Origin of the sequence: Eubacterium sp. BL-380-WT-2B, assembly GCF_009696115.1 — a bacterium.
GTDB lineage: Bacteria > Bacillota > Clostridia > Eubacteriales > Eubacteriaceae > Eubacterium > Eubacterium callanderi.
The window spans coordinates 1-57671 of the sequence record NZ_VUMP01000002.1; the positions used below are offsets into that span (position 1 = coordinate 1).

Consider the following 57671-nt stretch of genomic DNA (forward strand, 5'->3'; position numbering starts at 1 on the left):
ACGACCAGGTAGATAGGCTGGAGGTGGAAGTGCAGCAATGTATGGAGCTGACCAGTACTAATCGGCCGAGGTCTTGATCTAACAAGACTTTTGAAACACTCTTTTCCTTTATGTTGTTTTGAGTGACTAAAAACTGAATAAAAACGCAAGATTGATCTCGTGATGATGGCGAAGGGGAAACACCTGTTTACATACCGAACACAGAAGTAAAGTCCTTCAGCGCTGAAAGTACTTGGTGGGCAACTGCCTGGGAGGATAGGACATCGCGGGGTCTTTTTACATTTAAGCTTAAGCCGCGCAAAAAAAGAAAGGTGAATGGCCCGTGCAAGTTTACTTGCAAAGGGCCAATGACCTTTTTTTTATGGGGCGTAGCCCCTGACGAAGGTGTCTACAGGACACCGGAGTACGCGGCGATAAGAGCCTGAAATGTTTACAATACGCATGCAAGTAAAAAGAGACAGTTTCCTCATCCATAAAAAACAAACAAAAAGCCCCTTGAGCCAATCACTCAAGGGGTTAAATATTTAGAAGGAATAATTCCCTTCTCTTTATACTCATTGCCATGTAAAATAATTCGTCCGCCGATAATCTTGTAAATCTTTGCGGACAGAGGCTCTAAAATAATCTGTTCCAAGTCTTCCTCATTGTTTGTAAGCAGCTCAAGACCTTTGCGGTCCTTGACAGCTCCATGGCTGAAGCAGCGGCTTTTAACAGTGTTGCGGTTAAAGAGGCAAAGATAGCTTTCATCACCGAGGTCACGTACGTAGGCAAAAACATCGTCTTTGCAGGGAAGCGGATACCATGAACCGCGTTGAAAGGCTTTATGCTCTGCCCTTAAGGCGGTTATTTTTTTGTACCATTCTAAAATTTCTGTATCTTCATGGCCCCATGGATATGTACTCCGGTTAAAGGGGTCTTCATAACCCTGAACGCCGGCCTCGTCGCCGTAATAGATACAGGGGACGCCCGGAAAGGTAAGCTGGATCAGGCTTAAAACCTTTAAGCGGCTTTTGGCCAGGCTGTATTGTTCCTGGGTTAGCCGGTAATGCTCTTTATCACTTTCTTTAGAAAGCGCGGGTGCTTCTCCAAGAATCGTTAGGATACGCATGCGGTCATGGGAACCGATCAGATTCATATTTCCCTTAAACTGTCCTCTGGGATAGTTTTCATAGAGTGACATCATCAAACGCGCAGTTTCCCGAGAGCCTTTATTGCCCATCATAAAGTTAATGAGTGCGTCGCGGAAGGGATAATTCATGACTGCGTCCAGCTCATAACCATAAAAATACCGGCGTAAAATGCCGTAGGCCACTTTTCTGGAGGCGTCCTCCCAGACCTCGCCAATGAGGACCGCGTCTTCTTTTTCCTGTAACATGGCGGTTTTTATCCCTTCGATGAATTCATCCGGGAGTTCGTCGGCAACGTCCAGCCGCCATCCTGAGGCACCAGCTTTCAGCCATCTTCGTATCACTGAATTTTCATTTTCAAAAATAAAATCCTTATATTCAGGCGTTAATTCTTCAACGTTAGGCATTGACTTAACGCCCCACCAGCATTCGTATTCGTTTGGATAATCGTTAAAGCGGTACCAGGGATAAAACGGAGAATCCTTCGACTGATAAGCCCCCAGTCCGGGATAATTTCCGTATTTGTTAAAATAAATACTGTCGTCTCCGGTGTGGCTGAATACACCATCTAAAATGACGCGTATGCCACGCTTTTCTGCCTCTGCACATAGCTGTTCAAAAAGTTCTGTGTTGCCGAATTCCGGGGCAATATGGAGATAATTTGCGGTATCATACTTGTGGTTACTGCTTGATTCAAAAATGGGATTGAGATATAAGATTGTAATATTCAGTTCTTTTAAATAATCAAGCTTTTCGATAATTCCCTGAAGGGTGCCGCCAAAAAAATCCCAGTACTCAATATTTCCCTGACCATCGCGAAAATAATGAGGACTGTCTTCCCAGTTTCCATGAATAAGCGACTGCTTTTTATATTGGGGCTCGAAGGTTTTCTTTTCGCCTTTGTTAAAGCGGTCGGGAAAAATTTGATACATGATCCCCTCGGTGTACCATGCGGGCATTTCACGGACTTTATCGTAGAGTGTAATCTGATAGGACGGTGGAAAGGCTTCATAAATCTGCCCCTCGCCGCCTAAGGTGTCATTTTGTGTGCCATAACAGTAATTGCGGCCTTCATGCTCATAACAAAAATCGTACCATAAAACACCTGGCTGATCGGGTAATGTGAGTGTGTACTCCATCATGTCAGGGAATTTCGATGGTACCATATCGTAAAAGTGCTCGATTGAATTGTAGAATGTCCTTAATTTAACATTTACAGCGTGTGTGGTATAAACACGAATCGTAACCTGGGAGCCTGTCGGAAGTGCTCCGAAAGGCTCCTTAAATCTTAAATCCCAGGAATTGTGTCTAAAATTCATTATGATAATTTACCTGTTACTTTCTTATAATAGTATAAATAGGTTTCGGCAGAAATTTTCCAGTCGAAATTTGATTTTGATGCGTTGGTCATGAGGGTCTTCCACAGCTCGGGCTCGTCATAGTACAGGCCGACAGCCCGCTGGAGTGTGAAGAGCATATCATGTGCGTTGTAGGTGGCAAAGCTAAAGCCATTGCCTTCTTTTGTTTCTTTGTCAAAATAGTGGACGGTGTCCTTTAGGCCGCCTGTTTCCCGAACAACGGGGACGGTGCCGTAGCGCATGGCGATCATCTGTGACAAACCGCAGGGCTCAAATTTTGAAGGCATCAGGAACATATCGCTGGCGGCGTATATTTTTCGAGAGAGGTCTTCGTTAAAGTCAATAATGGTAATCATTTTATCCGGATAAGTGTAGGCAACCTCTCGCAGCATGTTTTCGTACTGGGCGTCGCCAGTGCCAAGAACCACCATTTGGATGTTCATCTGAAGAATCTCATGAATGACAGCAGCCACGAGATCAAGTCCTTTTTGCTCAACCAGACGTGTGATCATGGAAATCATCGGAACCTTTGGATTAACCGGAAGCCCGAGATAGTCCTGAAGCGCTGTCTTATTTTCTGTTTTCTTTTTATATGAACGTGTATAAGGCACAAAGAGCGCTGGATCTGTCTGAGGGTTATAGACGGTTTCGTCAATTCCGTTTAGAATACCCACGGTTTTGTAGCTGATATCACGCATCACGCCATCAAGACCTTCACCATAGTACGGGTCCTTCAGTTCTTCGGCGTAGGTTGGGCTGACCGTGGTTACCAGATCAGAGGTGTAAAGCGCGCCCTTCATCAGGTTTAATTTGCGGTAGAACTCCATGGCAGCCGGAAAATAATCCAGATTCAAGACACCCTTAAGGTCATCAAAGCCATAGAGCCCCTGGTACTTCATGTTGTGAATGGTAAAGACTGCTTTTGTGTTCAGATAATGCCACTGGTACTGTTCTTTGAGCAGGAACGGGATCAGGGATGCCTGCCAGTCATGACAGTGAAGTACATCCGGATAGAAATCAATGTAGGGGATGGACTCCAGCACTGCGCGGCAGAAATAAACAAAGCGTTCACCGTCATCATAATAGCCATACAGGTTCGGACGGTTAAAATAATATTCATTGTCAAGAAAATAGTAGGTAACGCCGTCCATTTCATATTGCTGTATACCCACATACTGGTCGCTCAGACCAACCTTGACGTAGAAGATGTCAATAAGCTTAAAATCTTTTTTATATTCTTCGGGAATACTGGCGTATTTTGGAAGAATAACGCGGATATCGGTTTGATCCTTTGGAAAGGCCTTTGGCAACGAGCCGATCACATCACCTAAGCCGCCGCTTTTGGAAAAGGGATAAGCCTCGGTAGCGGCAAATAAGACTTTTAATTTATCCATTGTTATATAACCATTCCTTTACTTAATACAATCGGGTTATCCTTTGTTCCGACCAGTGATGCGTTATCACGAATCTTAACATCTTTATCAAAAATAACATAGTTCAGTTTAACGTTATTTCCAATTTCGGCCTTCTGCATAATAATGCTGTTGGAAATTTCGCTGCCATAGCCGATTTTGCTGTCGCGGAAGAGAACACTGTGGTAAATTTTCCCCTCAACCTCACAGCCGCTGCCGACGATGGAGTTGCGCACCACGGCCTCATTTTGATAAAGTGTCGGGTGGTTGTCCTTGATTTTGGTATGGATGGAGTTTTCGCTCAGGAAAAGCTCTTTCATGATGTCGAATTCCAGAAGATCCATATTGGCTTCGTAATATTTGGCCAGGTCGTGTACGCGGTTAATATAACCGCTATGCGGTGCGCCGTATACCCGAAGGGTATCCAGATTACTCTTGATCATATCCATCAAGTCCCATTCGCCGGTACGTTCACCAAGCTCCATTAAGTCCAGAAGGACTGATTTTTTAATAATCATCATATCCGCATAGCAGTGGTCTGTCATTTTTTCCTTTTGGTAATGGATGTTGGTAATGCGGTATTTATCAAATTCTAAAAAGACATCGTTGTTTTCAAAGGTAAAGCTTGGCTGTACTTTTTTAAAAATCAATGTGACATCACTGTTGTTTGTTTTATGGATTTTATAGGACGCGTTAAAGCTGAAGCTGGTTACCAGATTTGGCGCTGAGATAACCACGTCTTCATCGCTGCTATGCTGCAGAAATGCGCGGTTATTGTACAGATCACGAAGATTGATTTTCATGAGATTACCAAACCGGACACTGCTGCTGCCTGCCAGAATGGACAAGTCCTGAGTTTTACGGCTTAAGGACCATTCCTTTCCTGTTCCCAGATGGTCGATAAGAGAACTGTATTTATGAGAGCCGACGACACCGACATGGGAAATGCCGGAATTCACCATATTGGACAGGGTAAAGTCGATCATGCGGTAACGGCCGCCAAAGGGCAGCGTACTGATACTGCGGTGCTGGAGCAATTCATTGAGATCTGAGTTATCGCCGTCTACATTTAAAATAATACCAATTGCTTTTTTCATTTCTGAGCACCTCCTATGAATTTAAAACGTGAATTTCTGCCGGGTTGTCACTTTCAGCAGCCACCAGACGGACATCACTCTTAACGTAAGCTCTTGAACCAACAATGCAATTTTCCAGATGCGCGCCATCCTCAATGATTGCGCCGGTATGGATAATTGAGTTTTTGAGAACTGTGTTTTTTCCAACGATAATATCGTGGGAGATAATAGAATTTTCGACTGACCCGAAAATAACACATCCATCACAGATCAGACTGTGTTTTACCACCGCGTCCTGCCCGATAAACTGCGGGTGACGGCTGGTATTATTCGAAAAGATTCTGAAATTCCGGTCTGTCAGGTCAAAATCACAGGCTGGATTGAGTAAATCCATATTGGCGTCATAGTAGCTTTGGATAGTTCCGACATCTTTCCAGTATCCGGAGAACGGATAGGCGAAGATTCGTTTTCCCTCTTCGTGAAGCATTGGAATGACATTGTGCCCAAAGTCATTTTCGGAATCGGGATTTTCAGCGTCTTCAATTAAAGCTTTGCGCAGGACATCCCAGGTAAAGACGTAGATTCCCATCGAGGCTTTGTTGCTCTTTGGTTCCGGAGGCTTTTCCTGGAATTCCAGGATACGTTTTTCGTCATTGGTATTGACAATTCCAAAACGATGGGCTTCATCCCAGGGGACATCCATCACTGCGATGGTGAGGTCAGCGGATTTCTGCTTATGAAAATTAACCATATTGGAGTAATCCATTTTATAGATATGGTCGCCAGACAGGATGAGCACATATTCCGGGTCAAAGCTGTCGATAAAGTCAATGTTTTGATAGATAGCATCAGCTGTGCCATTATACCAGCGCCCGCCCTTTTGTCCCATATAGGGGGGGAGAATGCGAACGCCGGCGCCAACCTTGTCAAGGGACCAGGCGCTTCCGTCACTGATATAATTGTTCAGGATATAAGGACGGTATTGGGTGAGGACACCCACGACATCAATGTCAGAATTCATACAGTTGCTTAATGGAAAGTCAATAATACGGTATTTACCGCCGAATAAAACGGCAGGCTTAGCGTTGTTAAATGTGAGGGATCCCAGACGGCTTCCTTGTCCTCCAGCTAGGAGCATAGCGACACATTCGGTATTCATAATATTTCCTCCTCGTAAATGAATGGTTTGATTTTCCAGATTTCTCTCTGATAATCGGCAATAGAGCGGTCACTTGAGAACATTCCGGAGTGTGCAATATTGACAGCCGACATTTGCAGCCATCTTTTTTGATCTCTGTATACGGCACTCGAGGCTGACTGGATGTCCGCATAAGAGGCAAAGTCTTTAAGTACAAAATAGGTGTCGTTATGAATCAAAAGTGAATCATAGATCGACTGGAAGGTAGAGGTATTGCTGAAAAAGCCATTGATCAGCTGTTCCAAAACCTCCTGAATCCGCGGATCGGATTCATAGATGTCCAGGGAGCGGTAGCCGCCATGGGCATTGTAATTTGCAACCTCCACATCGGAGAGGCCAAAGGTAAAAATATTATCCATTCCCACAGCTTCAGCGATCTCGACATTGGCGCCATCCATTGTGCCGAGTGTAATGGCACCGTTCATCATGAATTTCATATTTCCGGTACCAGAGGCTTCCTTGCCCGCAGTGGAAATCTGCTCAGAAATTTCGGCGGCAGGATAAATCATCTCGGCGACAGAGACATTAAAATTTGGAACAAAAACGACTTTTAAACGGTCATTGATAGTGGTGTCGTTATTCACCTTGTCCGCAATGACATTAATCAGCCGGATGACTTCTTTGGCATAATAATAGGATGGTGCGGCCTTGCCGGCAAAAATATAGGTTTTTGGGACAAAATCCATATTTGGATCTGCCTTGAGTGTATTATAAAGATACATGATGTGCAGAGCGTTCAGCAGCTGCCGTTTATACTCGTGAATACGCTTGACCTGAATATCAAAGATCGAATCCAGGTTCAGCTGAATCCCTTGGGATTTGTTGATATATGCTGCCATGTGGGCTTTGTTTCTGCGTTTGACAGCTCCCAGCTTTTCACAGAAAGCGGCGTCAGCTGCATATGGAAGCAGTGCCTCCAGGCTAGATAGTTTGTTTGGCATTGTCCAGCTGTCACCTATGGTTTCATTGAGCAAGGTTTTTAACTGCGGGTTGCTGCCCATTAAAAAACGTCTTGGCGTTACGCCGTTGGTCACAGAATGAAAACGCTCCGGGAAAACAGCATAAAAATCCTTGAAGGTTTCCTCACGGAGAATTTTACTGTGCAGCTCCGCGACGCCGTTGACAGAATGGCTGCCGATAATGGCCAGATGTGCCATATGGACCTGGCCGTCCTTTAAAATCGAAATCGAATAGTTGCGCGCCTCCTGGTCTGGATAAAACCAGTTCATGTCATTGACAAAACGGCGGTTGATTTCTTCGATAATCTGGTAGACACGGGGAAGAAGTTCCTTTACCATATCAATGGGCCATTTTTCCAGCGCTTCAGGCAGTACGGTATGGTTTGTGAAGCTGATGGATTTAACGGTCATATCCCAGGCCTTATCCCACTCATAATTTTCTTCATCAATGAGAATCCGCATGAGCTCTGGAACGCAGAGGGCAGGATGTGTATCATTGATATGGATACAGATTTTATCGGAAAAGCCGTCCATTGATCCGTGATTAAATTTTTTATAACGCCGCACAATCCGTTTCAGCCCGGCACAGACAAAGAAATATTCCTGCTTGAGGCGGAGCTGTTTTCCCTCAAAGCCATTGTCGTTTGGATATAAAATCTGACTGATGGCCTCGGCCTCAGAACGCCTTTGCATGGCTTTTAAAAAATGACCCTGATTAAAGGTGGAGAGGTCAAAATCCTCTACCGGCTGTGCGCTCCAGAGACGAAGTGAATTGACGGTTTTGTTATGGTAGCCCTGAACAGGGACATCATAAGGGACTGCCAATACCGGTTCATAGTTTTCATGGATAAAAACCAGCTTGCCATTGACCATTTCAGTCCGGACATTCCCTTTATATTTTACAATAACAGATTTATCGGGCTTGGCGATTTCAAAAGGATAACCGTTTTTCAGCCAGTTGTCTGCAACTTCAACCTGTTCATTGTTGATGATCTTCTGTTCAAACAGGCCAAATTTATAGCGGATTCCATTTCCATGCCCGGGAAAGCCCATGGCGGCGGTTGAATCCAGAAAACAGGCCATGAGCCGGCCCAGACCACCGTTGCCGAGTGCGGGATCGTGCTCTTTTGCCTGAATGGCCTCGTAATCAAGACCGAGCTCACAGAGCACCTCAGGCACAATATCGTCCCACCCGAGACTGTTAATATAAGCCTTTAACAGCCGGCCTATCAAAAATTCGATGGAGAAAAAATAGATTTGCTTTTCTTCCATTTTGTGAAGGCGGCTGTTGTTGACAGCCCATTCGGCAGTGATTTCTTCCATGACCAGCTCAGATAATGCTTCATACTGGTGCTGTGCGGTCGATTCGGAGAAATCTTCGCCGGAAACTTCTTCTACTTTTTTTATAAATGCTTTTTTAAAACTTGCTTTTTCAAGTGTTTTCATCCGGTGTCCTTTCCAGACCGCTATTTTTTCGTCTTAGCAACAGGCTTGGAAGCAGTATCCTTTGCGGTCTGCGCCTTGGTAGATTTTTTTACAGTTGACACTTTTGCTTTTTTATCCGAAACAGCAGCTTTGGATGAAGAAGCTGTCTTTGCTTTCTTAGCGGTGGTTTTCTTTTTTACTTTTGACGCAACGCCCTTTAATACGATTGCCGCGGATGGCGGTATGTTCAACGTCACGCTGTAGGGCTGATTATGACATGGGGTGTCCTGTGCTTTTGCGGTCTTTTTGACTGTGAAGCCGGACCCACCATATTTTGGATCGTCGGTGTTGAAAACCAGACGATAGGTTTTTTCTGCAGGTACACCAATCTGGAAATTGGTATAGGTTAGCGGGCAGAAGTTGATCAGAATGATCAGATCGTCTTCTGGATGCTTGCCCATTCGCCTGAAAACGAGAATGCTCTGGCCGTTGTTGTCAGCGTCGATCCATTCAAAGCCGTCCCAGCCATGATCCTTTTCCCAAAGCGCATTTTCCCGGGCGTAAAATTTATTCAGGTCTTGCATGAAGTCCTTGGTTTGACGATGCCTGTCATAGTCCAGCATGAACCATTCAAGGGATTCGTAATAGCGCCATTCGCTGAACGGTGCGAACTCATTCCCCATAAAGGTGAGCTTTTTACCGGAATGAAAATACATATACGCATATAAAAGCCGAAGCTGGTCAAATTTCATTTCATATGGACCAAACATTTTATCCACGATTGATTTTTTGCCATGGACAACCTCATCGTGCGACAGCGGCAAAATAAAGTTTTCGCTGAACGCATAGGCCATTGAGAAAGTCAGTTTTGAATGGAACTGATTTCTGCAGTATGGGTCTGTTTCCATATAAGAGAGGGTATCGTGCATCCATCCCATATCCCACTTCAGGTTAAAACCAAGGCCGCCCTCGTCCACAGGCCAGCTGACCTTGGGGTAAGCGGTTGATTCCTCAGCGGCCATAATGGCAAATGGAAAATGCTTGAAGATGGCTGTGTTCAGTTTTCTCAGGAAATCAACCGCTTCAAGACTGTCATTTCCACCAAATTTATTGCGGCGGTATTCGTCGTCATAGCCATAGTTTAAATAGATCATGCTTGCCACACCGTCAATACGCAGCCCGTCAATATGGTATTGGTCAAACCAGAAATAAGCGTTTGAGATTAAAAAGGTCAGCACTTCTGGTTTTGCAAAGTCAAATTCCATAGTACCCCATTGAGGGTGCTCGGTCGCCTCATAAAGGTTTGTACCATCAAGCTTATAAAGACCGTGGGCATCCTTGCAGAAATGTCCTGGAACCCAGTCCAGTATAACGCTGATTCCCGCCTGATGGCAGGCGTCAATAAAATGCATTAAACCCTGAGGCTCGCCATAGCGGCTGGTCGCAGCAAAGTAGCCGGTCAGCTGGTATCCCCAGGATCCGTCAAAGGGATGCTCCATAATGGGCATCAGTTCTACGTGCGTATAGTGCATATCCTTAAGATAAGGGACAAGTGTGTCAGCAAGCTCGTAATAGCTCAAGGCAGTTCCGTCCTCATGGGTTCTCCAGCTGCCGAGATGAACCTCATAAATATTAACAGGCTTCGGCTTAGAGGCAGCTTTTTTGCGCTGCTCAAGCCATTTTTTGTCCTTCCAGCTGTAACCCTCCAAATCCCAGAGAATAGAGGCTGTTTTAGGCTTGACCTCAGAATAAATACCATAAGGATCTGATTTATAGACGTTTTCCCCATGACATTGCGTAATGCAGTATTTGTAGAGCTCACCTTTATTCAGATCAGGAATGGTGCATTCCCATACACCGCCAGAGTCTTTCTGTAAAAGCATCGGATGAGCGTCGGGATTCCAGTCATTAAAATTGCCTACGACTGAAACAGCTTGAGCGTGTGGTGCCCAGAGTCGAAAAACAACACCTTTATCTGTAAAATGAGCGCCAAAAAATTCGTAGCTTTTCAGATAAGTTCCCTCGTGAAAAAGATGGTACGCGATTTTAGGTTTCATAGTCAATCAGTCCTTTCTTAATTACAGGTTATATTATAGATTGTATAAAATTACTTTAATTAAATATAGTTTAACATAAAAAAGTATGAGAATGTTTTTATATAGGTTAATTTAAGTAAAATCTTTTTAATATATTGTACCATGAAATTTAAATTTGTAAACGTTTCATCGAGAAAAAAATACATTTATTTTTCCACCTAAGTTTAAAATGACACAAACGAAATAAATTCCAACTAAAAGTGCAAATAATCCACCAAAGTTGCCGTATAGCAGGGTGTATTTAGTCGAATGATTCATAAACATTAAGAAAATACGGAAGGCAATATTTATGCCAAGAGTTGAAAAAACAGCGCCTGGAAGTCCCTGAATAAATTTCAAATGGCGGTCCGGTGCTAAAACATAAACACAGGTAAACAGAAATATACTTGTGACCAGAGAAAAAATAAATGTAAAGATATTCATTAAAATAATATTAAACTGATCAATGCCTAAGCGTACAAGAATATATTCACTGATCGCTTCGCTGAAAACATAGGCTGAAATGATCAAGATGATGGAAATGGCAAACAGAATTGTGAAAAGAAAGGATAAAAGCCAGATTTTTAAGTGGCTTCTGCTCTCATGATTACCATAGTTCTGATTCATTCCTGTCATGATCGCTCTTGCGGCCAGTGTTGCAAAGAAAAAGGTGAATAAAACTAAAATATAATTGTTATCCGCAAGGTTTTTGGTCAGCGTGTCAATTAAGGTGCGGACGTAATCGTAGGAGAGCTGGGGAAGATACTCTTTTAGGATATCAAAAAGATAATCTTTAAACTGCACAATAAAGCGGCCGACAAAATTGATTAAAAAGATAATCAGCGGAAAGAAGGCCATGATAATATAAAAGGACATCTGGGCACAGATACCCCAAAAGTCTGTCCTGTCCATATCCTCTGCCATAAAAATGATGAATTCAGTGAGCTTTGATGTTTTATTCTTCATGGTCTACCTTCCAATCTTCTTCAGCAAAAATAAATTGACGACACAGCCAAAGGTTAGAATAATGCAAAAAATATATACGACGATAATTAAAGAAAAAGGACCTTCAAGGGAACTGAACAGGCTCTCTATCTGTAAATGATTTTTTATAAAAGCCTCATAAAGCCCAATGATGGAGAGCCAGCCCAGGCTTACAAACACGCCGCCCGGCAATGAGAAAAAGAAAGATATCCGGACAGACGGTGTATACATATAGATGGCGGTCACAAGCAAAGCGATGATCGCGCTGATATAAATCAGGGTAAAGCCTTGCCAGAATTTAATAAAAATATCTGAAAGATTCAGGTACTCAAAAAAGGAGGTTGATATTTTCTGGGTAAAGATATACAGATAAAAAACCACTAAGATCAGAATAACAAGGATAACCAGATAGAGAACAGCCAGTCCCCAGACCAGAAAATAGTTGCGCTTTTCCGGTATCAGCATTACCTTGTTAATGGTCAGAATCAAAGAGCGGACAGCACAGACTGACGCGTAAAGTATAAAGAAGCCAAAGACGATATTTGCCCAATGGGAAGTCTGGGGTCCGGCGGCGTTTGCAGCAGCCGTGTTAAACATTTCGTCTAAAAAACCGGGAAACAAGACTTTCAGGCTCTCAAGCACCTGATCGTTGAGACCCTGGGCAAACCAGCTGAAAAAATTATAGATCAGCATGATAAAAGGAATAAAAGCCAGCAAAACTCGATAAGAAAGCTGTGCGGCAAGGTTAAGGATGCTGTAATTTTTTTTATGATTTTTTACAAAAAAGTAGAATTCATATAAGAGCTTCATTTGACTTATTTCCTTCATTTGTGATTTAGAATAATTATACCACGAAAAAGAAATCTATAACAATGAGATTATCAAACTAAAAGAATGGTTAAAAATGAAGTATACAATTTTAATTTATCTAAAATACTGTATCCATATAGATTGAAATTTTTTTAGTAATGGTAAAATGAAGATTCTTTGGTAAAATCAAACGCTTTAACTAAATAAATTTTGAAAGAATGAAAAATAAAATTGCATATTTGAGTATTTTTTGATATACTAAAAACAAAATTTGAAGAAATGTGACCGTATAATGCTGAAAAATAATGATGTATATGAGGCGGGCAGAACGGAGGCCATCAGCAACGCTGAGATTGAACAACAGGTGAAAAAAGCTTTTACTACAGGTATTCATCAGTTTAGTCTGGTAAAATAATACATATATGATGTATAATAATACATGAATTAATTTTGAAGGAGATAAAGAATGGGATTAACTTTAACTGAGAAGATTATTAAAGATCACTTGGTGGTAGGTGAAATGGTCAAAGGGACAGAAATCGGCATCCGCATCGACCAGACATTGACACAGGATTCCACCGGAACCATGGCGTATATGCAGCTGGAGGCCATGGAGGTACCAAGAGTTAAAACAAAACGCTCATTAGCTTATATTGACCATAATATGCTTCAGGAAGGCCCTGAAAATATGGATGACCATATCTATATTCAAACCGTTGCTAAAAAACACGGCGTCTATTTTTCAAAACCCGGTAATGGAATTTGCCATCAGGTTGAAATTGAACGCTTTGGCGTTCCGGGACAGACGCTGCTGGGTTCCGACAGCCATACTCCGACAGGCGGCGGGATTGGCATGCTGGCCATTGGCGCCGGCGGTCTGGATGTAGCGGTGGCCATGGCAGGCGGTGAATACTATATCACCATGCCAGAAGTGGTAAAGGTTGAGTTGACTGGAAAACTGCGCAAGGGTGTCTCTTCTAAAGATATCATTCTTGAAGTGCTCAGACAATGTACTGTAAAGGGTGGTATCAATAAAGTTTTTGAATACACTGGAGATGGAGTAAAAACGCTGACCGTGCCGGAACGCGCAACTGTAACCAATATGGGCGCAGAGCTCGGCGCGACAACCTCGGTTTTTCCTTCAGATGAGATGACAAAAGCCTTCCTTGAGGCTCAGGGGAGAAGCGGAGATTTCACAGCCCTGTCCGCAGATTCCGACGCTGTATACGACCAGGTTGTAAAAGTAGATTTAAGCACCTTGGAGCCATTGACAGCCTGTCCGCACAGCCCAGATAAGGTTGTTAAGGTTTCTGAAATTGAAGGACTCAAGGTTAATCAGGTAGCCATCGGAAGCTGTACGAATTCCTCATGGCTTGATTTGATGAAGGTAGCAGCTATTTTGAAAGGGCAGACCGTTGCGGAAAATGTGCAGCTGGTCATTGCACCAGGCTCCAAACAGGTTTTGACCATGCTGGCAGAAAACGGCGCGCTGGCCGATCTTTTGAATGCCGGTGCCAGAATTCTTGAATGTGGATGCGGACCATGCATTGGTATGGGGCAGGCGCCGTGTACAGACGGTGTGTCGCTCAGAACCTTTAACCGTAATTTTAAGGGGAGATCTGGGACGGTTAGTGCAGACGTGTATCTTTTAAGCCCGGAAACCGCTGCGATTTCAGCTGTTAAGGGTGTGTTGACAAATCCCCTCGGTAAAGTTGAACTGCCGGATATCGAAATGCCAAAAGATTTTCTGATCAATGATAACGCGGTAATCCCGCCGGCGCCTGAGGGTGAAAGGGTTGAAGTTATTAAGGGACCAAATATCAAGCCGTTCCCACTTGCCAAACCACTAGCAGATACCGTTGAAGGAAAAGCTTTGATCGTCGTGGAGGACAACATCACAACAGACCATATCATGCCCTCCAATGCGAAGCTGTTACCGTACCGCTCGAACATCCCATACCTGGCGGATTATTGTCTGTCCCCCTGTGATCCGGAATTTCCGCAGCGCGCAAAGGATAACCATGGTGGCTTCATTATCGGTGGACAGAATTATGGGCAGGGCTCTAGCCGTGAGCATGCCGCTTTAGCGCCTGTTTATCTCGGGATTAAAGGGGTTATCACAAAATCCTTTGCCCGTATTCATAAAAATAATCTGATCAATAATGGTATCTTGCCAATGGTGTTTGAGAATGAAGCAGATTACGATAAGATTTCTCTGGGAGATGATCTGATGATTGATCACGCCAGAGAACAGGTAAATACTGGAAGAATTGTTTTGAAGAATAAAACGAAAAATGAAGAATATTCGCTGTTAATCGAAGTGTCTGAACGCCAGAAAGAAATGCTGCAGGCTGGCGGCCTGATCAATTTGATGCGGAGCAAGAATTAAATAACGGTTATAAAAAATCCCTTTGGTATTTAACCAAAGGGATTTTTGTTTGCGTTTTGCTTATTCCGGTGATGGCGTATAATCCTCAGACGGAGGTGCATAGTCTGAGTTATCAGAGCTATTATCAGAATTGTCATATGAGTTGTTACCAGAACTGTCATAACTGTTATCCGTTGATGGTGTTGGCTCGGTTGAATCATTTTCGTTGCTGTTGCTGTATTTTTGATAAGGAGCATCCTCATCAACTGTGACACCACCACTTCCGCTTCCGGCGATTCCTGCGACACGTTCGCTGATTTTCAATAGATTGGCAGTGGGTGTATAGCTTTCACTTTCGTATAAAAATTTATGAAGCATAACGGCATTGTCAGCCAGTGAGTTCGGAACAAGATACCAAACTTCATCAATCATTTCGCCAAATGAAAGGTCATCTAATGGAATACGGTAATCAGTGAATGTTTTGTTTTCAACAGTCATAAATGCCTTAGCATAAGTAGTCATCTCCTGAAGCGATAATGAAGTTTTTACATAAGGATAAACCTTTCCGAGTAAATTGATACCAGTGAATAAATCGACATTTAATGCCTTTTGAACAATCTGCTGTACAACCTCGCGCTGTCGAGCTGTTCTTTTATAATCATCATCACTATAGCGGTTACGACAGTAAGCTAAAGCTTGAACACCGGTTAAATGTTGAGTGCCAACACCTTCAATTTTAGGGTCAGACTTGTTTAAGACATAATTTACATGGTTAATGAATTCATTTGTCCAGTATAATACATCTTCATTTTCAATGTTGACATCAACGCCACCTAAAGTATCAACGGTGTCGACAAGACAATCAAAGTTTACGACCACATAGTCACTGATATTCAAATCAAAATTCTCATTCAATGTTTTTACAGCTAACTGGGGACCACCGTAGTCATATGCAGCATTGATTTTTTCATAAGAAACGTCATTTTTGCTGCCTTCTGGTATTTTTACCAGTAAATCACGCATGACAGAAGTAACTTTAATTGCGCCGGTTTTGAAATTAATTGAAGCAATCATAATTGTATCTGAACGATCACCCTCCACATCATCACGACCATCGATTCCAAATAGTGCGATATTTGCGACATCATCGCTTAATAAATCATTAATATTAAGATCGCTTTCGTCCAATTGCTCGCCGGCAATCCCATGCAAAATGCTAAAGCCATACACGGCACCGCTGCCAACCACAATGATCAGGCAGGCCAAAACGATGCACAGTACTTTCTTTTTTAATGTCATATAAAATCCTCTCAAAATTTTAATAATACATATTGTGTGTAAATCAGAACATAAAGGCAATTTAAGCTTATTAATTATAACATAATTTTGATACAAATTGGATACATTTTTAAGAAAATTAAGAAAAAAAATAGACAAATAAAGGCTTGTGCAGTATAATAATATAGATTTAGTCCGCATAAAAGAATAAAAAAAGGTGAAATATATGAAAGTACTTGTAACAGGAAGCAACGGCCAGTTGGGCCGGGAATTAAGTATTCAGCTTAAAGACAAAAAAATTAATTTTGTCGGTTATGACATCCCCGAATTTGATATTACAGATAAAGCTGCAATCAGTGAGATCATTACCAAGGAAGAGCCAGATGTAATTATTAACTGTGGCGCCATGACAAATGTGGATGGCTGTGAAACAAACCGGGAAGCTGCCTTTAAAATAAACGCAGATGGCCCCAAAAACCTGGCTGAGATTGCAAAAGAAAAAGATATTGTTTTAGTACAGGTTTCAACAGATTATGTCTTTGACGGTGAAGGGATTGCCCAAAATGGACAGCTTCGCCCCTATGTGGAAACAGACCCTGTTGACCCTAAAACAGTGTACGGCGACAGCAAGGCCGCAGGTGAAAAATATGTGGCAGAGACGATGGATAAATACTTCATTGTCCGTACAGCCTGGCTCTATGGTGATGGTAATAACTTTGTGAAAACCATGCTGAGACTGGCGGAAAATCATCCTCAGCTTACCGTGGTCAGTGATCAGGTGGGAACACCTACCAGCACGGTTGATCTTGCCCGGGCCATCATTGAATTGATCCAGACCAATGCCTATGGAATTTATCACGGAACCTGTGAAGGCCAGTGCAGCTGGTATGATTTCGCGGTTGCTATTTTTGAGAAAAGCGGTGTAAAGATTGATGTTAAGCCAGTCAGCTCAGAGGAATACGCAAGCCCAACTCCCAGACCGCATTATTCTGTGTTAAGAAATAAGGGCTTGGAAGATTTGAAAATCAATGTGTTCAGACCATGGGAAGAAGCATTGTCTGAATACTTAAAATGGTTAAAAGAAAATTGATCGAATAGAATTAAGGAGAGATATATGAAAGGAATTATTTTAGCCGGAGGGTCCGGAACACGTTTATATCCCATCACCCGCGCAGTATCCAAGCAATTATTGCCAATTTATGATAAGCCGATGATTTACTATCCGCTGTCGACGTTGATGCTGGCAGGAATTAAGGATATTTTGATTATTTCCACCCCCCATGATTTGCCGATGTTTGAACGCTTATTCGGAACTGGTGAGGAGCTGGGATTAAACTTCTCATATAAAGTTCAGGAAGCGCCGAACGGCCTGGCAGAAGCCTTTATTATCGGCGAAGAGTTTATTGGGGACGATAAGGTTGCGCTGGTTTTGGGCGACAATATTTTTTATGGACAAGGCTTTACAAAGTCGCTTGCAGCCGCGGCGGAGCTTGAAAAGGGCGCTGTAATCTTTGGTTATCCAGTAACAGACCCAGAGCGCTATGGCGTCGTTGAGTTTGCAGAGGATGGCAGCGTTATTTCCATTGAGGAAAAGCCAACAGAACCAAAGTCCAATTTTGCAGTGCCGGGTCTTTATTTCTATGATAACGACGTGGTGGAGATTGCCAAGAACATTAAGCCCTCACCGAGAGGAGAGCTTGAAATTACAACGGTTAATGAGACCTATCTGAAACGCGGTGATTTAAAAGTTGAGCTTTTCAGCCGTGGGATGGCGTGGCTGGATACCGGTACGCATGACAGCCTGATTGAGGCATCTAATTTTGTGGAAACCATTCAAAAACGCCAGGGCCTTTTTGTTTCCTGTGTGGAAGAGATTGCCTACACAAAAGGATTTATCAATCGGGAACAGCTTCTAAAGCTGGCAGATCCCCTCAAAAAAACAGCCTATGGACAGTATTTAATCAACCGGGCAAACGAGAAAAGAGGAGTGAACTAATGGCAGCCATAACAGTGACAAAAACTCAGATTGAAGGACTGGTAATTGTTCAGCCCTCCGTTTTTGGAGATGAACGCGGTTACTTCATGGAAACCTACAATAAAGAAGAATTTGAAAAGCAGGGCCTCGATATGACCTTTATTCAGGACAATGAATCAAAGTCTAAAAAGGGTGTGCTGAGAGGGCTCCACTTTCAAAGAAAATACTCACAGGGAAAACTGGTACGCTGTACCCAGGGCGCTGTATGGGATGTGGGAGTCGACCTGAGAAAAGGATCGCCAACCTATGGTGAGTGGGCCGGTGTTGAGCTGAGCGCAGAAAATAACACCATGTTCTACATTCCCGAAGGCTTTGCCCATGGCTTTGTCGTCTTATCAGACGAGGCGACCTTCAATTATAAATGCACAAATTTATACGCACCAGAATACGACGGCGGTATTCGATGGAATGACCCGGAAATCGGTGTTGAATGGCCCGTTGAGGGCTTGGAGCTGCTGTTATCCGAAAAAGATCAGAAACAGCCGTTTTTAAAAGATATCAAAGATACGTTAGAATTTTAAGAGGAGTTTAAAGATTGAAAACAGTATTAGTGACCGGCGGCGCCGGATTTATTGGCTCGAACTTTGTAAAATACATGCTGGACCAGCATCAGGATTATAAGATTGTCAATCTGGATTTACTGACCTACGCGGGAAATCTGGAAAATTTAACCGACATTGAGGATAATCCCAACTACGAATTCGTGAAAGGCGACATCGCAGACCGCTCTTTCATCAACGATTTATTTAAAAAACACAATTTTGATTTAGTGGTCAACTTTGCCGCCGAATCCCACGTGGACCGCAGCATCGAAAACCCGGAAATCTTTGTGCAGACCAATGTAATGGGGACCCAGGTTCTGCTGGACGCCGCAAAAAATCTCTGGCAGACAGGAAAAGACGAAAACGGCTATCCAACTTATCGTGAAGGCGTAAAATACCTTCAGGTCTCCACCGATGAAGTGTACGGCGCCCTTGGAAAGACTGGCATGTTCACCGAGACAACACCGATCCAGCCAAACAGTCCTTATTCATCATCCAAAGCTGGCGCAGACCTTCTGGTACGGGCCTATGGAAATACTTTTAAATTTCCAATGAATATTACCCGCTGCTCCAACAACTACGGTCCTTACCAGTTTCCGGAAAAGCTGATTCCACTCATGATTTCCAATGTGGTTGAGCTTAAGAATCTGCCGATTTACGGGGATGGCATGCAGATCAGAGACTGGCTGCATGTAAAAGACCACTGCAGCGGTATTGATACTGTGCTTCACAAAGGCCGTCTGGGTGAAGTGTATAATATCGGCGGCAACAACGAAAAGGCCAATATTGAAATTGTCGACCTGATCATTGCCGATGTCAAAGAAAAATTAAGCAATGACCAGTATAATGGTATCGATACGGATGCTTCAAAGATTTCAGATGATCTGAAAATCCATGTGGAGGACCGCTTAGGCCATGACCGCCGTTATGCCATTGACAATACAAAGATTACAACCGAGCTTGGCTGGTCGCCATCTTATACTTTTGAACAGGGTATTGTTGAGACCATTGACTGGTATTTAAACAATCAGGATTGGCTAAAACAGGTGAAATCTGGCGGATATCAGGAATACTATGAGAAGATGTATTCTAAGAAATAAACTTTATTAATATTTAAAAGCAAGCAGATAAACTTACCGATTGGGTAAGTTTATCTGCTTTATAAACAAATTTTAAGGAGATTATAAAGTGAGTGAAGAAAATTTAAGCGTTCCTAAAAAGAAGGAATTTAGAGGATATTTTGAAAAATTTTTTAAATATCGATATTTGTTAAAGGAATTAGTTGTTAAAGATGTAAAAGTGAAGTATCGTCGTTCTGTTTTAGGACTTGCCTGGAGTGTTTTAAATCCGTTGTTAATGATGCTGGTTATTACAGCAGTATTTTCTCGGATTTTTAAAATGAATATTGAAAACTTTCCGGCCTATTATATTGTAGGGTCTTTGATTTTTAACTTCAATTCTGAAGCAACAGTATTAGCAATGAATTCTATAAGAGGTGCGTCTGGATTAATAAAAAAGGTTTATATACCAAAATATATTTTTCCGCTTGAAAAAGTTTTATTCGCGTTTGTTAATGCCTTGTTTTCATTAATTGCAGTTGCAATAGTACTGCTTATTTTAAGGGTTCATGTTACTTGGACAATTGTGCTGTTTCCAATCCCATTGGTATATACTTTAATATTTTCTACGGGACTGGGGTTGATCCTTTCATCACTAAATGTTTTTTTTAGGGATACAGAACATCTATATGGTGTTTGGATTACAGCTTGGATGTACTTAACGCCTATTATCTATCCTATGGAGATGTTACCAGCAATCATGCAAAAATTAATGGTATTTAATCCTTTATATCATTATGTGGAGTATTTCCGTCAAGTAATTTTATATGGTATGATACCTGGATTAAAAGAAAATTTAGTTTGTATTGGGTTTGCAAGCTTGTTTTTAATAATAGGATTATTGTTTTTTAAGAAAAAGCAGGATCAATTTATCTTATATATATAAAGAGGAAAAAATGTCTAAAATTATTGAAGCAAAAAATATAACAATGACATTTAATATGTCGAGTGAGAAGATCGAGAGTATTAAAGAGTATTTTGTGAAAATGGTGAAACATCAGTTGTTTTTTGAAGAATTTAAGGCTCTAAATAATGTTAGTTTTGACGTTAACCGAGGCGATGTATTCGGAATTGTAGGATTAAATGGATCTGGGAAAAGTACTTTATTAAAAATTGTTTCTGGAATACTAAAACCTACTAGTGGAACAATTGATGTAAGAGGAAATATTTCTCCATTAATAGAATTGGGTGCAGGCTTTGATTTTGATTTAACAGCACGAGAAAATGTGATGCTCAATGGTTTGGTTTTAGGCTATACCAAGGAGCATATGGTCGAAAAAATGGACGAGATTATCGAATTTTCAGAACTACAAGATTTTATGGATGTTGCAGTCAAAAACTTTTCTTCTGGTATGGTAGCCCGGCTTGGATTTGCAATAGCGACATCAGTGGTACCAGAGATATTAATTGTAGATGAAATATTGTCCGTTGGAGACTTCAGGTTTCAGGAAAAATGTGAAGAGCGGATGAGTAAGATGATGGCTGGTGGAACCACAGTTTTAATTGTATCACATTCTATTGCACAAATTGAAAGATTGTGTACTCATGTTATGTGGTTAGAAAAAGGAAATATGGTTAAGATTGGTGAGGCTAAAGAGGTTTGTGAAGCTTATAAAAAGGGAAATTAGAAAGGTTATATTATGGCAAAATTAAATTTGGATTACTATCAAAACGAAAATGAATACTCTGATGGGCCTATCGAAAAAGAAATCTTTGAAATTATACAATCAGGTGTAGATTTTCAGGAAGTTATTGCTAAAGATGATCGCTGGCCTATTTTGTACCATTTAAGCCATTTAAGAGAAAATATTTTGAATTGGTATGATTTTAAAAAAGACGCTAGTTTACTGGAAATTGGGGCAGGCTGCGGCGCCATAACAGGAATGTTATGTGATAAAGTAAAAAAAGTAACGTCCGTTGAACTCACGAAAGATAGAAGCGAGACGATTTATGAAAGGCATAAAGAAAAGGAAAATCTTGAAATAATTGTTGGGAATTTTCATAATATTAAATTTAAAGAAAAATTTGATTATATTGTGTTAAATGGTGTGTTCGAATATGCTGCGAGTTTTACAAAAACAGAAAATCCCTATTTAGATTTATTGGTTGAACTGAAACGATTATTAAAAGTCGACGGAACCCTTCTAATAGCAATTGAAAATCGCTTAGGTTTAAAATACTTTAACGGGGCCCCGGAAGATCATCTAAATACTCTGTTTTCGGGCTTAGATCAATATCAATATAGCAATGAAGTAAAGACATTTAGTAGTAAAGAAATAGAATTGCTCATAGATAAAGCTGATTATAATACTTATAAGTTTTATTATCCTTATTATGATTATAAATTTCCAGATGCGATATATACAACTGAATCTATGGGAATATTAGAAAATAATGCTGTTGTTAAGCCTAGTTATGATCAAAAACGTTTTTCGTTTTTTGATGAAGAAAAAATGGCCTGCACTCTTATAGAAGAGGGAGTTTATGAGAAATTTAGCAACTCATTTTTAATTGAGATTAATAATAGTTCTTCAAGTAAAAGTAAAAACAATGAAGAAATCTTATTTGCTAAAATAAGTAATAAACGAAAGAAAGAATTTTCTATTATTACAAAAATTATTAAAGATCAAAATGGTAAGATTAGGGTTAAGAAAGAAGGTCTCTCAGATAGTGCAAAAAAACATTTAAAAAAAATGGTGAAAAACTACAAATTTGATGATTTTTTGTTAAAAAATGCACCTGTTCAAGAATCGGATCAAGGGATTGAAATGGAATATGTTGAGGGAGCGACATTTGAAAAAATATTAAACAACAAGCTGAAAGACGGCGAAAAAGAAGCATTTGAACTCCTACTGAATGAATTTAAAAAGAACCTTTCACATGAATCTGTAGCATCTAATGAATATTTTAATGAAAAATTTAAAAATGTTTTTGGTGATTGTTCATTGTTTGAAGAGTTAAAGTGTAAGAGAAATTTGAATATTGATTTATTATTTTGTAATCTCTTTAAAACAAAAAAGGAAGATGGATACTTAGTAATTGACTATGAATGGATATTCGATTTTCTGATTCCCGTTGATTTTGTTTTATGGCGTTCTTTAATGATGTATTATCAAAACAGTACAATAGCAAAGAAATATTACGATTTAGAAGAACTGCTTTTATGTGTGGGATTGGATGATAAAAAGAAGAATCAAATATATCAAAGTTGGGATCATCATTTTGTGTATTCTTATGTTGGCTCAGACCGTTTTGATTATAAGCAATATGAAAAAGAAAGATTTAATTTAACAGATTATAGTGAACAGATTTTAAATAAAAATGAAGTTGATACAAGATTGTTTTATAGTAAAGGAAATTCTTTCGCCATTAACGAATCTATATACTCTCGGAACAATATAAAAGATGGAAGACTTGAGATAACTTATGATTTAAATGAAGTTAGTATTGAAATATGTTCCTTGCGTTGGGATCCTTGTGAAGAATATTGTCGAGTGCGTAATTTAGAAATAAAAAGCAATGAAAATAGTTTAACAATTTTTCCTATTAATTATACTTACAAAAATAATGGATGGTATTATTTTCTAACTGACGATCCTGTTTATCAAGTAAAGGGCAATTTGGAAAATGTGGAACTGATTAAAATTACATGTGATATTAAGAAGCTTACGAAAAAAGAAATTGAAGTAGTCAATTCGATAGTTGAAAAAAGGAAAGAAGAAGAATTGATTATTTCAAAAGAAAAAGAAAGATTATTGGAAGAAAACTATCGGAGTTTGAATCAAGAATTTGAATCGATCAGAAATTCTTCTGTTTGGAAAGCAACTAAGCCTTTGCGAGTTAGCTTGGACAGAACGAAAAGATATATTAAAAAAAATAAGAATACAGAAATAGTTTATAAAGGAATAAAAAATATAAAGAATAACGGAATAAAGGAGACAACTAAAAAAACAAAAGATTTCTTATTGAGACAGTGGGAAATCAAGAAATTTCACAATAAAACGGGTATTGATTTGCATGCGGAAGATAGTCTATTGTATTCTGGATATGAAAGTGATTACCAAGATAATATAGACTTTTCTTCTGAAAAAACAGACATTAAAGCTATAGCCTTTTATTTACCGCAATTTCATAGAATCAAGGAAAACGACGAGTGGTGGGGAGAAGGATTTACTGAATGGACAAATACATCAAAAACCTCTCCGCGTTTTGAAGGGCATTACCAGCCACGTACACCCCATTCAGATATTGGTTATTATGATCTAAGCAAAATCGAAACATTAAAAAAACAGATTGAATTAGCAAAGCAGCATGGAGTTTATGGTTTTTGTTTTTATTATTACTGGTTTTCAGGCAGAAGAATAATGGAAAAACCAGTTGATATGTTATTGGAACATCCAGAAATAGACTTTAATTTTTGCTTATGCTGGGCAAATGAGAATTTTACTCGAGCATGGGATGGACTCAACAAAGAGGTGCTTTTAGGACAATCTTATAGTAAAGATGATAGGAATAAGTTTATTGACGATATAAAGAAATATATTGATGATAGACGATATATTCGAATCAATGGTAAACCATTGATTATTGTTTATAATCCGGGAGAAATACCAGATATTAAAGAAACATTTGCTGCTTGGAGACGTAGGGCAGATGAGGTAGGTATAGGTGAAATTTTAATTTGGACTTGTCAGACAGCTAATAATACGGCGTCAAAATTGAAAATCGAAAATTATATTGACGGAGAATTAGAATTCCCGCCTCATAATATGTGGTATGATATTATTGGAGTGCGTGATGTTAATTTAAATGGTAAAGAAGCTTGTATTTATAATTATCGGAAATTAGTGGATATTTTAGGAGCTCAATTAAAAGAGTCCAGTGTCAAAAACACCCTACCTTTACATAAAACTGCAATGCTTGGGTGGGACAATGCAGCAAGGCGTGATAACAATTGGACAACTTTTTGGGGCTATTCTTTAAAAAGCTTTTATCAATGGCTAACTTTGATCATAGATGATGCGCGAAATAATTTTGACGAATCAAATCGTTTTGTGTTTATCAATGCATGGAATGAATGGGCTGAGGGAACTTATCTCGAACCAGACGAGAAATACGGTTATGCAAACATAAATACTTTATCTAAAGCGTTATTTGATATTCCATTTAATGAAGTGAAGGTTTTAAATAAAAAAAGTAATATAAAAATTAAGGAAAGTTCTCTGTCTAAATTAAATAAGAAGCCCTGCATAGCTGTTCAAATTCATTTATATTATGTAGATACAGTAGTTGAAATAATTAATGAGATTAATAAGATACCGTTTGAATATGATTGCTATATTACAACGGATACCCTTGAAAAAAAGGAATTAATTCAAGCAAAGTTTAGACAAAATTGCTCAGCTAATTATATTGAAGTAGGTGTATACGAAAATAGAGGACGTGATGTAGCGCCATTTCTTCTGCAATTAAAAGATAAAATTGACAGGTACGAATATATTTGTCATATTCATTCTAAAAAAACTGCTACTAATAATTATGGAGATGGTTGGAGAGAATTTTTATATAGACATCTTTTTGGAAATACCGAAAACATTAAGCATATATTTTCTATATTTGAAAATGAAAATAATGTAGGTTTAATATATCCTGAAGTATATCCAGTAGTACGTTTGCAAGCTCATTGGGGAGATAATGAAAAGTACTGTAAAGCGTTATTAAAAAGATTAGGACTAAAAGATGATTTAGATAAAGATATTGTTTTTCCTGTTGGAAATATGTTTTGGGCACGCACTAAGGCAATTGAAAAAGTATTTAAAGCAAATTTTGATTTTGATGATTTTCCAAAAGAGAAAGGACAAGTTAACCAAACTTTAGGGCATCAAATCGAACGAATATGGAGTATTGTTGCTAAAATTAACGGATATAAAACAATCAAAACATTTAATGATTACAGTGAGATTATAGATTATAGCGAATTAAAAAGAATCGCATTGTATGTCCATTATGATAAAAATAACTGTATTTCAGAAGACGATGTTAATTATATTAAAGAGCTAAGTTCATTTGTAGAACAAGTAGTATTTATCACTAATTCAAAAATATCTGAACTAGAAAAACAGAAGGTATCGCCTTATATTAGTAGAATAATAGAAAGAGAAAACATTGGATATGATTTTGGAGGATGGAGAGACGCTATATTGAGTCTAGGATTTGAGTATGTAGCTACATTTGATCAATTACTTTTATTGAATAATAGCTGTTATTGTGGGCGATATGATTTTAGAAATGTATTTGCAAAAATGGAATCAAAAAATGTGGATTTTTGGGGAATTACTCTTTTTCCATATTTAGAAGATGGTACATATATTCAAAAGCCATGCATAGAAGAGCATATTCAATCCTATTTTCAAGTTTTCAACTCAAATGTTGTAAAAAGCAGTTTTTTTAAAGAATTTTGGGAATCCATTAAAAATTATGAAGAATTAGTTGATGTAGTTGCTAATTGTGAAACTGTATTGACTAAGAGATTAAAAGATGCTGGATTTAAATATGATGTTTTTGTGAAAGAGACAAGAATTTTATCAGACTCTCTTGGAAATTACTCTATACCCTATGAGTTTCCGTATGATTTGCTAATCTTAGGTTCTCCTTTTATCAAAAAGAAAAGTGAGATGTATATGAAACCTATTGAAAAGGTAAAGACTAAAAATTTTATTGAACAATTAAAATAAAAAAATTAATATATTTAAAGTTGTCCGGATTCAAACAAAATGTTTTGTTTGAATCCGGACATTTTTGGCTGAAAATAATCAAGAAATAGAAAGTTGTTTGTGAAAAAACATACAAATTGGTATATCGTAATTAAAAATATTAAGTTAAATGTTTAAGATACCACATGGAATTTTATGGGAAATGATGAAATAAACACTTTAGAATTGACGTTCTAATCTTTAATATGATAATATCATTTTGAGATTTATAGTTAAGATCTTAATTTTAAAAGAAAGGAGGGAGTAAATGACATATAAGAAAATGACATTCAGTTTTTTAACGGTATTTTTATTGCTTTTTGGGTGCTTTGCAACACTTTTTCCTATAAAGGCTGCAACTCCGGTAATTGTAATTAATCCAGGGCATTTGGTTGGACGAGATTCAGGAGCGGTAAATAACAATACTAAAATCAAAGAAGCGGATCTCAATGCAGCTTTGGCAGCCAAGACAGCGGAAAAGCTTAAATCTATAGGATATGAAGTTTATTTAACACATCCAGTTAACGGTTGTTCGATTCCTGCATTACTGACAACTCAACAAGTTAATGAAGGCTATGATTCCGACAGCTCATTAAAAACGATTGGTGATGCAATTAATGCAAAAAATCCTGATTTGGCGATCAGTCTACATCACAATTCTGGTGGAAGCGCAAGTGGATATGAATTTTATTGGAGCAGTTACCGTGCGGGTATTGACAATAGTGGTGTATATAAAAAATATGGTCTCTGGGGTAATGGCGACTATGCATGGTTGGATGAAACGCCATGTGAATCAGCAGTAAGATCAAAGGAATTTACTGGATTACTGGAGAAAAATTTTAGTGGTATTGGTATTCCATTTAGAAATACAATTGAAAGAGACGATTATATCCCTGCTCATACAACTTGTCCTTCTGTCTTAATAGAAGCTGGTTTTGTTTCTAATGATAACGAATCAAGAAAGTTAGCAGATGAGTCCTATCAAAATAATGAAGCAACACGCATTGTGAAAAGTATAAATGATTTTTTTGGATACAAACCGAACGCAACAGTTCAGGAGATTTCATTTTCCAATGTGAAGAATAATACTTTCGACATTATAATAAAAGGGCTCAAATCACCTTATGATTTAAGTGGCATCACAGTTCCTGTATGGAGCGAAGTGAATGGCCAGGATGACATCAAGTGGTACTGGGCAGAGCGGCAGTGGAACGGCGACTATAAAGTGACCGTCAACATTAAAGATCATGGAAATGATACAGGCACTTACAATGTACACGCCTATGCAGTGGACACGACGGGAAATTTCCAGGTGTTAAAGACAGCAAGTGTTACCGTGCCAGAAGCGAATCCAGGAAAAATAACCGCAGAAGAACTGAATGTAAGTGAAGTGAAGAATGGCCAGTTTACGGCAACCATCAGCAAAGTGAATGTACCGAATGGTATGGGATTAAGTGGCATCACAGTTCCTGTATGGAGCGAAGTGAATGGCCAGGATGACATCAAGTGGTACTGGGCAGAGCGGCAGTGGAACGGCGACTATAAAGTGACCGTCAACATTAAAGATCATGGAAATGATACAGGCACTTACAATGTACACGCCTATGCAGTGGACACGACGGGAAATTTCCAGGTGTTAAAGACAGCAAGTGTTACCGTGCCAGAAGCGAATCCAGGAAAAATAACCGCAGAAGAACTGAATGTAAGTGAAGTGAAGAATGGCCAGTTTACGGCAACCATCAGCAAAGTGAATGTACCGAATGGTATGGGATTAAGTGGCATCACAGTTCCTGTATGGAGCGAAGTGAATGGCCAGGATGACATCAAGTGGTACTGGGCAGAGCGGCAGTGGAACGGCGACTATAAAGTGACCGTCAACATTAAAGATCATGGAAATGATACAGGCGCTTACAATGTACACGCCTATGCAGTGGACACGACGGGAAATTTCCAGGTGTTAAAGACAGCAAGTGTTACCGTGCCAGAAGCGAATCCAGGAAAAATAACCGCAGAAGAACTGAATGTAAGTGAAGTGAAGAATGGCCAGTTTACGGCAACCATCAGCAAAGTGAATGTACCGAATGGTATGGGATTAAGTGGCATCACAGTTCCTGTATGGAGCGAAGTGAATGGCCAGGATGACATCAAGTGGTACTGGGCAGAGCGGCAGTGGAACGGCGACTATAAAGTGACCGTCAACATTAAAGATCATGGAAATGATACAGGCACTTACAATGTACACGCCTATGCAGTGGACACGACGGGAAATTTCCAGATGTTAAAAACTATAGAAATTGAAGTACCAGAAGAAAATAACGCTGCAGGTCTAACATCCATTATCGGAAACAGCGCTGTAAGAGTCGAACAATTAGTTTATTTATACAATTCTTCTGGACATGATTTTCCATCATATTACACAGAAAATGGAAGAAATGTAGACCTTAACCGTTTTGCACAACTTTACATCGAAGAAGCAAACGCCGAAGGCATTCGTGCAGACGTAGCTTTTGCTCAAGCCATGAAAGAAACCGGTTGGTTAAAATTTGGTGGTCAAGTAAGCATTAGTCAATTCAATTTTGCTGGCCTTGGGGCTACAGATGATGGCGCTGCGGGCATGAGTTTTGCTCAGAAATATGGAGACAATGAAAATGGTATCCGCATGGGAATTCGTGCGCAGATACAACATTTGAAGGCTTATGCATCAACAGAACCTTTAAATAATGCTTGTGTTGATGAAAGATTTAACTTGGTTAAGCGTGGCTGCGCCCCATATGTTGAATGGTTAGGACAAAAAGAAAATCCTAATGGATATGGATGGGCAACCGGAGCAAACTATGGTCAGGGAATTATTGACATTATGAACAGAATTCCATAAATTAAACAAAAACCTGTAAGACGTCAAAATCTTACAGGTTTTATTTTTTAGTAAAATCATCGGATCAGATACTAAGCCTATCTATTTTTTTAAAAGAGTGTTAGTTAAGAGTATAACATAAAGATTTATAATGAAATAAAAGAGATTAAGGATTATTTTTTGGAAATAATTACTGATGTCGATTAGATTTTGCAGATTCGTTTTTAGACAGCAAAGATTTCAAACTGTGGATAACCCTGCACTCAGGAATAAGTATATATATAATAATATATTATTTATAATATTATTTAATGGCGGACATATGTGGCCGCGATCTTGCCGCTATTTTGGCGATTTTGGCATTATCACGGACAGATATGTCCGCTTTATAATTTTTGACACCATTTATCCACAAAGTACTGGAAAATAAAAACTCTTTAAAAATGCCTGAATTAAGAAGAGAAAGAAGCAAAAAGGAACAGAATCATGAACATGAGAAAAAAAGCGCTTAAACACATGCTCATGCTTGAAATTTGATGATGTATGGTTGCTGGTTAACATACAAATGTCAATGATAAGTAAAATATTAAAAATCATCATCACAGATTTTAAAAACAAGGGGAACTGTTTTTTGAAACAGAAGAAAGCAGGAAACGGCCCCCTTTATTAATATATAATAATATATAAAAATTATAATGTTATAGTTATTTATGTCGACACGGGTGTCGGTGATTTCGCGTCCATTTTCGCTTTTTCGCCCAAATTGCCGACATATATGACGGTTACGCCTGTGGATATCTTTTTATCCACAGGTAAAAAATATAGTTTATTGCATTAAAAATATCCATTTAGAATTTTATTGCATCCTTCATTTATCTAGGATATGATAATACCATGGAGAATGTATATGAGTAAAGAAATATCAGTTGTTATCCCTAATTTTAACGGGAAAGCGTTTTTAGAAAATTGTCTCAACAGTTTAAAAGAGCAGTCTTTCAAGGATTTTGAGGTCATTATTGTTGATGACTGCTCGACCGATAATGGTCTGATGATCTTAAAGAATCACCCTGAAATTCGGCTGATCGTTAACGAAAAAAATTCTGGATTTGCGGTTTCTGTGAACAATGGCATTCGCGCTGCCAGGGGCAGATATGTGCTGCTGCTAAACAATGATGTGGTGGTAGCAGATGATTTTGTTGAAAAGCTTTATCAGGCTATTGACAAGGATGAACGGATATTTTCCGTTTCTTCACGGATGATTCGCTATTATGAACGCGATAAAATCGATGATACTGGAGATTTTTATAATATCTTAGGCTGGGCTTATAAACGCGGTGATGGGAAGAACGTTTCCCGATTATTGAAGCCAACCAGTATTTTCAGTACATGCGCCGGTGCAGGAATTTACAGAAAAAGTATTTTTGATGAGATCGGCTTGTTTGATGAGCATTATTTTGCCTACCTTGAAGATGTGGATGTCTCTTATCGAGGACGCATTTACGGCTATAAGAATCGTTATGAGCCATCTGCCATCTGTTATCATATCGGCAGCGCGACAACAGCAGATGGCAATAAGTATTCAGAATTTAAGGTTAAAATTTCGGCTAGGAATAACATCTATACAGCCTATAAAAATATGCCTTTTTTACAGTTGGTAATAAATTTTATTTTTTTAGCGTTGGGCTTTTTAATCAAGGGTGCAATGTTTTCAGTGTCGGGATATGGAAGAACTTATTGGTCTGGTATTAGAGAAGCGTTTTTAAGTTTAAATAAAGTTCGGAAAACACCCTTCAAAATGCGCCATATTCTTAACTATATCAAGATAGAGGGGATGTTATTCTGTAATGTATTCCGATATTTATTTGAAAAAATATCGAAGTAAGGCAAATGGAAGATGCAAATTTGTTACATTTATGATATACTGTTAAAATTGACAAGAAGTATGTACGAACGGAGCATTTATGGATTTATCAATTATTATTGTTAATTATAAAACAGAAGAATTGACCACTAATTGTCTGGCTTCGGTTTATGAGAGCCATTTGCAGGAGGTCGACTTTGAGGTGATCGTCGTGGATAATGCTTCTTGTGACGGCAGTATCGAAGCCGTTGAACGGAAGTTTCCACAGGTGAGCATCATTAAAAACAAAGAAAACCTGGGCTTTTCAAAGGCGAATAATATTGGTATTCACAAAGCAAGGGGAGATTATATTCTGCTGTTAAATTCAGATACAATCGTTGAACCGAATACCCTTAAGAAGTCGTTGGATTTTATAAAAACGAGACCTCAGGTGGGAGCGTTAGGCTGCAAAGTGCTTCTGGAAAATGGGCAGCTGGACGCAGCGTGCAAGAGAAGCTTTCCGACGCCGGCTAATGGTCTATACCATTCACTTAAGCTGGATAAACGCTTTCCTAAAAGCCAGCGGTTTGGTGAGTACAACCTGACCTTTGTTAATCCGGATAAAATATGTTCTGTGGATTGCGTAATGGGGGCGTTTATGCTTGTTCCCCGGAGTGTGATCGACCGTGTCGGGCTGCTGGATGAGGATTATTTTATGTACGGTGAGGATATTGACTGGTGCTACCGCATTAAGCAGGCTGGATATCAGATCATTTATTATCCGGAAGTACGTATCTTTCATTATAAAAAGGCCAGCGGGATTGGGAAACGCAATCCTAAAGTGATCGAAGCGTTCTATGATTCAATGATTATTTTTTATAATAAACATTATCAGGGGAAATACAGTAAAGTTACAACAGGTACTGTATTTCTTGGAACGAAAATAATGAAAAAAATTGCGTTGGCAAAAAACCGATAATCTAAGAGGAGGTAAAAGCTGTGATAAAAAGTAATCAACATTTTTTTAATTTTCTGCTGGTTGTTTTTGATGCCGTTGTCGTCAGCGGCGCGCTTCTTTTGGCCTGGTATATTCGGTTTGTTTCCCCATTTTTTACGGATGGCGTGCGCACAATGCATTTCGAGGCTTATGTTGGTCTGTTGATTTTTATCATACCTGTTTACCTGATTTTGTTTCTTATCTTTGGTTTGTACAAACCGTATCGGAAGCAGCGCTTTTTTAAAGAATGCCAGGAGATTATATTGTCTAATGCCATTGGGATTTTAATCGTAATGGCAGTTTTATATACAGAAAAGAGCATCCACTTTTCAAGGTATATGCTCGGACTTTTCTTTCTGTTCTCCATTGTAATCATGTCTCTGGAGCGGGGCACCATTCGAAAAGTGCTTCGAATGATGCGTGAGCGCGGTTATAACATTAAATATATTATCATAGTGGGGGCCGGCGCCCTGGGACAGGCTTTTGCGGATAAAGTATTAGGAGACCGGCAGCTTGGCTACAAAATTTGCGGTTACGTTGACGATTATTATCCGAAGAGTGATAAAAATGGCCTGCCGATTTTGGGAACCACAAAAGAAATGAATGATATACTGGAAGAATTTCGTGTGGATGAAGTCATTATTGCGCTGCCAAATACCAGCTTTAAGCGCATCAATGATGTGATCGACAAATGTGAGTACCAGGGCATAAAAACACAGGTTATCCCAGATTACTTTAATCTGGTCCAGGGATCCAGGCCAGCCTTTGATGAGCTTGACGGTATCCCGTTGATTAACACGCGGTATATACCGCTGGATGAGCCTTTTAATAAGTTTATTAAAAGGGCGCTGGATATTCTTTTGTCGGGCACGTTTTTAGTCGTCTTTTCATGGCTCTATCTAATTTTAGCGATTCTGGTTAAGGTAACCTCTCCAGGACCGATTATTTATAAGCAGATCCGTGTGGGCATGAACAGAAGGGAATTTTATATCTATAAATTCCGTTCAATGCGAAATGATATTCCAGAAAAGGGCGATAAGCTCTGGACCACCGAGGATGACCCGAGAAAGACGAAATTTGGCTCCTTTATCCGGAAAACAAGTCTGGATGAGATTCCACAGTTTTTTAATGTGTTAAAGGGAGATATGAGTATTATCGGCCCAAGACCAGAGCGGCCGTTCTATGTGCAGCAGTTTAAAGATGAAGTGCCCAAGTATATGATTAAGCATCATGTAAGGCCGGGAATTACTGGCTGGGCACAGGTAAACGGATGGCGCGGGGATACTTCGATTGTAGAGCGGATTAACTGCGATATTGAGTATATTGAGAAGTGGTCGCTGTTGCTGGATGTGAAGGTGTTTTTTATGACGTTTGGGGCATTGGTTAAAAATGCTTATTAGATTTTAAAGGAGAGAGTGTTTGCATTCATGTTTATCGTAGTATTTATAGTCTATTTATTTTGTAGTGTTGGGGGGGTAACGTTAGTTAAAATTGGAGCAGAAAATAATGCTTTAGTGGTTAATTCCGGTTTTTTTAATTTATCTTTATCCTATACGACTTTAATAGGATTATGTTTATATATTATTAGCTTTTTATTATGGATTTCAATTGTGCAAAAATTTGATTTGAGTTATATACAACCTATTGCTCTAGGGTTATCAAATATTTTGATAATTATGGCTTCAATCTTTATTTTGAAAGAACATATTGGAAGTTTTCAATGGATTGGGATTATTTTGATTTTGGCTGGCGTTGTATTTATGAATATTAAACCTAGTTGAATGAAAGGTTATGGGGTTATGTAATGATAAAAGTGCTGGTAATTGTTCCTGCTTATAATGAGCAGGATTCGATAGAGAGTGTGATTGAAAATTTAAAGGAAATTACTATTCAAAATATTAAATTAGATTATGTTATTATTAATGACTGTTCAATTGATAATACAAAAAAATATGTTTAGAAAAAAATTATAATTTTATTGACTTACCTGTTAATCTAGGGATAGGTGGAGGCGTTCAGACAGGTTATAAATATGCCGTGGAACAAGATTATGATATTGCAATTCAAATGGATGGAGATGGGCAGCATGACCCATTCTTTATAAAAAATCTTATCGAACCGATTATCAACAATCGAGCGGACATGGTCATTGGCTCTAGATTTATTACGAAAGAAGGTTTTCAATCTTCAGGCGCGAGGAGGATAGGAATAAATATGTTGAGACTATTAATTAAATCGTTGAGTGGCAAAGAGATAAAAGATACAACAAGTGGATTTAGAGCAACGAATAAAGCCTTAACTACGTTTTTTTCTATGTATTACGCATCAGACTATCCTGAACCAGAAGCAATTATTGCTGCTACTTTAAATAATTTTACTATTAAGGAAGTTTCGGTTGTAATGTCTGAAAGAAAGGGAGGAGAATCTTCAATAAAGGCATTTAAATCAGTTTATTATATGATAAAGGTCTTTTTAGCAATTATTATTTGCCGACTAGGTTCTTTTAGAAAAGGAAAATAACAATGAATATAACACTAAGGATTTTTCTGGCGATTGCGATTATATTTTTTCTAGTCATAATTATTAATTTATTAAGAAAACAAAAGTTAAATTTACAATATTCTTTAATTTGGTTGTTTTCTGTATTTGCGCTGTTACTATTAATTACCTTTCCTGAAATTGTTTATTGGATATCACGTATAGTAGGGATTGAAACACCAGTAAATGTAGTTTATGTTATTGAAGCAATGTTTGTATTATTGATTTTGTTATCTATCACAATTATAATATCAGATTTAAATGAAAAAAATAGAAAAACAATTCAAGCATTAGCTATATTGGAAAAAAGAGTTAGGGAATTAGAAATAGAAAAAAATAGATCAAAGATAATAAAGAAAGGTTAATTATTAAAATTCAGAATGCAGAAGCAAGTTGATAAGTTTAAATTTTATCACATTGGAGAATGAGTAAATAATTCTCTGTTTTTAAAAATATAATGTGATTTGATATAGTATTGTCTAAAACTTTCTTATTAAGATACTGCAACTTGACTTTGTGAATCAAAGGGTAGTTTGTTTATTTTTGTTTGCTTGTGCTTTGGGGATAATGTTCGATAGTTTTTAAGATAAAATGAACTTATTTTGTTATAAACGAAATGAAATCGAAAAGGAGAGGAAATGAGAAAGAATATTTTAAGAAAAAATATTTTACTAGTTATTATTGTATTTTTTGTCTCACTTTTAATTGAAATATTCGGTTTTAATTATCGATATTTTTTTCTAGATGAAAATCAAAAAGGAATAATTGAAATTTGTGATAGTGACATTAAAACTAATAATATTATATTTGATAGTGGATATATAGCTACGAATACACAAAGCAGTATTACAATTGAGAATTCGAAAAATATCGACATATTAAGATTAAAAATTATTTTAAATAAAAATTCATCTGCATTTGAGATAAGAACTCAATACCCAGATACTAAAAAAAATGAACGAAAAATTAATTTAGCTGATCCTCTCTACAATGATCAGGTGTTTTTAAAAATTGATAGCAAAGTACATCCGACAATAGAACTGAATTTTAATGAATATTTAAAAAATAATTTAGAGACATCAGTTCATATTTCGCGTATTGAAATTGATAATCAATTTTATTTTGATTGGAGCCGCTTTTTTTTACTGTTTTCAATTTTATATATGTTGTTAGTTTTAATTATTAATTTTAAATATCTTATATTAAAACTGCACATTACTTTTTTAATTATTGCAATTATCTTCGGAATTAATATAGTTATTACAATGCCTACCTACTTTTCGTTTGACGAAAGGGAACATTTTGTTAAGGCATATCAAACAGCATCTTTTGATTTTGGAATAGAAAAAAATAAAGAAATATATTGGCCAGAGAATATAGAGCGTTTTTTTAGTTTTAATGGAATATCTACATCTTTTGATACAACAGAAGAAAGAAACAACTATTTCGACTTATATAAAAAAAATGATTATGAAACAAAGAGGTATTATGATACAACTGCAAAACCATATTTGCCAACCGCTTATGTACCTGCGGCGATAGGAATTTTTTTAGGGAAATTTTTGTCTTTACCTTTTATCAACGTTTTTTATTTAGGAAGATTGTTTAATTTGATTGCATATTGTTTGGTCATAAGTATACTTATAAAACAAACGTTAATCGGTAAAAGACTTATTTTTCTTTTAGGTTTATTACCTGGAATGTTGTATTTAGCATGTTCATATTCTGCGGATCCAGTTACATATAGCTTTTCGCTTGCTACAGTGACGATATTTATCAACATGTTTTATTCAAATAAAATTACGACTAAAAAATTAGTTTTATATCTATTAGCTTCAAGTATAATGATAACGGGTAAAATAACGTATGCGCCATTGGCACTGTTGTTTTTAATTTTACCTAATAAAAACATGCCTATAATAAAGAAAAATATTAGTGTTTTTAAAAATGGGATTGCTCTCAAATTTTTGATGCTGTTAGTACTAGGATGCGTAATTACAGTAAATACGCTATATTCTTCGTTTAATGGTTTAGCACAATGGGCCATAGAAGGTGTAAGTGTAGAAGGACAAATTAATTTTATTATTACTCATATTTTTACTTATGCAAATATTTGTTTGAATTTTGTCTTAAAAAGTCTACCATCTTATTTTGAAGGACCAATCGGAAATTTTGCATATAGCGGAACGTTTTCCTCAGGAATAAGTTATATTATTACGTTTTTTATGCTTGTTTTAGCTGTAGTAGACAATAATGAACTTCCTAAAAATATGGGAATTAAAAATAAAATTTATTTATTATTTTGTGTTTTGTTATCTTGGGGATTGGTGATTACGTCATTGTATATAACATTTACTCCAGTGGGGTCTCTTACAATATCTGGAGTGCAAGGAAGATATTTTGCACCGTTGCTCTTTCCGTTATTGTTACTTTTTAAAACAAATAAAATAAAAAATACATTTAAAGAAGTCCATATTAATGGATTTGTTATTTGCCTTTGTACATTTCTTTTGCTGTTGTTGTTATTTAAATTAGTGAGTGGATACCTTGTTTAATTAGACTTTTTTGAAAAGGATTTATGAACATACAGTATTGATTATTTTATTTGAAAGTTGTAATACATTAAAACTGTACTTAAACTAATATCAATATAGTTATAATCATCTTTTTGTATTGTGTCATTTTAACATCTCCGAGGCATTGTTTGAGGGCAACGGGTTTTAAAGACTGATTAGCAAATCAAAATTAGTCTGTATTTTGAACTTCGAATGCTCTTATCAATTTAGTTAGTTTAGTTGAATTTTTATACCCCATTGGGTAGTTGCTTTTTAAAAAGTAAAAATCTTTTAATCAGTTTTGTTTCTTTTTTAAAAAATAAATTTTGGGGTAAAGTTGTGGAAAATAAAATTAGTAAATGATTTAAAGTGCGTTTTTAGCTATGGAATCAGATATAGCAATAAAATATAGAGAGTTTATAGGCTGGGAGGATTGAAGTGCTTTATAATAAAAATAATAAAACTGATTATTATATTTTTTATTTTATAATGGTTTTATTTTTTATGTTTTTGTTACTACAATATAGAAATGTTTTTATGTATTTTGATGATTATGGGTACGTTACACTATCTTATGCGGTGCAAGTGCCAGGAATAGAAGGAACGAATTATTCGTTAGCTCAGTTATTTGAATTTTTAAAATTACACTATAATGGATGGGGAGGGCGAGTTTTTGCATATTTTTTAGAAATAATATTACTTAAAAACGGTTTATGGATAATGCGTTTATTTATGTCTTTTGTTGTTTGTGGACTGTTTTACATTATCCATTATTATGTATTAAAAAGTAGCGGAAAAAAAATTCCATTGGCTTATTCGGGAATATTAGCATGTTCTTTATTTGGTTTTATTCAAATAGATGTATTAAGAGATTCGTTTTTCTGGTTTATAGCAGCAATGGTATATTTGGTTCCAACTATTTTATTTCTTATTGGGTTTATTTTTTATATAAAAATAAATATAAAAGAAAGAAGTAGAGCTAATATAGCTTATAAATTAATTTCTTTTTTATCTTTTTTGCTTCTAGCAAGTTCTCAAGAACAATTAGGCGGAGCATTAATCGTGACATTTATTTTCATATTATTATTAAAAAAGCTGTACTTTAAAATAAGAATAGAAAAATTTGATATAATCACTCTTTTAGGAATTTGTGGAGCATTCTGTTTTTTGGTCTTTTCGCCAGGGAATAGATTGAGACTTTCAGTAACAGAAACTTCAAATGGGGGAGAGATATCATTTTTGGATAAATTGTTACTAAATTTTGAAGGAGTTGCTAAATTATTCTTTTCTGATAGCTTTTACTTATTTTTGATATTAGTTTTAATTACTACATTAGTTATTTCAATATGCCTTATAAAAAGGAAATGGGGACTAAAATGTGTTAATTATTTTTATTGTACATTAAATATTGTAATTTTTATTTTAGTTTTGAAAACAAACGGCAATCTCTACAGTTTGACCGAAAATACTACACATACAATAATACTAAATATAACATTAATTTTATTTGTTTTACTGACGTTTATTCAAATAGAAACGTATTATATTTTAGAAAAAAAATTCATTATTGTTATATCATTTATGTTTGGATTTATAACTGTTGGAGCATTAATAGTGTCTCCAACACTTACATTAAGATCGTTTGCGCCATTTATGTTAATATATTTTATTGTAGCACTAGATGTTTTTGTGGAAATAGTTTATCATATAAGAAGAAAGAAAATTCAAGTTGGTTTTATTGGAGTCATAGTAGCGATTTCTATTTTTAGTTTATTCCCAGTTTATAATGGATACGGAATAAATAGCCAAGTTTTAAAATATAATGAACAGATTTTGCTTGAAGCTAAGGAAAAAGAAAAAACAAATTTTAGAATTGATTCAATAATTTTATGCAAATTAAAGGATGATCTTTATGGATATGTAATGCCTTATTATTATGATAATGGGGTTAGTAGTGCTATGAAAATATACTATAGTCTTCCAGAATCAGTTTCCTTTGAGTGGATTGATCCTGACTTGATCCTGATAAATTGATCAAAGAACTTAGAACATATACTTTTGTAAAAAAGATAAAATCTTTAAACCTTTAAAATATATGGAAAAATTACCAGATGATTTAAATATTTTTGTAAAGTCTAAAGCGTACAAATGGCTAGAACTATTTGGATACTTAAAAAATAATTTTTAGGGAGGTTTTTATGAAAGGCCCAAAAACTTTGTATTTAGTTATTCCATGTTACAATGAAGAACAAGTACTAAATATAACAGCTGAAACTTTAAAAGATAAAATAGAAAACTTAAAAGAAAGAAATATAATTTCAAAAGAAAGTCGAATTCTTTTTGTTAATGATGGCTCAAAAGATCAGACATGGTCAATTATAGAAAGGTTATGTAATAAAAACAGTCTTTATCAAGGAATCAAATTGTCTAGAAATGAAGGACACCAAAATGCTGTTTTAGCAGGCTTAATGACGGCGAAAGCGTATTGTGATATGGCAATATCATTAGATGCAGATTTACAGGATGATATTGATGTGATTGATCAATTTGTCGATGAATACTATGATGGAAATGATATTGTGTATGGAGTCCGAAGCAAAAGAGATGCGGATACATTTTTTAAACGCTTTTCTGCGGAAAGCTTCTATAAACTATTGAAGCTTTTTGGTGTTGAAATTGTATATAATCATGCTGATTATCGCCTAATGAGCAAACGGGCATTAGAAGGTTTGGCACAGTTTAAAGAAGTCAATTTATTTTTGCGTGGCATAGTCCCTTTGATTGGTTATCCTTCATCAGTTGTCACATATGAACGACATGAACGATTTGCTGGAGAGTCAAAGTATCCTCTGAAAAAAATGTTATCATTAGCATTTGACGGTATTACATCTTTTAGCATAAAACCAATTAGAATGATTTCGATTGTTGGTGTCGTATCTTTTTTAGTAAGTGTTGGGATTTTAGTTTATTCACTAATTATGAACTATTTAGGGCAGACTATCACAGGATGGACATCTTTAGCATGTTCAATATGGGCCCTTGGAGGAGTTCAGCTTTTAGCAATTGGTATTATTGGAGAATATATTGGAAAGATATATAATGAAACCAAAGAACGTCCGAAGTATTTTATAGAGACTTTTATTAAGAATTAAAACTATTTTGAAATTATATAATAGAAAGCATAAATAATTTTTTAAATATTTGCATTAGTTGTTTGGAAGTGTAAAATAATAGGTATTTAAAGTTATAATGTAATGAAAGAAGAGGATTATTTGAAGGAAGTATGTTCTCAGGAGAAGTCGATGAATAAATTTTATTTTTCCATTGTTAAGTGTATAAGAATTTTTCTTTTCATTGTATTTTGTGTGTTTTCATTTATTTCATTGTTTATTAAACCGAATTACAATTACGACGATTCTCCAGAGTTTATTTACATGACTCCGGAAATTATTATATGCGTACTTTTAGTAATTTTAGGAATAATGCTTTTATTAAGATATAGAACTGCAATTAATAAAATCAGCAAGCCATGGTTAATTACCATTATTTATATTTTCTTAGGAATTATATTCATTATTTTGGTACCTTTAAAACCTTTTTCTGATATGGAGCAAATTTTTAGAGCGGCTATTGAAGTATCAAAATTAAACTTTTCATATTTTTTAGATAACCTATATTTTAAATTGTGGCCTAATAATGTTTTAGTAAGCTTTTTGTATGGACTAATATTTATAGTTTTTCCTAAAAATGTTATAATTATAAAAATATTAAATATCATTTGTATTCTTTTAATTGCTAAAGTGAGTACACTGTTAATATCCCTGTATTACAATAAATATAGTAATTTGTTTTATTTGCTATTTCTTTCCCTTGGATCTGTTTTTTTATATATTAATCATATTTATACAGACATTCCGTTTACACTGATATCATTAACTTCAGTGTATATCTATTTAAAAGATTCAAATAAACTAGCAGTACCTATTTTTTTATTAGTATTACTATATTTTATTAGGCCGGTGGCATTAATCTATATATTTGCTATTATTATTGACTATTTTTTTACTAATAAAGCTCAAATTAGAAGAAAATTAAAAATAATTTTTCTTGTTTTTTTTGTAAGTTTTTTTATGTTTTTTAGTGTTAATTTTTTTATTCATCACATAGTCAACTATAATGATGGAGAAAGATCAATGCCAGTTTGGTCTTACATATATATGGGCTTTAATCAGGAAGAATTCGGCTTTCAAGATGGAACACATAGCGTAGATAGAAATGCGAGTGATGTAGTAGCTCGACTAAAAAGTAATGGTATAAAAGAAGTCATTGGGATTATTGCTAAAAAAGAATACTGGATGTGGATGGAAGGAACTTATCAAGCACAGCGGTACGCCTTTGGAGAGAATTGCAATGAAAGCGATTCGAAATTTTATTATGAAACGGCAGCAACAAAATATCTTATGAATAATGAGCAGATATTAAGAAAAGCAGCAGATTCTTTTATATATGCTCAATATTTTATATTATTTGTATTAATGCTATATTGGTTTATTAAACCACAATCTAATAAATTATCAGTAATTTATTTAATCTATATGGGCATGTTTTTATTTTATGTATTTTGGGAAATAAAATCTAGGTATATTATCTCTCTTTACCCGTTTATGATGATTTTTTCTATTTGGACTTTGTTAAGTTTACCAATAAAGAAAAAAGAAAAAATATCTTAAAAAAATAATAAATATAGATTTTGTATCAAATTTAGCTTTGTTTGATACAGTTTTTGAGAGTAGTCAAATTTAAGGCTAAGCTTCTTACAAAATTACATAATTAAACAATGATTGGGAGATTACCCCACTACTGCTTTTCTCTTAGCCACATAATTCCAAATCATAACAATAATCGTAGCAATAATTTTTGCCACCATATAATAGATATGGATCTTTTCAACAAAAAACCACATTAAAACTTGATTGATGAACAGGCCAACGACACTGGATCCGACGAATAGCACAACGGATTTGGTGTCGTTTTGTTTAACCCCTTTAAACACCCAGAGAATACACATAAAATAATTTACAATAACAGAGACAGTGAAGCTGATACCGGAAGAAACCAGATAGTTCACACCAAAGAATTCTGTTAATGCAAATAAAATACCATAATCGACTAAAAAACTTACACCACCGGTAATGCCGAAACGAAAAATTTCGGCAAACCGGTCACTTTTTAAAAATGCTTTAATTTTTTCCAAACCTTAAATAAATCTCCTTATATTTTTACCATACAGATTCAATCTCATCACTAATATCCTGAGCCGTTCCTGATGGCGTATAATCCGTCTCATAGACAAATTGGTACCATTCCTTAATATTATCGGCCAAAGTCACAGGAAATACATATGATACATCACCGAGCATTCCGGTATCGACATACCCCTCTGCGGGGATTTGTTCTTGATGGATAGCATGATCCTTCATAAACATTACATTGCCAGCGTATTTTAAAATTTCGGTTTGACTTAGTGATGTTTCGACATAAGGCATAACCTGTGTCAGAAGATTATATTGTGCCAATGGATTTAGATCCATTGCTTTGTCGAGCACTTGTTCAAAAACCTTTCTCTGGCGCAGTGTACGGTCAAAGTCTCCGTTGCCGACGTAACGAACGCGGCAATAGGCAAGTGCTTGGCTTCCATCTAATACCTGAGGGCCTGTACCTGGAACATCAGCGGAATTTGTATTAACATGGTTATTGACATCCATCAAATACTGATTAACCCAATAAAGCTCATCTTCATTTTCAATATCAATAGTGACGCCGCCAACGGCGTTTACCATGGCAACCATGGCAGTAAAGTCAATGGTCACATAATCGGTGATGGCAGTATCAAAATTCTGGTTGATGGTTTTAAGCGCCAGCTCGGGGCCGCCAAAGGAATAGGCAGCGTTGAGCTTGTCATAGCCGTAATCTTTATTGATGTATACATAGGTATCCCGCATTAATGAGGTTATTTTCAGTTTATTGTGTTCGAAATCGGCCGAGGCAATCATCATGGAGTCGGACCGGCTGCCATCCACATCGTCGCGCCCGTCGACACCGAAGATCGCCACATTGACAATACGGTGGTTCAGAGCCATATTGGCGGCGTTTGAACTGATATTATATTGGGAGACCTTTCCGGTCAGATCTTTGTTTAAATTGCCAAATTTGATGACAGTAGCTGCATATGCTCCTGCTCCGATCAACAGCACAAGAAGTAAAATTAATGCTTTCTTAAAAAATCCTCTTTTTTTCCTGCGTTTTTTGGGTAAAGTATCATTAGAACTGCGTCTTCGTTCATCGATTCTCTGTGGTGGGCGGGATGGACGGGAAGAATTGCTTCTGGAACCCTGGCTCTGAGATGGCCGGCTGTTTCCAGAACGTCCTGAAGGGCGCGAAGGCGCCTTTTTTGAAGGGGAAGAGGGCCGTTCGCCACTTCTTCGGTTTCCAATAACGCTTTTGTTTCGTTTTTCCATGGGGACCTCTCAATTGCTAATTAAATATGTTTTTTTCTTTATGACTGTGTTATTATACCATAATGGAGAAAAATAATAAAATTTCAATGATATTTTTTGACAAAGACATTATACTTTTACTAAGAATTTTGTTATAATAGACTATGAATAAATATTAAACCTTAAAAGCAGTGCCGAAAATGGTAATAGAAAGAAAATAGGGAGTGGACTTGTATGGATAAGAATACCCAGGATAGAGGACAATCTTTTGACCGTGTAGAGTCGCGTATTGAGCTTTTAGAAAAGCAGCTGATGGAAAAAGATGAGGAATTAAAAAAATTACTCAATGTGTCAAAGGACAAGGATGAGAAGATTGCGAAACTGCAGGAGGGTGTTGATGGAGAAACGAGGGACACGTTCGTGCCGGTGTTTAAGGAATCGTCCGAAGAGCAAGAGTGTCCGTGCGGCGATGATGAGCCGGAAAGTCATATCGACGACAGTGATATGCCCGAAGGCTTGAAGAAGCAGATCAAGGTCATTGAAAAACGGGAACAGATGGTCAAGGAAATGCTGGATGTTCTTGAGGATGCTTTTGATGTGCTGAAACAGAGAAACGAAGCTTTGAACAAAAAAGAAGAGACCCTCAATCGAGAATACCTCAAGCTATTGGAAATTGAATCGATGTATAAGGGAACAGACAAGCTTGCAGATTCTTTAGGTTCGGTACTTCCATCCTTTGGTTTGAATGAGCAGAAGGACAAAAATACGGAAGCGGTTACCGAAGAAAATATTGAGGAGTGAAGATATGGCAGAAAAAAGTGAAAAATTAGGATTACTACTGCTTTTTGATTGTATTGCAGTTATTTTATCAACATACGGTGTTTTGTTACTCTTTCAGTTTGTAAGCCACGATGTGGATACAAATGTCATGATTGTTTCCTGTTTCTTTGCGGGAATTAAAATTTTGATGATGGGGATTGGCGATATTACAGGTCTGTCGAAAAAATTGGTTATCGCGATTGTGTTTATCGTTGTGGCCGACATTATCGTTTTTGGGATCAATTACTTTATGGCCTTCAGTATATCATCAAAATTATTGCTGATCACTGCAGTAGCAGACATTGTGGTTATTCTGATCAGTCACTTAATCTGGGGAAAAGTATTTGGTGTTTCAGGACACAGCGAAAAAAAGGAACGAAAAGAATGGCTCAGCAACCGTGATGAAGACCAGGACGAAGAAGAATATGACGACATTTTTGAGTCTCTGGTTACAAAAGACGGTAACACAGATGAGATTGACACTGTGGCCGTAAATGCGGGGATTGAAGAGCCCTACGAAGAGGAAGAATCTTTATTTGAGGACGATGAAGAGTTTGAAGATTTTGAGGATGAAGAGCTCTTTGAAGAATATGATGAAGACGAAATTGAAGAAGAATACTTTGAAGAAGTCGAGGAATCCATTGAGGAAGCTGACGAAGAAGAGGACGATGAGGATACCTATCTTGACGAGGAAGCCTTTAAATCTCTTTTAATCAATGACGATGACCTGACGAACCTTGAGCCTGAGGAAATCGACAATGATGATGTTGAAGAGATAGTTGCAGAGGAAGAGCAGCCTGAAGAAGTCATTGATGAAGAAGTTGAGACGGAAGTGGCAGAAGAAATTGAGGAAGAGCCAACCGTTGATGAAAAAGCTGCTGAGGACGTTTCGGAGGAAGAGGCAGATGATAATGAGGCCGTTTCAGTGGCCGATCTCTTCGGCGCCGGGACAGCTTCTGCTGATCAACTTGACAGCGCGATATCACCAGAGCAGAAAGAAGATTTTGCCGCCATCGAGGAACGTTTAGGCGCGCTGCTTACAGAGATTAATTCTTCGACTAAAGGAACTGAAAAGCTTCAGAAAACAGTTAGCGACTTTAAGCAGGAGCTGGACAATTTAACGCCAATTACAACGGATACCGATATTTTGAAAACAGGTGATGTTATCCGCGATAAGCTTAAAACAATTATTGACAAGCAGTTTATCGTTGATGAGGTTCTGGATGACTTGATCCGCCTGTCTAAACAGATCAATAAACGGATTGATGATCTGGATACCATCGAAGCGGATCTTACCCGCCGTAAGGAAATCCTGGATCAGAAGGAGCTCATGTATATGAGCCGTAAACCGGTTGAATTTGAGGATGTCGAGGTACAGATTTTACCGGATGAGGTACTGCTTGAGAGTGATGATTCTGAAATTATCATTGACCAGGGAGACCTTGAAGCCATTAAGCAGTACTTAAAAGAGCATCCTGATTTATAAAATCAAACAAAAGGCTATTGGATTTTTCCAATAGCCTTTTGTTATGTTTGACGTCAATTTGGGTAAAAACTTTAAAGAATTTTATACCGAACTTAAGCTTGTTTTTTTAGAGTTTAAGCAGTATAATTATTATTTACCCTGAGTCGGAGATTTTTTTTCGTTGCGTATTTTCTGAAAAAATGATATACTTTTAACAATAAGTATCTATAATCCAGGAGGAAAAGAAATGAAGAAACTCAAAATGTTTGGTATTTTGGCATTAGCCGCAGTAATGACTTTTTCTTTGGCTGCTTGTTCAAGCGGCGGAAGCTCAAGCGGAAGTGACGGGGCAAAAAAATATATCATTGCAACCGATACAACCTTTGCGCCATTTGAATTTGAAGATGAATCCGGTAACCGTGTAGGTATCGATATGGATTTATTAAAAGCGATTGCTGAAGATCAGGGCTTTGAATATGAGCTGCAGCCACTTGGCTTTGATGCGGCTGTTACCGCTCTTGAATCAGGACAGGCCGATGGCGTTATCGCTGGTATGAGTATTACCGAAGAACGTCAGAAAAAATATGATTTCTCTGATCCTTATTTTGATTCAGGCGTTGGTATGGCTGTAAAATCTGACAATGACACCATTAAATCTTACGATGATTTAAAAGGAAAAAATGTCGCGGTTAAGAATGGTACTGAAGGCTCTAAGTATGCTGAATCCATTAAAGACCAGTATGGCTTCACCATTACCTCTTTCCCGGAATCTGCAAATATGTATGAAGATGTTAAATCAGGTAACTCTGTAGCCTGTTTCGAAGATTACCCGGTACTAGGCTATGCAATCGCAAAAGGCCAGCCATTAAAATTAGTTGGTGATTTACAGGCTGGTAATTCTTACGGGTTTGCTGTACAGAAGGGTAAGAATGCAGAATTGCTTGAAATGTTCAACACTGGCTTAAAGAACATGAAAGACAATGGTAAATATCAGGAAATTTTAGATACTTACATCAAAACAAATTAATAATTTAATGGCCTAAAATAATTCCAGGAGGTTTTTGAATGAGTATTTTTGAATTATTTGCTCAAACCTATCCTCGTTTATTACAAGGTCTTTGGATGACGATCGAACTGACCCTGGTATCGCTGCTGATTGCGGCGGTGCTAGGGCTTCTCTTTGGTTTGTTATCTGTTTCAAGGACTACTTTTTTACGGGGAATTTCACGTGTATACATTGATATTATCCGTGGTACACCATTAATTGTACAGGTATTTTTTATTTATTTTGGGATACCAAGCGCACTGAATATGCGTTTAGATGCCTTTATAGCTGGTGTTATCGCATTGAGCCTGAATGCCGGCGCCTATACCGCGGAAATTGTCAGAGGCGGGATTCAGTCCATTGACAAAGGGCAGATGGAGGCAGCCAGAAGTCTTGGCCTTCCCTACACTATGGCAATGCGCAGAGTCGTTTTACCTCAGGCGATCAAAACAATGATCCCGGCGATTGTAAATCAATGTATTATCACATTAAAGGACAGCTCTTTGGTTTCTGTTATTGGTTTAGCAGAATTAACCCAGACTGGACGTTTAATCATTGCCAATAATTTTGAATCCTTAAAAATGTGGATTATCATTGGTGTCATGTATTTTATCCCGATTATGATTCTGTCAAAGGTTTCGAGTCATATTGAAAGGAAGATGAGCTATGGCAAAAGTAAAAATTAGTAATCTCAAAAAGAGCTTTGGTGATTTAGAGGTTTTAAAGGACATTAATCTGGAGGTAGAGGAAGGTGAGGTCATCTGTATTATCGGCCCGTCAGGCTCTGGTAAAAGCACAATGCTGCGCTGCATCAATGCGCTTGAAGAGGCAACCAGTGGTACGATCGTGGTGGACGGCAACGAGATAACCGGAAACCATGCAAATATTAACCTCTACCGCCGGAATATCGGAATGGTATTCCAGCAGTTTAACCTTTTCCCCAATATGTCTGTTTTAAAAAATATTACCTTTGCGCCGGTCGCTTTAAAAATTATGGATAAGGCTAAAGCAGAGGAAGTAGCACAAGGACTTTTAAAAAGGGTTGATATGGTCGCTAAGGCGGACGCCTATCCAGGGCAGCTCTCCGGTGGACAGCAGCAGCGTGTGGCCATTGCCAGGGCGCTGGCAATGAACCCGGATGTTATGCTGTTCGATGAACCAACAAGTGCTCTTGACCCGGAAATGGTTGGAGAAGTTCTCAATGTAATGAAACAGCTGGCACACGAAGGGATGACCATGGTTGTGGTTACCCATGAAATGGGCTTTGCCAGAGAGGTTGCAGACCGTGTTATCTTCATTGATGAAGGTTATATTGTGGAACAGGGACCACCAAGTGAAGTGTTTGGAAATCCACAGAACGAAAGAACCATTAATTTCTTGAATATGGTCCTGTAAAAAGGAACCGTCTTTTAACTGCAAAAGACGGTTCCTTTTTTTGTGCTGTCATCTGAAAAACGCCCCGTTGTATTACATCGGGGCGTTGATAGTTTATTTATTAAGCTGTAATTGTGAGAGCTTCAAGCTCTGAGTATGTTCGATCGGTTCCCAGGTTTCAATCGGCTTGACAAAGCAGAGGACATTAATCGGTATCCATGAAAACAGGAAGAACCAGAAAGAGAAAAATGCTTTGCCGGCGACTTCTTTTATTTTGTGGTGTTCAAGCTTAACGACCATTGCGGTAAAGAGGAAGCTGATAATAACACCGCCGACACCAAAGAGAATGGCAAAGGTGAGGGCATCAGACCAAACCTGTGTGTTAATGAGTAAAAGTGTCAGTACAACGAATGAACAAATTGTATAGATGCTGGTTAAAACCTGCATGAACGGAGCAAGAAGATATAAGATCATATCCACGCACATCCAGTTACGCGTTTTTTTGAAGTTTTCCCATAAGGGAGCTGAGTACTGTGAAAAACACTGGATCGTACCGGTAGACCAACGCTTGCGCTGCTTCCAGGAGGTTTCAAAGGTAATGGGGTGTTCGTCGAAGGTAAGGGCTTCAGGAACCCATGCGACGCGATACCCCTTCATAATGGATTGAGTGGTAAACTCAATATCCTCAGTCATACTGAAGGTTCTGAAACCGCCATCTTTTAAGACTTCGCGGGAAACCATAAAGCCGGTTCCGTTTAAAGCGGCGGACCAGCCGATCCCCTGTTTTGCAAGGTTCATAAAGCGGTTTAATGTCCAGTAAAAAATGGATTGACAGCCTGAGATCCAGGAGTCTGTTGGGTTTTTGCTGTCGCGGTAGCCCTGAGCAATTTTTTCTCCGTCACATAAAGCATTGTTCATTGCAGAGAAGAAATTTGGATCAACCAGATTATCAGCGTCAAAAACGCAGAAAGCATCAAAAACGTCATTATCTGCAAAGGTAGCATCAAAAAACTGTTCTAAAGCAGCGCCCTTTGAGCGCACTTCAGAGGTACAGTGGAATATTTTTGCGCCGTGTTTCCGGGCTACCTCTTCAGTATTATCTGTACAGTTATTTGGAATAACGTAGATATCAAATAAATCCTCTGGATAATTCTGTTCTTTTAACGTATCGATCAGATTCCCAATAACAAGGGATTCGTTTCTTGCGGCAATAACCGCGCACATGCGATTTTCAGGGGCATGCTGGTTGAACTTTGTGTGTTTACGGTATCCGGATATCCCTACGATTAAATAATAAATACCATAAGCAAAGAAAGGGACACCTAAAAGGAAAAGTAAAACATAAATTGTATCGACCATTTTATCCTCACTCGTTTCTTTCAAAATTTGAATTTAAACATGCCGCACTGTGTTGCGTTGAAAAGTCACTGTGTGGCATTTCTGGACAGTCTTCTTAAACTGTTAATATTCTATCATCATCTCAAAAACGTAGCAAGACAAAATTTAAAATATTCATAAAATTTTAAGGAAATGGAAAGGTTCATTTAATATAATGCCTTATTTACATGATGAAAATCGATTACAAACCTTTTAAGATATTGATAAATTTAAAAAAGGCTTAAAGGCGGAGGATTGGCGTTAAGGATTAAAAAAGAAAATGTCAATCATTTTAAGTGCGTATTTTTGAAAAAACTTGGTTCGTTATTTTTAATGTGATAAAATAAAGCTACACAGGCGAAGATATGACGGTCTGTGAATAAATTAGACGCTGCATCTTTAAAAAGAGCGGCAGTTAGGAGTTTTTATTATGTCACAGGTAAACAAAAAGACTGCACAGATGACACAGCTTACATTGCTGATCGCCATACTGGTGGTACTTACCTTTACCCCACTTGGTTTTATTCAGATTCCTCCGGTTGCAATTACAATTTTGCACATTCCGGTGATTATCGGCGCTATTGCTATGGGGCCGGTTTGCGGTGGTATTTTAGGTTTGGCCTTTGGTATTCTAAGTATGCTTAAGGCTACATTTATGGGTGTTTCACCGGTAGATCTGATGTTTTCACCTTTTGCAAGCGGAGCCCCGATTCAATCTCTGGTTATGTGTATTTTGCCGAGAGTTTTGTTGGGGGTGATTGCAGGAGTGCTGTATGAAGCTTTAAAAAGCCGGCTGAGCAATGATGCTTTAAGCATAGGCATCAGCGCGGGTATAGCAACCTTATGCCATACAATCATGGTTATGGGGTGCTTATGGTTTTTCTTCAGCGCAATTCCGTTAAAGGAAGTTTTTTTAACCATTGTGGGCGTAAATGGTTTACTTGAGCTTGGCGTTGGCATTGTTATTACGATTGCCGTGTGTAAGCCATTAATGAAGTATTTGAAAACGAGGGTTGCTGTATAGCATCAGAAATGAGGTAACAATGCAGGAAATAAACCTTAATGATATTGAAAATATCCGAATCGGCCATGCGCAGGATATAGAAGGCGGGACAGGGTGCACCGTGATTATCAATGAACAGGGTGCACCTACAGGGCTTGATGTAAGAGGCGGAGGACCAGCCTCCAGAGAGAGTGAGCTTTTGAACCCGGTAGCTGCTGCCCAGGGAATCCATGCTGTTTTGTTAAGCGGCGGCTCTGCCTTTGGTCTGGACGCCGCCGGTGGCGTCATGCAGTATCTGAGTGAGCGCAACATTGGCTTTGATACGGGTGTGGCAAAGGTACCGCTTGTCTGCCAGTCGTGTATTTTTGATTTGGTTGTCGGCAAACCGAATGCGTACCCAGATAAAGCGATGGCCTATCAGGCATGCCTAGATTCAGAAAACAGAAAAAGCATACAGAACGGTAATATTGGAGCCGGAACAGGTGCGACCGTTGGCAAATATCGAGGAGTCCAGACGATGATGAAATCAGGCATTGGGACCTATGCCGTTAAGCTTGGCGATTTAAAGGTAGGTGCTATTGTCTCGGTCAACGCCCTCGGGGATATTTTTGATATTGAAAGCGGTGATAAGCTGGCAGGGATGCTCTCAGCAGACCTTTCTGAATTTGAGGATACCGAAGCCGCCATGTATGAGGATATTTCCTGCAAAGAGAATCTGTTTACTGGAAACACAACCATAGGTGCTGTGATTACCAATGGGAAATTTAATAAGGTTGAAGCAAAAAAAATAGCAGCAATGACCCATAACGGTTACGGACAGGCCATAAGGCCTGTCCATACCACAGCGGACGGCGACAGTGTCTATGTCATGTCTGTGGGCGAGGTGGCTGCAGATATTAATGTGGTTGGAACACTGGCGACACGCGTGATGGCGATGGCCATAAAAAAAGCAGTGCTCGAAACAGAACCATTATATGGGTTGAAAACAGCGTCAATGCTGTTACATAAATAAACGAAGGAGCATTTTCATGGCAATAAAAATGATCGTTACCGACTTGGATGGCACGCTTTTAAACACTCAGAATACAATCTCTGAGAAAAACAAAGCAGCTTTTAAAAAAGCTAAAGAAAAAGGGATCATTCCTGTAGTGGCAACAGGCCGGATTGATAAAGAAGGCTGGTTTGCCGCCGAAGCCATTGGAGGGACCGATTATATGCTCTCCGGTAATGGCGGCGTGGTTCGAGACTATAAAAAAGATATTGTGATCTTTGAGGATGCTCTTTCAAAAGAGATTATCAGACAGATAATTGAGCTGGTGGATCAGTACGATGGCATTTTTGTCCAGGCGCATACCATTCATGGATGTGTCTGTACAAAAAAAACATTTCCTGAAATGCCAACAGCAGGATGGGCCGATGAATATGTACGTCAATTTAAGGAACAGCAAATTGTGGTTGAGGATATCGAGGACTATTTAGATAAAAACCACTTGGAGGTCAGTAAATTTGTCATTTCATCCACCGACTTTGATAAATTGGATGAAGTCCAGAAAAGGGCGGGTGAAATTGTGGATTTAGTACCCTTGCGCCCAATGAACTATTGCCTTGAATGTATTCCAGAAGGGGTTGATAAAGGGTTAGGACTCACAAAGCTTTGCGAATATCTGGGAATAAGCCTTACAGAGGTCATGGTAATAGGAGATAGTGACAACGATTTGGAAATGATCGAAATTGCAGGAACAAAAATTGCCATGGGAAACGCTTATGACTGTGTCAAAACAATTGCGGACCATATCGTTTCTACAAATGATGAAGATGGTGTGGCAGAGGCCATTGAAAGATTTGCATTATAGAAAAACAAAGCGTCACGCTGCCCGTGGCGCTTTGTTTTTTTGAAAAAGTATTGTGTTCAAATAATCGGCCAGAATAACGGCCTGGTTTTGTTCCTTATTGTTTGCAGAATAGATTAAAGTAACATTTTCTTCCTTCAGACGTTTCTTCAAATCGGATAGAAAAGTTTTGACAGCCTGATTATTTTTAAGTTCTTCCAAATATTGCGATTTAAAGCTTTCGTATGAATCTTTTCCAGAATGAAAACGCCGGATCAATTCTTTGCTGGGAGCAAGTTCCTTTTTCCATATATCGACATTGGCGCTGGAGTGAGTAAATCCTCTGGGCCAGTAGCTGTCTACTAAAACGCGGTACCCATCCATAATGTTTTTGGGTTCATAGATGCGTTTTGTTTCAATCACCATGATCACTTCCTTAATCAATTAGAGTATTCTTATAAAAAATATACCCAAGTTTGACATAAAATTTGCTTTCTTTTGTTTTTTAGTTTATAATTAGATGTTATGTATTTAGAAAGGAAGTTATATGAAATTTAGAGAACTAGAGATTAACGAGCAATTGCTCAGGGCAATTGATGATATGGGATTTGTTGATATGACAGAAATTCAGGAACGCGCAATTCCCCGTTTGATGGAAGGCGGCGACCTTATTGGTAAATCCCAGACAGGAACAGGAAAGACTATGGCCTTTGCGATTCCTGCCATAGAGAAGATTGATCCAGAACTCAGAAAACCGCAAGTGCTGGTGTTGCTGCCGACACGTGAGCTGGCGCTGCAGGTTTCTGAAGAATTCAGAAAGGTTTTAAAATACAGCCACAGCATTAAAGTTGTTGCAGTGTTTGGCGGCGCTTCAATTGAAAACCAGATTCGTGATCTGAAATCCGGAGCACAGATTGTAGTAGGCACACCAGGACGTGTCATGGACCATATGCGTCGGAAAACTTTAAAATTCAACGCACTTACAATGGCAGTGCTGGACGAGGCGGATGAAATGCTGAATATGGGCTTCAGAGAGGATATTGAGCTCATTTTAGATGCGGTAGACCATGATGTTCAGACCGTTTTATTTTCGGCTACAATGCCAAAACCCATTTTAAAGATAGCGGAAACCTACCAGAAAAATCCGACAATGATTGAAATTTCGCCTAAAACAATGGTAGCGCCAAGTATTGAGCAGAAGTATTTTAATATTTCTGACCAGAATAAGTTTGAAGCTTTAACCCGTTTATTGGATGTCTATAAACCTCAACGCTCACTTATTTTCTGCAACACCAAACACTATGTTGACGAAATTACTGAAAATCTGCAGGAACTGGGGTATTCCGTAGACAAAATTCATGGCGATATGCGCCAGGTATCTAGACTCAATGTCTTAAAACGCTTTAGCCAGGGGCGGCTGAAAATTTTAGTAGCCACCGATGTAGCGGCCAGAGGGATTGATGTTGACGATGTGGATATTGTTTTTAACTACGATGTACCAGACAACGAAGAATACTATGTACACCGTATTGGCCGTACCGGACGTGCGGGGAAGAGCGGTCTTTCACTGACACTTGCCCGTTCAAGGGATCAGTTTAAACTGCGAAAAATAACCGATTATACCAAGAAAAGCATCGAACGCGATTTAATTCCGACCAGTGAGGTGATCAATGATATTAAGATCGCCCATTTCAAGGAACGTTTTAAGCTCAAAGCCGAAAAGGGAGAACTGGAACGTTACATTGCGATCATTCAAGAACTTGAAGAAAAGGGCTACGAAGCAGAATTTATCGCTGCGGTTCTTTTACAGGCGCAGCTTCCTTTGTCAGATGCGGAAGATTTAAATACTGAGTTTAAAAAACGCGGGCGCCGGGAAGGCAGACGTGAAAGGGATGGAAAGCGCCGCAGAGAAGTAAAGGGCGGTAAAGGAAAATCCTTTGGCCCGGAAAAGACAAAACGTCTTTTTATCAGTGTTGGTGAGAAAGACAAGGTGCAGAAAAGAGATATTCTCGGCGCCATTTGCGGCGAGTGTAATATTGCGTCTTCGACAGTTGGAAATATTGATATGTATAATAAATTTACCTTTGTGGATGTGGATGTGGATGTCGCCAAAAAAGTAGAGAAAAAACTGAATGGTAAAATGATTAAGGATCACAAAGTAAAAGTTGAAATTTCCAAAAAGAAAAAATAAAATTCGTTAAAAGTGAGGGGGAAGTGTTTTGGTGGAAGAACAACAGTTACAGCATGAAAACAAGATGGGGACGATGCATATCCCCCAATTACTTTTTAGTATGGCTCTGCCGGCAATTATCTCAATGTTTGTACAGGCAATGTACAACATCGTAGACAGCGTCTTTGTCGCGCAGACAGGCGAAAATGCTCTCACCGCTGTTTCTCTGGCGTTTCCGGTGCAGATGCTGATTGTATCCTGCTTTGTAGGTATGGGTGTAGGGATTAATTCCGGTATTTCCAGACGCCTTGGTGAAAAAAAACACCGCGAGGCAGAAATGGTAGCGGAACATGGCTTTCTGGTCGCAGTGATTTTATCTTTAGCCGCAGCCGTTTTAGGCGCTGTTTTTTCGAATATTTTTGTAAAAATGTTTACGGATAATCCGGAAATTATTAAGGGATGTACAGATTATCTGCTGATCGTTACAATTTTCAGCTTTGGAAGCATTATTACGCAGGCTGGTTTCAGCACACTGCAGGGCTCCGGCGATATGATTCAGCCAATGATCGGTCAGCTGATCGGGGCAATCACGAATATTATTCTGGATCCGATTATGATTTTCGGGCTTTTGGGATTTCCGGCTCTGGGTGTTACAGGAGCCGCCATCGCAACGGTTACAGGCCAGATCATTGCAATGGTCTATATTTTGATTGTGGTCCTGAAGCGGAAAAAAAACCTTCTAAAGCTTCATTTTCGTTCTTTTAAATACCGCGGGGCTATCATGAAGGATATTGCTGTGGTAGGGCTTCCGTCTGCGATCATGCAGGGAATTGGTTCTTTCATGGTGACGGGCTACAACCTGATTTTAGCTGGATATGGTATGACCGCTGTAGCGGTTTTTGGTGTTTATTTTAAAGTGCAATCCTTCATTTTTATGCCGATTTTTGGCCTTGGACAAGGAGCGATGCCAATTTTTGGATATAATTACGGAGCTCAGAATGCAAAGCGGTTCAAAGAGACATTAAAAGTCTCTATTCTGACGAGCTTGGTCATTATGTTTGTTGGGGTTCTTTTGTTCCAGCTTTTCCCAGCCCAGATTTTTATGCTTTTCAATGCATCGGAAGAAATGACGGCGATTGGGATTAATTGTTTCAGAGCAATAAGCCTTGCATTTCCGCTCGCGGGGATATCCATTATGCTCAGTACTTCTTTTCAGGCGATGGGAAAATCCTATCTCAGTATGATTTCCTCTTTTTTGAGACAGATGATTTTCTTACTGCCCTTTTCCTATCTATTCTCCTTAATCGGAGGTTTGGATACGGTTTGGTATGGTTTTATCGTTTCTGAGATTGCCTGTCTTGTTTTTGAAGTTATCGTGTACCGGCATTATAAAAAGAAAGTTTTAGACCGCTGGTAAAATGATACGTTGAGGGATGCTAAAGTGCATCCTTTTTTATTTTTGTACAAAATAAAGGAATTGTCACTGTACAAAAATATTCGGCTTTGGGTATAATTTAAGTATACGAGGAGGAAATCAATGAAAATTTTATTAGTTATGGACCAATTTGATCATACCAACAATGGCACCACGATGTCAGCAGTCCGTTTTTCAGAATCACTGAAAAATCATGGGCATGAAGTGAGAATTGTCAGTACAGGAAAGGAAAGTCCTGACAAATACGCGGTGCGTTCATATCATTTTCCCCCTGTTGTCAAACAGATTATTCAGAATCAGGGTATGACATTGGCTAAGCCCAGCAGGGAAGTTTTGAAAAAGGCCATTACATGGGCGGATATTGTCCATTTTTTAATGCCTTTTCCACTTTCGATCCAGGGCGCTAAAATCGCAAAGGAGCTGTCTGTCCCCGCAACAGCGGCCTTTCATGTACAACCGGAAAATATTACCTATACGCTGAAAATTAATAAGGTGGAAAAAATTAATACAGCCTTGTATCAGGGCTTCAAAAATATTTTTTATAACCAATTTTCACATATTCACTGTCCCAGTAACTTTATCGCAGAAGAACTGCGTAAAAATGGTTATACGGCAAAGCTGCATGTTATCTCAAATGGTGTCGACCCGGATTTCTATTACCGTAAGATTGATAAGATTCCGTTGCTCAGGGGTAAGTTTGTGATTTTAATGATTGGGCGCCTGGCAAATGAAAAAAGGCAGGATCTGCTCATAGAAGCAGCAGGGTTATCTAAATACAGGGACCAGATATGCTTGATATTAGCAGGACAAGGACCAAAGAAAAAGTTTTACGAAAAAGTTGGAAAAAAACTGCCAAACAAGGTTCTTATTGATTTTTTTGACAAGGAAAAGCTGCGTGATATCATTGCAATGAGCGATCTTTATGTCCATACAGCAGATGCCGAAAGTGAGGCGATCTCCTGTATTGAAGCATTTTGCAGCGGACTGGTTCCGGTTATCTCCAACAGTCCTAAATCAGCAACCCCTCAATTTGCTTTAAATGACCGATGTCTCTTTAATGCAGGTGACCCTTACGATCTGGCTGATAAAATTGATTATTTTATTGAACATCCTAAAGAAAAAAGGGGTTTAGAAAAAGAATACGCAGCGTACGGTAAGCAATATAATATAGAGGACTGCGTTTATAGGATGGAAGAAATGTTCAGGGAGGCTATTGATGAGTATGGCACAATGTGAGGCTGAAAATTTGGGTGAAAATGTTATTATTGAACGCAATGAAGATAAACGCTACTTTGAGAATCGTTTTGCTTTAAGAAAAATAGCGTTGACCCTGCTGCCTTTATATAATCGCCTGAT

The 57671-nt window shown here is 38.1% G+C and carries 45 protein-coding genes and 2 rRNA genes (1 of these 47 running past the window's edge); 34 read left to right on the forward strand and 13 right to left on the reverse strand.

The features are described from left to right. Positions 1-81: ribosomal RNA gene (locus FYJ53_RS02950) — 23S ribosomal RNA — on the forward strand; the annotation flags it as partial. Positions 82-155: 74 nt separating this feature from the next. After that, positions 156-272 (forward strand): 5S ribosomal RNA (gene rrf / locus FYJ53_RS02955). A gap of 236 nt (positions 273-508) precedes the next feature. Here rrf and FYJ53_RS02960 read toward each other — a convergent pair. The 8 genes from FYJ53_RS02960 to FYJ53_RS02995 all read right to left on the reverse strand — a co-directional run bounded on the left by FYJ53_RS02960 (position 509) and on the right by FYJ53_RS02995 (position 12424). Beyond that, positions 509-2446, reverse strand: a complete 1938-nt coding sequence (locus tag FYJ53_RS02960) for a glycoside hydrolase family 13 protein (protein WP_013382130.1) — start codon at positions 2444-2446, stop codon at positions 509-511. Beyond that, entirely contained in the window at positions 2446-3879 is a 1434-nt protein-coding gene (gene glgA, locus FYJ53_RS02965) for a glycogen synthase GlgA (RefSeq protein ID WP_073383674.1), read from the reverse strand. Before glgA ends, FYJ53_RS02960 begins: the two co-directional genes overlap by 1 nt. 2 nt (positions 3880-3881) lie before the next feature. Beyond that, positions 3882-4994 carry a glucose-1-phosphate adenylyltransferase subunit GlgD gene (gene glgD, locus FYJ53_RS02970; protein WP_073383672.1) on the reverse strand — a complete coding sequence of 371 codons (1113 nt, stop codon included), beginning with the start codon at positions 4992-4994 and terminating at the stop codon, positions 3882-3884. 13 nt (positions 4995-5007) lie between these two features. Beyond that, on the reverse strand, positions 5008-6132 hold the full coding sequence (locus FYJ53_RS02975) for a glucose-1-phosphate adenylyltransferase (RefSeq protein WP_013382127.1): 1125 nt from the start codon (positions 6130-6132) through the stop codon (positions 5008-5010). Beyond that, positions 6129-8576: a glycogen/starch/alpha-glucan phosphorylase gene (locus tag FYJ53_RS02980; protein WP_148429694.1), complete on the reverse strand. Its 2448-nt coding sequence runs from the start codon at positions 8574-8576 to the stop codon at positions 6129-6131. The genes FYJ53_RS02975 and FYJ53_RS02980 overlap by 4 nt, the downstream gene beginning before the upstream one ends. A 20-nt stretch (positions 8577-8596) precedes the next feature. Beyond that, positions 8597-10612, reverse strand: coding sequence for a 1,4-alpha-glucan branching protein GlgB (gene glgB, locus FYJ53_RS02985; protein WP_148429692.1), 2016 nt, complete (start codon positions 10610-10612; stop codon positions 8597-8599). Positions 10613-10777: 165 nt separating this feature from the next. Continuing rightward, positions 10778-11596, reverse strand: coding sequence for a YihY/virulence factor BrkB family protein (locus FYJ53_RS02990; protein WP_073383664.1), 819 nt, complete (start codon positions 11594-11596; stop codon positions 10778-10780). A gap of 3 nt (positions 11597-11599) precedes the next feature. Beyond that, entirely contained in the window at positions 11600-12424 is an 825-nt protein-coding gene (locus tag FYJ53_RS02995) for a YihY/virulence factor BrkB family protein (protein WP_187367970.1), read from the reverse strand. 466 nt (positions 12425-12890) lie between these two features. Here FYJ53_RS02995 and FYJ53_RS03000 point away from each other — a divergent pair, with 466 nt between their 5' ends. Beyond that, on the forward strand, positions 12891-14813 hold the full coding sequence (locus tag FYJ53_RS03000) for an aconitate hydratase (protein ID WP_148429688.1): 1923 nt from the start codon (positions 12891-12893) through the stop codon (positions 14811-14813). A gap of 60 nt (positions 14814-14873) precedes the next feature. On the opposite strand, the gene FYJ53_RS03005 is transcribed toward FYJ53_RS03000, so the two are convergent. After that, positions 14874-16091, reverse strand: coding sequence for an LCP family protein (locus tag FYJ53_RS03005; RefSeq protein ID WP_177190846.1), 1218 nt, complete (start codon positions 16089-16091; stop codon positions 14874-14876). A 205-nt stretch (positions 16092-16296) separates the two neighbouring features. Here FYJ53_RS03005 and rfbD point away from each other — a divergent pair, with 205 nt between their 5' ends. The 19 genes from rfbD to FYJ53_RS03095 all read left to right on the forward strand — a co-directional run bounded on the left by rfbD (position 16297) and on the right by FYJ53_RS03095 (position 42031). Further along, on the forward strand, positions 16297-17160 hold the full coding sequence (gene rfbD, locus FYJ53_RS03010; protein WP_154556955.1) for a dTDP-4-dehydrorhamnose reductase: 864 nt from the start codon (positions 16297-16299) through the stop codon (positions 17158-17160). 24 nt (positions 17161-17184) lie between these two features. Next, positions 17185-18066, forward strand: coding sequence for a glucose-1-phosphate thymidylyltransferase RfbA (rfbA, locus tag FYJ53_RS03015; protein ID WP_038353072.1), 882 nt, complete (start codon positions 17185-17187; stop codon positions 18064-18066). Then, positions 18066-18626 (forward strand): dTDP-4-dehydrorhamnose 3,5-epimerase, encoded by a 561-nt coding sequence (gene rfbC, locus FYJ53_RS03020; protein WP_154556956.1) that lies wholly within the window; start codon positions 18066-18068, stop codon positions 18624-18626. The genes rfbA and rfbC overlap by 1 nt, the downstream gene beginning before the upstream one ends. Before the next feature lie 14 nt (positions 18627-18640). After that, a complete protein-coding gene (gene rfbB / locus FYJ53_RS03025; protein WP_154556957.1) occupies positions 18641-19747 on the forward strand; it encodes a dTDP-glucose 4,6-dehydratase in 1107 nt (368 codons plus the stop codon). An 88-nt stretch (positions 19748-19835) separates the two neighbouring features. Further along, positions 19836-20651 carry an ABC transporter permease gene (locus FYJ53_RS03030; RefSeq protein ID WP_371720259.1) on the forward strand — a complete coding sequence of 272 codons (816 nt, stop codon included), beginning with the start codon at positions 19836-19838 and terminating at the stop codon, positions 20649-20651. Between the two features lie 10 nt (positions 20652-20661). Then, on the forward strand, positions 20662-21393 hold the full coding sequence (locus tag FYJ53_RS03035) for an ABC transporter ATP-binding protein (protein ID WP_154556958.1): 732 nt from the start codon (positions 20662-20664) through the stop codon (positions 21391-21393). 12 nt (positions 21394-21405) lie between these two features. Continuing rightward, a complete protein-coding gene (locus tag FYJ53_RS03040; RefSeq protein ID WP_154556959.1) occupies positions 21406-26499 on the forward strand; it encodes a glycoside hydrolase family 99-like domain-containing protein in 5094 nt (1697 codons plus the stop codon). A gap of 286 nt (positions 26500-26785) precedes the next feature. Then, entirely contained in the window at positions 26786-29392 is a 2607-nt protein-coding gene (locus tag FYJ53_RS03045) for a GBS Bsp-like repeat-containing protein (protein WP_154556960.1), read from the forward strand. An 886-nt stretch (positions 29393-30278) separates the two neighbouring features. After that, positions 30279-31253, forward strand: coding sequence for a glycosyltransferase family 2 protein (locus tag FYJ53_RS03050; RefSeq protein WP_154556961.1), 975 nt, complete (start codon positions 30279-30281; stop codon positions 31251-31253). A gap of 79 nt (positions 31254-31332) precedes the next feature. Further along, positions 31333-32190, forward strand: a complete 858-nt coding sequence (locus FYJ53_RS03055; protein WP_154556962.1) for a glycosyltransferase family 2 protein — start codon at positions 31333-31335, stop codon at positions 32188-32190. Positions 32191-32210: 20 nt separating this feature from the next. Next, complete coding sequence (locus FYJ53_RS03060; protein WP_371720263.1) at positions 32211-33608, forward strand: undecaprenyl-phosphate glucose phosphotransferase; 1398 nt, start codon at positions 32211-32213, stop codon at positions 33606-33608. 27 nt (positions 33609-33635) lie between these two features. Further along, on the forward strand, positions 33636-33989 hold the full coding sequence (locus tag FYJ53_RS03065; RefSeq protein ID WP_154556963.1) for an EamA family transporter: 354 nt from the start codon (positions 33636-33638) through the stop codon (positions 33987-33989). Positions 33990-34012: 23 nt separating this feature from the next. Further along, entirely contained in the window at positions 34013-34168 is a 156-nt protein-coding gene (locus FYJ53_RS21760; RefSeq protein ID WP_371720265.1) for a glycosyltransferase, read from the forward strand. 41 nt (positions 34169-34209) lie between these two features. After that, on the forward strand, positions 34210-34728 hold the full coding sequence (locus FYJ53_RS03070; RefSeq protein WP_371720467.1) for a glycosyltransferase family 2 protein: 519 nt from the start codon (positions 34210-34212) through the stop codon (positions 34726-34728). A 2-nt stretch (positions 34729-34730) separates the two neighbouring features. Then, positions 34731-35111, forward strand: coding sequence for a DUF2304 domain-containing protein (locus FYJ53_RS03075; protein ID WP_154556964.1), 381 nt, complete (start codon positions 34731-34733; stop codon positions 35109-35111). Positions 35112-35384: 273 nt separating this feature from the next. Continuing rightward, positions 35385-37301, forward strand: a complete 1917-nt coding sequence (locus FYJ53_RS03080) for a DUF2142 domain-containing protein (RefSeq protein ID WP_154556965.1) — start codon at positions 35385-35387, stop codon at positions 37299-37301. Between the two features lie 438 nt (positions 37302-37739). Further along, positions 37740-39335, forward strand: a complete 1596-nt coding sequence (locus FYJ53_RS03085; RefSeq protein WP_154556966.1) for a DUF6056 family protein — start codon at positions 37740-37742, stop codon at positions 39333-39335. Positions 39336-39499: 164 nt separating this feature from the next. Then, a complete protein-coding gene (locus FYJ53_RS03090; RefSeq protein WP_154556967.1) occupies positions 39500-40453 on the forward strand; it encodes a glycosyltransferase family 2 protein in 954 nt (317 codons plus the stop codon). 150 nt (positions 40454-40603) lie between these two features. Further along, positions 40604-42031: a hypothetical protein gene (locus tag FYJ53_RS03095; protein ID WP_154556968.1), complete on the forward strand. Its 1428-nt coding sequence runs from the start codon at positions 40604-40606 to the stop codon at positions 42029-42031. A gap of 119 nt (positions 42032-42150) precedes the next feature. Here FYJ53_RS03095 and FYJ53_RS03100 read toward each other — a convergent pair whose 3' ends face one another. After that, positions 42151-42555: a GtrA family protein gene (locus FYJ53_RS03100; protein WP_154556969.1), complete on the reverse strand. Its 405-nt coding sequence runs from the start codon at positions 42553-42555 to the stop codon at positions 42151-42153. Positions 42556-42580: 25 nt separating this feature from the next. After that, entirely contained in the window at positions 42581-43819 is a 1239-nt protein-coding gene (locus tag FYJ53_RS03105; RefSeq protein WP_154556970.1) for an LCP family protein, read from the reverse strand. A 213-nt stretch (positions 43820-44032) separates the two neighbouring features. Between FYJ53_RS03105 and FYJ53_RS03110 the strand changes: the two genes are divergently transcribed. From FYJ53_RS03110 to FYJ53_RS03130, 5 genes are all read left to right on the forward strand, one after another. Then, on the forward strand, positions 44033-44599 hold the full coding sequence (locus FYJ53_RS03110; protein ID WP_154556971.1) for a hypothetical protein: 567 nt from the start codon (positions 44033-44035) through the stop codon (positions 44597-44599). A 4-nt stretch (positions 44600-44603) separates the two neighbouring features. Next, positions 44604-46103 (forward strand): hypothetical protein, encoded by a 1500-nt coding sequence (locus FYJ53_RS03115; protein WP_154556972.1) that lies wholly within the window; start codon positions 44604-44606, stop codon positions 46101-46103. Positions 46104-46329: 226 nt separating this feature from the next. After that, the gene (locus FYJ53_RS03120) at positions 46330-47109 is read left to right on the forward strand and encodes a transporter substrate-binding domain-containing protein (RefSeq protein ID WP_038353055.1); all 780 of its coding nucleotides are present in this window, start codon (positions 46330-46332) and stop codon (positions 47107-47109) included. A gap of 38 nt (positions 47110-47147) precedes the next feature. Further along, positions 47148-47813, forward strand: a complete 666-nt coding sequence (locus FYJ53_RS03125) for an amino acid ABC transporter permease (RefSeq protein WP_038353054.1) — start codon at positions 47148-47150, stop codon at positions 47811-47813. Next, positions 47794-48522, forward strand: a complete 729-nt coding sequence (locus FYJ53_RS03130; RefSeq protein ID WP_013382081.1) for an amino acid ABC transporter ATP-binding protein — start codon at positions 47794-47796, stop codon at positions 48520-48522. Before FYJ53_RS03125 ends, FYJ53_RS03130 begins: the two co-directional genes overlap by 20 nt. 93 nt (positions 48523-48615) lie before the next feature. On the opposite strand, the gene FYJ53_RS03135 is transcribed toward FYJ53_RS03130, so the two are convergent. Further along, positions 48616-49860, reverse strand: coding sequence for a glycosyltransferase family 2 protein (locus FYJ53_RS03135; RefSeq protein ID WP_013382080.1), 1245 nt, complete (start codon positions 49858-49860; stop codon positions 48616-48618). 448 nt (positions 49861-50308) lie between these two features. Here FYJ53_RS03135 and FYJ53_RS03140 point away from each other — a divergent pair, with 448 nt between their 5' ends. From FYJ53_RS03140 to FYJ53_RS03150, 3 genes are read left to right on the forward strand one after another with little or no spacing between them, the layout of a single operon-like run. Further along, complete coding sequence (locus tag FYJ53_RS03140) at positions 50309-50902, forward strand: ECF transporter S component (RefSeq protein WP_038353053.1); 594 nt, start codon at positions 50309-50311, stop codon at positions 50900-50902. Between the two features lie 19 nt (positions 50903-50921). Continuing rightward, positions 50922-51893, forward strand: a complete 972-nt coding sequence (locus tag FYJ53_RS03145) for a P1 family peptidase (RefSeq protein ID WP_154556973.1) — start codon at positions 50922-50924, stop codon at positions 51891-51893. Between the two features lie 16 nt (positions 51894-51909). Beyond that, positions 51910-52734, forward strand: coding sequence for a Cof-type HAD-IIB family hydrolase (locus tag FYJ53_RS03150; RefSeq protein WP_038353051.1), 825 nt, complete (start codon positions 51910-51912; stop codon positions 52732-52734). A 12-nt stretch (positions 52735-52746) separates the two neighbouring features. Here the strand turns inward: FYJ53_RS03150 and FYJ53_RS03155 are convergent, their stop codons facing one another. Continuing rightward, positions 52747-53136, reverse strand: a complete 390-nt coding sequence (locus FYJ53_RS03155; RefSeq protein ID WP_013382076.1) for a DUF488 domain-containing protein — start codon at positions 53134-53136, stop codon at positions 52747-52749. Between the two features lie 121 nt (positions 53137-53257). On the opposite strand from FYJ53_RS03155, the gene FYJ53_RS03160 reads away from it, so the two are divergent. From FYJ53_RS03160 to FYJ53_RS03175, 4 genes are all read left to right on the forward strand, one after another. After that, positions 53258-54901, forward strand: coding sequence for a DEAD/DEAH box helicase (locus tag FYJ53_RS03160; protein ID WP_013382075.1), 1644 nt, complete (start codon positions 53258-53260; stop codon positions 54899-54901). A 31-nt stretch (positions 54902-54932) separates the two neighbouring features. Beyond that, entirely contained in the window at positions 54933-56297 is a 1365-nt protein-coding gene (locus FYJ53_RS03165; protein ID WP_227209311.1) for an MATE family efflux transporter, read from the forward strand. A gap of 120 nt (positions 56298-56417) precedes the next feature. Beyond that, a complete protein-coding gene (locus FYJ53_RS03170) occupies positions 56418-57551 on the forward strand; it encodes a glycosyltransferase (RefSeq protein WP_013382073.1) in 1134 nt (377 codons plus the stop codon). Further along, positions 57532-57671, forward strand: partial view of a lysophospholipid acyltransferase family protein gene (locus tag FYJ53_RS03175; protein ID WP_154556974.1) — the start only. Its footprint extends 562 nt past the window's final position; 140 of the gene's 702 nt are visible here — the first part of the coding sequence; its start codon is at positions 57532-57534; its stop codon lies beyond the right edge, outside the window. Before FYJ53_RS03170 ends, FYJ53_RS03175 begins: the two co-directional genes overlap by 20 nt.

Excerpts from the sequence above, each read along its gene's own strand:
- FYJ53_RS02960 (WP_013382130.1), bottom strand. The coding sequence starts at position 2,446 with ATGAATTTTAGACACAATTCCTGGGATTTAAGATTTAAGGAGCCTTTC.
- glgA (WP_073383674.1), bottom strand. The coding sequence starts at position 3,879 with ATGGATAAATTAAAAGTCTTATTTGCCGCTACCGAGGCTTATCCCTTT.
- glgD (WP_073383672.1), bottom strand. The coding sequence starts at position 4,994 with ATGAAAAAAGCAATTGGTATTATTTTAAATGTAGACGGCGATAACTCA.
- FYJ53_RS02975 (WP_013382127.1), bottom strand. The coding sequence starts at position 6,132 with ATGAATACCGAATGTGTCGCTATGCTCCTAGCTGGAGGACAAGGAAGC.
- FYJ53_RS02980 (WP_148429694.1), bottom strand. The coding sequence starts at position 8,576 with ATGAAAACACTTGAAAAAGCAAGTTTTAAAAAAGCATTTATAAAAAAA.
- glgB (WP_148429692.1), bottom strand. The coding sequence starts at position 10,612 with ATGAAACCTAAAATCGCGTACCATCTTTTTCACGAGGGAACTTATCTG.
- FYJ53_RS02990 (WP_073383664.1), bottom strand. The coding sequence starts at position 11,596 with ATGAAGAATAAAACATCAAAGCTCACTGAATTCATCATTTTTATGGCA.
- FYJ53_RS02995 (WP_187367970.1), bottom strand. The coding sequence starts at position 12,424 with ATGAAGCTCTTATATGAATTCTACTTTTTTGTAAAAAATCATAAAAAA.
- FYJ53_RS03000 (WP_148429688.1), top strand. The coding sequence starts at position 12,891 with ATGGGATTAACTTTAACTGAGAAGATTATTAAAGATCACTTGGTGGTA.
- FYJ53_RS03005 (WP_177190846.1), bottom strand. The coding sequence starts at position 16,091 with ATGACATTAAAAAAGAAAGTACTGTGCATCGTTTTGGCCTGCCTGATC.
- rfbD (WP_154556955.1), top strand. The coding sequence starts at position 16,297 with ATGAAAGTACTTGTAACAGGAAGCAACGGCCAGTTGGGCCGGGAATTA.
- rfbA (WP_038353072.1), top strand. The coding sequence starts at position 17,185 with ATGAAAGGAATTATTTTAGCCGGAGGGTCCGGAACACGTTTATATCCC.
- rfbC (WP_154556956.1), top strand. The coding sequence starts at position 18,066 with ATGGCAGCCATAACAGTGACAAAAACTCAGATTGAAGGACTGGTAATT.
- FYJ53_RS03035 (WP_154556958.1), top strand. The coding sequence starts at position 20,662 with ATGTCTAAAATTATTGAAGCAAAAAATATAACAATGACATTTAATATG.
- FYJ53_RS03040 (WP_154556959.1), top strand. The coding sequence starts at position 21,406 with ATGGCAAAATTAAATTTGGATTACTATCAAAACGAAAATGAATACTCT.
- FYJ53_RS03045 (WP_154556960.1), top strand. The coding sequence starts at position 26,786 with ATGACATATAAGAAAATGACATTCAGTTTTTTAACGGTATTTTTATTG.
- FYJ53_RS03050 (WP_154556961.1), top strand. The coding sequence starts at position 30,279 with ATGAGTAAAGAAATATCAGTTGTTATCCCTAATTTTAACGGGAAAGCG.
- FYJ53_RS03055 (WP_154556962.1), top strand. The coding sequence starts at position 31,333 with ATGGATTTATCAATTATTATTGTTAATTATAAAACAGAAGAATTGACC.
- FYJ53_RS03065 (WP_154556963.1), top strand. The coding sequence starts at position 33,636 with ATGTTTATCGTAGTATTTATAGTCTATTTATTTTGTAGTGTTGGGGGG.
- FYJ53_RS21760 (WP_371720265.1), top strand. The coding sequence starts at position 34,013 with ATGATAAAAGTGCTGGTAATTGTTCCTGCTTATAATGAGCAGGATTCG.
- FYJ53_RS03075 (WP_154556964.1), top strand. The coding sequence starts at position 34,731 with ATGAATATAACACTAAGGATTTTTCTGGCGATTGCGATTATATTTTTT.
- FYJ53_RS03080 (WP_154556965.1), top strand. The coding sequence starts at position 35,385 with ATGAGAAAGAATATTTTAAGAAAAAATATTTTACTAGTTATTATTGTA.
- FYJ53_RS03090 (WP_154556967.1), top strand. The coding sequence starts at position 39,500 with ATGAAAGGCCCAAAAACTTTGTATTTAGTTATTCCATGTTACAATGAA.
- FYJ53_RS03095 (WP_154556968.1), top strand. The coding sequence starts at position 40,604 with ATGAATAAATTTTATTTTTCCATTGTTAAGTGTATAAGAATTTTTCTT.
- FYJ53_RS03105 (WP_154556970.1), bottom strand. The coding sequence starts at position 43,819 with ATGGAAAAACGAAACAAAAGCGTTATTGGAAACCGAAGAAGTGGCGAA.
- FYJ53_RS03110 (WP_154556971.1), top strand. The coding sequence starts at position 44,033 with ATGGATAAGAATACCCAGGATAGAGGACAATCTTTTGACCGTGTAGAG.
- FYJ53_RS03115 (WP_154556972.1), top strand. The coding sequence starts at position 44,604 with ATGGCAGAAAAAAGTGAAAAATTAGGATTACTACTGCTTTTTGATTGT.
- FYJ53_RS03120 (WP_038353055.1), top strand. The coding sequence starts at position 46,330 with ATGAAGAAACTCAAAATGTTTGGTATTTTGGCATTAGCCGCAGTAATG.
- FYJ53_RS03125 (WP_038353054.1), top strand. The coding sequence starts at position 47,148 with ATGAGTATTTTTGAATTATTTGCTCAAACCTATCCTCGTTTATTACAA.
- FYJ53_RS03130 (WP_013382081.1), top strand. The coding sequence starts at position 47,794 with ATGGCAAAAGTAAAAATTAGTAATCTCAAAAAGAGCTTTGGTGATTTA.
- FYJ53_RS03135 (WP_013382080.1), bottom strand. The coding sequence starts at position 49,860 with ATGGTCGATACAATTTATGTTTTACTTTTCCTTTTAGGTGTCCCTTTC.
- FYJ53_RS03140 (WP_038353053.1), top strand. The coding sequence starts at position 50,309 with ATGTCACAGGTAAACAAAAAGACTGCACAGATGACACAGCTTACATTG.
- FYJ53_RS03145 (WP_154556973.1), top strand. The coding sequence starts at position 50,922 with ATGCAGGAAATAAACCTTAATGATATTGAAAATATCCGAATCGGCCAT.
- FYJ53_RS03150 (WP_038353051.1), top strand. The coding sequence starts at position 51,910 with ATGGCAATAAAAATGATCGTTACCGACTTGGATGGCACGCTTTTAAAC.
- FYJ53_RS03155 (WP_013382076.1), bottom strand. The coding sequence starts at position 53,136 with ATGGTGATTGAAACAAAACGCATCTATGAACCCAAAAACATTATGGAT.
- FYJ53_RS03160 (WP_013382075.1), top strand. The coding sequence starts at position 53,258 with ATGAAATTTAGAGAACTAGAGATTAACGAGCAATTGCTCAGGGCAATT.
- FYJ53_RS03170 (WP_013382073.1), top strand. The coding sequence starts at position 56,418 with ATGAAAATTTTATTAGTTATGGACCAATTTGATCATACCAACAATGGC.